Genomic DNA, 40,728 nt, shown 5'->3' on the forward strand with positions numbered 1-40,728 from the left:
CGCACATACGGCGGATTCCCGATCACCGCGTCGAACCCCGGATTCTCCGCCCAATCGCGCCGCGCCAGGTCTACGAAGACCTCCGGGAATTCCAGGTCCCAGTGGAAGAAGCGCTTCTCGGCCCACAGCGCCCGTGACCGCTCGACCGCGACCCGGACCTTCTCGGCCAGGGCACGCTCCCCGCGCAGCGCGGGCAGCACGTCCGCGCCATGCACGGTCATGAACTCGAAGGCCGCGCCGTGGTCTTTCGTCTTGCGTCCTTCGTCGAACCACTGGCTCACCCACAGGTCGAGCGCCTGCTTGTAGGGGGTCAGCGCGGCCTGCATGGCGGCGAACTCGTCCGCGCTCTGGCGCACGTCGGCCAGGGTGGTGTCGGCCCGGCCCGCGATCTCCAGCATGGTGGTGGTCAGGGCCAGCAGCCCGGCGAACGGCCCGCCCCACAGCGCCATCTGGCCGCTGTCGGTCGCGACGATGGCCGCCTCGACGGTGCGCACGTCGCTGCCGATCAGCGAGTTGCCCCAACGCAGGTGATGATCCAGGAAGCTGAGCGGCGCGCCCACGGTGAAGGAGTGCAGCCACAGGCTCAGCTTGGCCAGCTCCACGGCCATCGGGTTCAGATCCACGCCATAGATGCAGCGCTTCAGCACCAGGCGGGTCAGCAGGCTGGTGTCATCCAGCCGCGCCGCGTCCAGCCCGATCCCCTGCCGCGCCATCTCTCCCACGATCTCCCCGCGCACCCGTTCCACCGTCTGGCGGATCGGGTTCCACTCCCACGGCACGCCGGCATGGCTGTCGTGATACGCCTGCATGCGCAGGATGATGCCATCGGTCAGGAAGTCCACCGCGTTGACCAGGAAATGACCCGACCCCATGGCCGGATCGCAGACCTTGATCCCCAGGAACGCCTCGGCCGCGTCGCGCTCGGCCCCCGCGAGCTGACCGCGAAGCTGGCGGTTGGCGCCGGCGTCCAGTGTCTTGGCCAGCCGGCCGCGCAGCTCGGCGATGCGATCCATGGCCGCGGCGAACGCGGTCTGCCGGCCATCCAGCACCGGCCCCAACGTCTGCCGGACGATGTAGTCCACGATGTAGTCGGGGGTGTAGTAGGAGCCGGTCGCCTTGCGCTCGCCGCGATCGTTGACGAGGAGGACCTCGCCCCCCAACCCCCTCTCCTCTCCCGTAATCGGGAGAGGAGAGGGGGCCGGGGGTGAGGTGAGGGCCAGCTTGTTCTCCAGCAGCCCCTCGTAGATGCTGCCCAGGTTGCGCACGCTGATGTAGGCGTAGTCCACGGGCTGGCCGGCGTCGCGCACCAGGATGTCTACCGCGCGGGCCACGGCCCGGTCGCTGAGTTTGTGCCCGGCCAGGAAGCGGTTGTCGGGCGTGGCCGGGTTGAAGAGGCCGCCGTCGTAACGCGGCACGCCCAGGTCAGGATCGCCCTGGTCAATGCGGCGGAAGAGGGCCAGCAGGCTGTCGTACTGGCGGGTGGCGTGGGTGGCATCGCTGATCGCCAGGCCGCGATCTGCGCGCTCGGCCACCTGGCGCGCCATGCGCGTCAGGCTCTCCTCCCAATAGGCCGGGTTGGTGATGGGCAGCAGGTTGCGCGCCTCCGCGTAGAGCACGAAAAGCAGCTTGTAGAGCAGGCTCAGGCTGGCGCGGTAAACCTGTCCCAGGCTTTCGGCCGTCTCCTCGCGCATGCCAAGCTGCTGGCGGCGGTAGGCCACGAAGCCGCCGGCGATCTCCGGCATCACCTCGTCGAAGACCAGCTCCTTCAGCTTGTCGCTGATCTCGCGGGCGTAGGTAGCCGAGCCTGCATGGATGCGGCGGACGAAGCTACGGCCTTGCGCATCAGGCGTAAACGCGGCGCGGCGGAAAAAGAGCCAAAAGCGGCGGAAGGTGTCAACCTCTCCCCCCGGCCCCCTCTCCTGCGAGGAGAGGGGGAGGCAGATCGCCGCCAGGTCAACCTCGTAATACTCGCTGGCAGTGCTGCTGACCTCGCGGCTGTAGAGGCGCCAGATGCGGCCGTTGGTGAGGATGCCCCACGGGCAGCGGGTTCCCACCAGGTAGCCGACCATCTGGTGGCTGGGGTTGTTGTCGCTCTTCCAAGTGTCGCGACCGCTGGCGTCCTTCCGGCTGAGGGGCCGGCCCCAGTATTTCGCCTCGGCGATGGCCAGGCTGCGGCCGTAGAAGGGGTCATCGTCCCCCTGGTGGGGATACGCGGCGTTCTTGGTCGCTTCGTCGGCAAACAGGGCATAGTCGGGCCGGTTGACGCGGCCGCCCCGGCTGTTCTTGACCTGGGGGATGTAGCTCCAGCCCAACAGGGCCAGCATCGGCTTGATGAATTCGTCCTCGGTCTGTGCCTCGTTCCAGGCCGCGCCGTAACGCTGCGCCTTCTCCCACAACGCGGCCAGCGCCGCGAACGCCTGGGTCGGATCTTCCGCCCATTCGGGGTGCGCGGGCAGACGCGACTCCAGGTAGTGCAGCGAAAAGAGCGACTTGCCCGACGGCAGCAACGGTGGGTTCATGGAATCTGTCATGGGATTAGCGCCACCCTGACGTTGTAGCGGCGTGGAATGGTTCATAGCGCCCGGGCCCTGAGCAGTTACTTTTCTTTGGCCTTCCCGTGTACCGGGCGTGATTTCGAATCACACCCAAGCCTGATTGGCAGCAGACTCACTCTGTGCTAAAATACGAATGCCTTTTACCAAATTTCACCCATTCATCCCCCAGCGATCGGTACCATGCGCAAAATTAGCTATATTCTACTTGCCCTTCTCATTGCCTTGCTCGGCGCTTCGCTGCTGCGCAGCTCGCAGACGGATCCGCGGCGTGATGCCCTGCTCCTGTTCCTACTGGCGGGCCTCATCTTTGCCCTGGTTGCGCGACCGCCCGCGCCCTGGCCTGACCTGGTGGCGCGCCGGCACTGGCCGCGCTGGGCGTTCGGTCTGACCATCCTCAGCGTACTGCTGGCTGGGGTTGCCATCGTGCTCTTCTGGCAGGCGCCGCCCGGTGATCTGCAGTTCACTGGTTTGCCGTTGATCCTGTGGCTCGTCAGCATTCCTCTTTTCATCGCCGGCACCTGGGCCAACGGCAGTGAGGTGAAGGAACAACGGTCACGGCCTGAGTCCGCGCCCGCGCCAGACAGCGCCGACGTGCCGGATGCGGAGGCTACGCTGGATGCCGCGACCCTGGCGCTCCCCGCCCATGAGCTGTTGTCGCCCATCACCGCGCCGGACGTCGCGACCGCTATGATCCCGGACGCTGAGCCGGCGCCGCTGGCGCCCGCGCCTGCGGCCAGGCGATCGCTGCGCACCGCGCTGCGCACCTGGTTTTCCTCCCCGGAGATCATCGCTCTCATCATCCTGCTCCTCGTGGCCCTGTTCCTGCGCGTCTACCAGATCAACACCTTCCCCAATGGCTGTCAATCGGATGAATGCAACAACGGTATGGACGCGCTCAAGTGGCTGAACGGCCGGCTCTACACGCCCTACGCCGAAACCAACGAGGGCCAGGCCACGCTGTTCACCTACCTGATCGCCTTCATGTTCAAACTGGCCGGCGTCGGCATCACGCAGATGCGCCTGGTGTCCGCTATCGTCGCGACCCTCAGCCTGCTCGCCTTCTATTTCCTCGCGCGTGAGCTGTTCGACTGGCACATTGCCCTGCCAACCACGGCCCTCTTTGCCGTCAGCCGCTGGCATCTGACCTTCAGCCGCATCGTCTATGAACTGATCATGGTGCCGCTGGTGGAGAGCCTGCTCTTCCTCTTCTTGATCCGCGCCGTGCGCTATGGCCGGCGGCGTGACTGGGCCTGGACCGGGCTGATGCTGGCGCTGGGCATGAACACCTACACGGCTTTTCGTATCGTACCGTTCGTGGTGGGCATTTTCTTGCTCTACTGGCTGATCACGCACTGGCAGCGCTGGCGGGAGACCATCGAAGGCAGCCTGGTCATGGCGGCCGGCGGCATCGTGGGCGTGGCGCCGCTGGGCGTCTACATTATCCAACACTGGGCCGTCTTCATCGGCCGCACGCGCCACATCTCAGTTTTCAATGACATCGAGAACGCGGGCGGTTCGCTCAAGCCGTTGTGGGACAACCTGGACAAGGTCCTTTGGTCATTTCACTGGCGCGGCGACCTGGCCGCGCTCAACAACCTGCCCGGCGCGCCCCTGCTCGATGTCGTGGTCGGCGCGTTGGTCATCCTGGGCCTGGCCTACATGCTGCGCCATCTGTGGCGGCCGCTGCCCTTCCTCAGCTTCACCTGGATCATTATCGTGGGCAGCGTCGCGGTGCTCTCCGTGGCCCATGAAGCGCCCACCGCGCGCCGCCCCATCGGCCTGCTGCCCGTCATCTTCCTGTTGGTGGGCCTGGTCCTGGATCGTGCCTGGGATGTCTACCTGACCGCGTGGCGGCTGCCCAAGGCCGAACCGGCGCGCCGCGCGCGGCAACAGCGGGCGACCCAGCCTTTCCTGCTCGCCCTGCTGGCGTTGGTGCTGTACGTAGGCGCGGTCAACGCCGACACCTTCTTCAACAAGCAGGCCAAGGACCCGTCGGTCTGGCGCGCGTTCAGCGCGTCGGAGGCCGCGATCGGCGCCTATCTGCGTGACCTGCCGGCGAACGCCCAGGTCTACCTGTCGCCGGCGTTCGAGCGCCATTCGGCCGTGGAACTGATCAGCCGTCGCCGGCCCTACACCCTGCTCAACCTGGCCGAACATCTGCCGCTGCGCAGCGTCCAGGCCGAGGGCGATGTCGTTTATGTGATGGAAACCCTCGATCGGCGCCTGGTGCCGCTGTTGCAGCAGATCTACCCGGACGGCGCGGCCGATTATCATCAGGACCCCTTCGGCGCTTCGCTCTTCGTCAGTTACCGCGTTCCAACAGCCGCGGTGGCGCAGGGGCGCGGGCTGATTGCGCGCTTCTATCCCGCCGCCGCCGCCGGTGGTCCGCCCACCATCGAGCGCCGCGACACAGCGATTGATTTCGACTGGAAAACCACCGCGCCGCCGCTGCAAGCGCCCTTCTCCGTGCGCTGGCAAGGCGCGCTCTTCACCAGCGGCGGTTACGGCCAATACACCTTCGAGCTGACCAGCGACGGCGCGGCCGAGCTGTGGATCAACGACAAGCCCATACTGCAGATCACAGAGGCCGACAGCCAGCACACGCAGACCAAAACCATCACCCTGCCCGGCGGTTTTCAGGGCATCGCGCTGACCTACAACAGCGGCCAGCAGCCGGGCCGCATTCGGTTTTCCTGGAGCGGACCTGGCATCCCGGCCGGTGTGGTATCAGCCGACGCGCTCTATGCCCTGGAGATCGCCAACAGCGGCCTGATCGGTTACTATTACCCGACCGGCGACGCCAGCGGCCAGCCGGTGCGCATTCAGCACGACATCTTTGTCTTGCCCAACCCGGTGCTCTCAGAGCCGTACAGCATCGTCTGGCGGGGCAAAATCGCCGCACCGCAGAGCGGTCAGTACCTCTTTGGCGCACGGGCCGATGACGGCGCCCAGGTCTTCATCAACAAGACGCTGGTCGCGGACAACGGCGGCTCGCACGGCTCCGAGTATCGCGAGGGCAGCATCTTCCTGGATCAAGGCTTCCACGACATCGAGGTCAGGTATTGGCAGATCGGCGGCTCGCGCGACATGCAGTTGTGGTGGCAGCCGCCCGGCGGGGGCAAGGAGATCATCCCGCCCACCTACCTCTTCCCCATCGAGGACATGGTGCCGACGAACATTGTGCTGCCTGCCCCCCCAACCCCGGCGCCGCCAACGCCGCCAACGCCTGACGTGTCCGGCGGACAGCCGGCCGGCGCGGAGCCGCCGACCAGCGGCGGGCAGCCTCCGGTGGCCGCGGCCGGCCAGCTCGGCAGCCTGCCCGACCTGGCGCTGCCGGTTGTGTGGCAGAGTGGGGCTTGCGGCAGCGGCAATGGTCAGTTCAATCAGCCGCGCGGGGTCACGGTGGATGCCGAAGGCAATATCTACGTGGCCGACACGGGCAATCACCGCATCGTCAAGCTAGACAAGGCGGGCAAGTTCGTCAAGGCCTGGGGTCGTGAAGGCGAGGGCGACGGGCAGTTCATCGAGCCGTTCGACCTGGGGATAGCGCCCGACGGCACCCTGGTGGTGTTGGACTCGGTGCAGCAGCGCTTGCAGCGCTTCACCGCCGACGGTCAGTTCGTGGCCGCGTTTGGGGTGGAGAACACCTTCTACCGCCCGCGTGGCTTGTGGGTAGATGGACAGGGCGATCTGTGGGTGGCCGACACCGGCGGCATTCGCATCCTGCATCTCGATGCGGCCGGTCAGCGCCTGGCGCAGATCGGCGGCAAGGACGAACCCCCGGTGGGCCAGGGGCAGCCAACTGACGTGGCGGTCGGCCCTGGCGGCGACATCTGGGTGGTGGAGGCAACCAACGGCATCCTCTGGCACCTGGCCGCAGACGCCGCCATCGTCAAGTCGCTGGCGTTGACCCCGGCCGGCACGTTGGACGGACCGCACCTGGCGACGGGCGGCGATGGCCGTCTGTACGCCACCGATCCTGAGGGCTTTCGGGTCATCATCCTGGCGCCGGATGGCACGCCGGTCGGCCAATTTGGCGTGGAGGGCAACGAACCGGGTCAGTTCCGCAAACTACTGGGCATTGCCGTCAGTCCCTCGAATCAGGTTCTTGTTGTAGACGCCCCGGCTTGCAAAGTGACCGCGTTTGCGGTACAACCATAGCGCAGGGCGATTGGCGCCTTGCGCGGTGCAGCGACGTTGAACAAGCAGGAGGTGAGTGAGACATGGCACGGACTCGTGGTGCGCCGCCCATCAAGCGGCTGAAGAACATCGTGTACAGCAATCAATCGGGGATGGTCCTTGACCTCTACCCCGCCGCGCAACAGGCGCATGCGCCGGCGCCGACCGTGGTTTACGTGCATGGCGGCGCGTGGACAACAGGTAACAAGAATGGCGGCTACAGCCTGGAGCTGGCGCCGGCCATCACTGAGCGCGGCGGCATCTTTGTGGCTCTGAATTATCGGCTGGCGCCCGAATTCTTGTTCCCCGCGCACATCCAGGATGTGAAATGCGCCATCCGGTTCCTGCGCGCCCACGCGGTCAAGTATGGCATTGATCCGCAGCGCATCGCCATCATCGGCAACAGCGCGGGAGGGCATCTGGTTTCCCTGGCCGGCCTGACCGACGCCAGCGCGGGTTTCGACACCGATGAGTATGCACATCAATCGAGCCAGGTGCAGGCCGTGGTTGATCTGTATGGGCCGGCCGACCTGACCCCAATCTCAGCCAATTCGTACTTCCAGCGCCGCCTGCGCGCCGTGTTTGGTCGCGATCCAGACGCGCTGCGCCGCGCCAGCCCGGTTACCTACATCAAGGCCGGCGCGCCGCCCTTCTTCATCGTGCATGGCGAGCGCGACCAGACTGTGCCGATCGCCCAATCTGTCGCCTTGCAGGCCGCGCTGCAGGCGGTGGGCGGCCAGGCCACGCTGCTATCGGTCAGGAATGCCGGCCATGCCCTGGTTTCCGTCGGCGGGCCGATCAGTCCCAGCCAGGATCAGGTCAACGCGGCGATTGTGGAATGGCTGGGCGCGAAACTGCAATTTGCGGGCGGCTGAAAGCGCAGCAGTTGCCCATCCTGCACACCAGCCCGAACAGGATTGATAGGATGAATCATGCCAAAGAAGAAATTACCGCTTGATCTCAAGCTGGCGACCATGAGCGAAAGTGCGCCGGAGAAGGGATCATTGCTGCGTGACCCGCGGCTCTACATCAACCGCGAGCTGAGTTGGATCGAGTTCAACCGGCGGGTGCTGCAGGAGGCGCAAAATCAGGATGCGCCCCTGTTGGAGCGCATCAAGTTCCTCTCCATCTTTGGCTCCAACCTCGACGAGTTTTTCATGATTCGGATTTCGGGCCTGCGTGAGCAAGTTGCCGCGGGCGTGACTCAGCGCACCCCAGACGGTATGACTCCAACCGAGCAGTTGGAGGCGATTCGGAAAGCCCTGCTGCTGCTGTTGGACGAGCAGACGCGTGTGCTGGCCGAGGACCTGGTGCCCAAACTGGCCGGCCAGAGCATTCGCCTGCTGAACTACGATGATCTGACGCCGGCCCAGCGCGCGGCCTTGCGCACCTACTACGAGCGCGAGGTGTTCCCGGTGCTCACGCCCCTGGCCTTCGATGCTGCGCACCCCTTTCCGCGCATCTCCAACCTCAGCCTCAACCTGGCGGTGCTCATCAATGATCCGGAGTACGGCGAGCGTTTCGCCCGTGTCAAGGTGCCATCGAACCTGGCGCGGCTCATTCCCCTGCACGAACTGGCGCCGTTGACGCGGGCGCAGGACGGCTCCACGTCGCATCCACACCGCAGTATGGCTTTCGTCTGGCTCGAGCAGGTGATTGCCGCCAATCTCTCCGACCTCTTCGTGGGGATGGAGATCATGGCGTGTTACCCTTTCCGTATCATTCGCGATACCGACATCGAGATTCAGGAAGATGAAGCCGACGACCTGCTGTTGACCATCGAGCAGGGCATTCGCCAGCGCCGCTTTGGCAACTGCGTGCGTTTGGAAATCGGCGCCGGTATGCCGGAGCGGGTACGGAACACCCTGCTGGAAAAATTGCAGCTCGATCCTGGCGCGATCTACACCAGCAACGGCCCCTTGGGGCTTTCCAGCTTGATGGAACTGCACGGCCTGGATCGCCCCGACCTCAAAGACCGCCCGTTTTCCGCGGCCGTGCCGGCCATCTTCAGCAGCGAGGAAGACATTTTTAGCGCGATCCGGCGGCAGGACATCCTGTTGCATCATCCCTATGACTCTTTTACCCCCGTGATTGATCTGATTCGCACCGCCTCCGAAGACCCCAACGTGCTGGCGATCAAGATGACCCTTTACCGGGTGGGCAGCCGCTCGCCCATCGTCAACGCGCTGATGGAGGCGGGCGAAAACGGCAAGCATGTGGCCGTCCTGGTCGAGCTAAAGGCGCGCTTCGACGAAGAGAACAACATCGTTTGGGCGCGCGCCCTGGAACGCTCCGGCGTACACGTGGTGTACGGTGTCCTGGGCTTGAAGACGCACTGCAAGCTGGCGCTGATCGTGCGCCGCGAGCGCGACGGCATCCGCCGCTATGTCCACCTGGGCACCGGCAACTACAACGCGACCACGGCCCGCATCTACACCGACCTCGGCCTGCTGACGTGTCGTGAGGACATTGCCTCGGATGTCTCCGACATCTTCAATTTCCTGACCGGTTTTTCCAATCCGAAGTCCTACCGCAAACTGGGCGTGGCGCCGGTATCCTTGCGCGACACCATCCACGACATGATTCGTAACGAGATCAAGTATGGTAAGGATGGGCTTCTCATTTTCAAGGTCAATTCGCTGCTCGATCCGGCCATGATCGAAGACCTCTACCGGGCTTCACAGGCCGGCGTGCGCGTGAACTTGATCGTGCGCGGCATCTGCTGCATTCGGCCCGGCCTGCCCGGCGTCAGCGAGAATATCCGCGTCATCAGTATCGTCGGCCGCTTTCTGGAGCACAGCCGCATCTACTACGCGCGCAACAACGGCGACGAACTGATCTACCTGAGCAGCGCCGACTTGATGCAGCGCAACCTCGATCGCCGCGTAGAGACGCTCTTTCCCGTCGAAGATCCGACCATCAAGACGGTCATCCGCCAGCAAATCCTCGATCTCTGCCTGGCCGACACCGTCAAGGCGCGTCAACTCAACCCGGACGGCGCCTACACCTGGGTCAAGCCCGATAGCGAGCATCCGCTGTTGGACTCACAGCACTCGCTGCTCTACAATCGCAGCCCAATGGTCACGTATTGAGGAAAGTGCGAAGCAGATTCTCGATGAGGGCGAGCATGCAGCAAATCCTGGTAGGTCTTCTACTTGGCTACGGGCAGATTTCTCCCCAGCGCGCGGCGATGACGGCCATGTCGGCCGCATCTATCACCAGGTTGTCGTCCAGGTCGTAGCGCGGGTCCCAGGCTGGCGTCTGCGGCGTTTCACCCCAATGCGCCGCTACCTGTGCGACATCAATCACCGTCACACTGCCGCTGTGGTCGAAGTCCAGCTCCGCGCAGATGGGTGGCGGGGGTGGAGGCCGCATCTCCAGGCTGCGGCAGGTGTCCGCGGCGCACCCCTTCAATAGAGACAACCACGCGGCCAACTGGGCCAGGGTGGTCGGGTCGGCGCTGGCGGCTAGATTCTCCAACTCGAAGGGATCATTCGCCAGGTTGTACAGCTCGCGCTCGCCGGTATCATACTCGATGTATTTCAGGTCTGCCGTGCGCAGGCCGCTGTAGAACAGCGGGGCGCTCTGAAAGCGCGGCGAGTCGAAAGGATCGGGTGGCTCGCCCAGGGGATCACGCAACCCATGATGATCGCCCACATACTGCTCGAACAGCAAAGCCTGCCGCCAGGCCGCGGGCGGACTCCCACCCAGCAATGGCAGCAGGGAACGTCCGTCTGTGTACGCTGGGATTTCAATCCCGGCAATGTCGGCCAGGGTCGGCGCCAGGTCTACGATACTCGCCAGGTAAGGTACGGTTTGGCTGATCGGCGCCTGCGGGCCGCGCACGAACAAGGGTACGTGGATATCTTCCTCATAGCCCAGGTATTTGCCGGGCAGCAAACGGTGTTGACCCATGTGGTAGCCGTTGTCGCTGGTGAAGAAGATGTAGGTGTTGTTCAATTGCCCGGTCGCTTCCAGGGTTTCGACCAGGGCGGCGATGGTTTCATCAACCGCCTGCATGGACTGCAACCACAGGCGGTACTGGTCGTCAATCTGCTGCACCTCCTCAGGCGTCAGCAGGGGCAGGTTCTGAATCCACTGTGGCTTATCGCTGACGTCGAGTTCGTTGAACGACGGCGGGCGCGGCGCCAGCGTGTCGGTGAAGAGCGTGGTGTGCCGCGGCGCGGGCGTGGATGGCGTGTGCGGGGAGAATGACGAGAAATAGGCAAAGAAAGGCTCTCCGCTGGTGACGGTGCGGGTGATGAAACTCAGCGCTTGGGTGGTCAGCACATCCTGCAGATAATCTGCCGGATCGCTGCCATAGGCGACCAGCGTGCCATTTTCGTTCAGCGTATAGTTGAACTGATTGTAGCCGGGCGCGGTGGGGGACGGGCTGTACCATTCGCCCCACCCCGGCGGGATGTAGTTTGACGGGCTGCCATACGGATAGCGATTGAGATATTTGCCAAACAGGGCGGTGCGATAACCGACGTCTTGCAGGCGCGTGGCGATGGTGTCGTTTTCCAGACCCAAATCACGGAAGGTCTCGAAACCACCGGTCGGCGGCGGCCCGTTGGTGTAGACGCCGTGGTTGTGTACGTACTGACCACGCAGCAGGGACGCACGCGAGGGGCAGCAGATGGAGGCGTTGACGAAGAAGTGGGTAAAGGTGATGCCTTGCCCTGCCAACAGCGCCTGCAGGTGCGGCATGGTAGTCACAGTATCCAGATCGAGATCGAGATCATCGGCCAGGATGAACACGATGTTGGGCAGCCCAAGTGGTTGCGCTACCCGGGCCGTCACGGGGCTGGCATCCCGCAGCCCAGCGGGCGACACGGTCGGCACAGGCATAACACTGCCAACCAGCAGCGCGAGTATGAGCAAAATCGTCCTGTATGCCAACAGGATACCTCCAAGTAGGATGTTCAGCAGATCATCAATGAGCGCGGGCATACAATAGATCCTGGTAGGCTTTCTGCCAGTCAAGGAGCATTCTGTACGCTGAGCGCCAGGCCAGCCAATCGTCCTCTTCAGTCGGTGTAGCTCGGTTCTGCAAGTGGGCTGTAAACTGCTCGAATTCCATCCCGTGTTTACGTTCGAGTCTACGTACGCGACGCCGATAATAGACTAACTTGGCGCGCACAGCCGACAATGCCAGTTCCCACAAGGCTTCCTCAATCGTGGTGTAGCGTTGTTGTGCAACCAGAGTCGTCGCGACTTTGTCCAGTACGACGGTCGAAGAAATTCCAAGTGCCATAAACAGAATCCTTTGCTTCGAAGAACTTCACGGTTCATTCTTCCGGCGTGCGTCCTACACAAGCAGCTGTCATTTTAGCGCATTCATGGCGCATTGACCAATCATGCTCCCGGCTAATCCCCGGCTAACCCCCGGCTAATCCCCGGCTAACCCCCGGCTAAGGGAGGCGGCCCAGGTCAAAACTACAGACCGCCTCCTGCCCTAATGCGTCGGGTCGCTCACGTCGAAGATCAACAATCCGCCTACGCCGTCAGCGGCGTAAGCCAGGCTGCCGGCCACGGCAACACCCCAGGCATAACCCGGCGTAGGGTCTTGCATGGTACACCGGGCGGATCGGTTGCTCGCTCATCATTATGGCACTTCCCGGTGTCATTGTCAACGGTGTGCTCGCTCAGGAATGAGAATTTTTTAACTGTCCAGTTCCGAGCAAATTCTGAGCATACAGACAGCACCAAAGCGGACACTTATTTAATTCTCATTCCTCAGAACACAAGCCCAACTGAATACTCTCGACCCGCCCGGGCAGGCTGCGTGGGCCCATTTCTCGGCGGAATTGACAGGGCACACGAAGGAGTGTATAGTCAATTCACTGTCTGTTCATCTCCAACCAAGACCGGGGGGGCCGGTTCGCTCCGGGGGCGGCAATTGTTCCCGCCCGGGCTCTTACTTTTCGCCAGACACTATCGAAAGAATTGGCGCCAATGGGGCAACGAAGTAAGTAAAGTAAATGAAGTAAATGAAGTAAATGAGGAAGGGGGTGGGGGGGTCAATACGGCTAACCCATTTGCAGAGGGTGTTCTTCAACCGATGGCGCTAGAACCATCTGCTTCGGCTAACATTGTTCAACTCCTGCTGGATCGCGTTCGAATAAGATGGGTGCAGCTATACGACGAAGCCGAAACGGTCATCATCAGTAGCTTGCTTTTCCGAACGAATCGGTGAGCAGGAAGTGAGGGGTGAATGAGCACCATTCTGATCGTTGACGATAACGAGCAAAATCGTTACCTGTTGCGCTTGACGCTGATTGCGTCCAGTTACGAGGTGCTGGAAGCCGGCAACGGCGTGGAAGCGTTGGCGTTGGCTCGCCGCGCCCGCCCCAACCTGATCATCTCCGACATCCTCATGCCCCAGATGGACGGCTTTGCGCTGTGCCGCGAGTGCAAGCGCGACGAGCAGTTGCGCGCGATTCCCTTCGTGTTCTACACCGGCACCTACGCCGACCCGCGTGACGAGGCCCTGGCGCTGCAATTGGGCGCGGCGCGCTTTGTCATCAAGCCCGTGGAAAGCGAGGAGTTCATCGGCATGGTGCGCGAGGTGTTGCAGGCGCAAGCGCACGGGCAGTTGACCGCGCCGCAACCGCCGCAGACAGAGGAAACCGCCTTATACCAGCTCTATAATCAAGCGTTGGTCCGCAAACTCGAAGACAAGATGCTCGAACTGGAGCAGGTCAACCGCACGCTGGCAGAGAGCGAAGAACGCTTTCGCCGCCTGACCGAGACCACCTCCGCTGCCATCTTTATTTTTCAGGACGAAACGATTGTGTATGCAAATCGGGCTTGCGAGCTGCTCTCTGGCTACTCGAAGGCAGAACTCCTGTCCATGCCTTTCATGCAAGTCGTTCACCCTGCTCACGAGGATTCCGTACGCCAGCGCATTCTTGCGCATCGCCAGGGTAAACCAACGCCGACAGGTTTCGAATTTGGTTTCCTGCACCAGGACGGTTCGGAACGCTGGGTTCATTTCACTGGCGGCCCGATCGAATGGTATGGGAAGCCGGCCATCATCGGATCCGCCACTGACATCACCGAAGGCAAGCGGGCAGAAGAAGAGACGCGCTTGCTGCAAACCGTCGCCCGAGGCATTGGCGAGGCGGAGGACCTGAATGGCGCGCTGGCGTTCGTGCTGCAGCACGTCTGCGAAACGACCGGCTGGGTGATGGGCGAGGCCTGGTTCCCCAGCCGCGACGGCGCCCGTCTGGAATGTCACCCCGTCTGGCACAGTCGCGCGCCGGGCTTGGAGGAGTTTCGCCAGGTCAGCCAGAGTTTTGTCTTCGCACCGGGAGAAGGCCTGCCGGGCGCAGTGTGGTTCGCGAAAGAGCCGCTGTGGATCGAGGATGTTGGCGCAGCCGCGAACTTTCCGCGCCGCACGGCGACTCTCAACGCCGGACTGAAAGCCGCGGTTGGCATTCCCGTTCTCGCCCTGGGGCAGGTCGTTCTGGTGATGGATTTCTTTCTGCGAGAACCGCGCGCGGAAGATCGGCGCATGGTAGAACTGATTGCGACGGTGGCGGCGCAGGTCGGCTTGTTGATCGAGCGCAAACAGGCGCAAGATGCGCTCCGTCGCAGCGAAGAGCACTTCCGCGTACTGATCGAGAACGCTTCCGACATCATCACCGTTCTGGACCAGGATGGAACCATCCGCTATGGGAGTCCTGCCGTTGAGCGAGTGCTCGGCTACCGACAGCAAGAACTGATGGGCACAAACACCTTCGAGCTTGTTCACCCGGACGATCTGCCGCGGGCACTGGATGTTTTCCGGCGTGGGCTTTCCCATTCCGGCGTCGTCAGCGAGGCGGTCGAGCTGCGTTGTCGGCACAAAGACGGCTCGTGGCGCATGTTGGAGGCGCTTGGGCGCAGCCTGGTGGACGAATCGGGTCAGACAATCGCCGTGATCCACTCACGCGACATCACCGAACGCAAACAGCGCGAACGCGAACTGGAAGCGCAGGCCATGCTGGCGCAGGCCGTGGGTGAAACGCCCGAGCTGCAACCCCTGCTGGAACGGCTGCTCCTGGCTGCCCGCCATGCCATTCCCGCTGCGGAGAAGGGCAGCGTTTTGCTGGTGGAACCCGATGGCCGTTTGCGCGTTCGCGCGCTGAGCGGCTACGCCGATCCACGCTTGCATCACTTTTATTTTGCCGGCGATTCGGGCTACGCGGCGCTCACGGCTCGCGAACAAAAACCGCTGCTCATCACCGATGCCCGCACCGATCCCGCGCACGCGTTACGACGGCGACATCGAGGAGGCGCTCGCCATTCAGAGCGCGGTTACCGCGCCGCTCGTCATCCAGAAGCGCGTCATCGGCGTTCTTACGCTCGATGCCACGCGCCCGGCCGCATTTTCTGATGAGGAGCTGAATCTGCTCACCCGGTTCGCCGCCTCTGCTGCCCTGATTATCGAGAACGCCCGCCTGTTCGAGGATGCGCGCCGCCGCGTGCAGGAGTTGACCGCCGTCCATCGCACCGGGCAAGATTTGTTGCATCTGCGGACGCCCGAGGAACTCGCGCAGCACCTGGTTCACATTCTGGAAAACATGCTGGGCTATGACTATGGCGGTGTGCTGCTGATTGACCCGTCCCGCGGCGTGCTGACGCCGTTTGCGGTTATCAACCAGGACAGGGAGATCGAAATCATGGCCGCGGACGAGGCACACCTGGCCGCAAGGGAAACCCAGATCGGACAGGGAATCACGGGGTGGGTGGCGCAACACGGGCAGAGCGTGCGGCTGGACGATGCGCCCGCGGATCCACGCTACTTTGCCCTGTGGGAAAACAATCGCTCGGAACTCTGCGTGCCGATACGGGTGGGCGATGCCGTCCTTGGGGTGATCAATGTCGAATCTCCACGGCCGGCGGCCTACAGCGAAAACGATCAGCGCGTACTCGAAACGGTGGCGGCCCAAATCGGCGTGGCGATTCAGAACGCCCGGCTCTATCAGCAGGCCCAGCAAGAGATTGCGGAACGCAAGCGAGCCGAAGCCGCGCTGATCGAGAGCGAGCACCGCTATCGCAGCCTGTTCGAAGGGGTGCCGATCGGCCTTTACCGCACGACGCCGGATGGCCGCATCCTCGCCGCCAACCTGGCCCTCGCGGAGATGCTGGGGTATGCCGACCCAGGGGCGCTGCTGGAGGTCAATGCCGCCGACCTTTTCCTGGACCCTGACCGGCGCGTGCGGCAGAAGGCGCGACTGGCGCAAGAAAACGTCATACGCCAGGACGAGATCCAGTTGCGCCGTCGCGACGGCCGGATCATCTGGGCGCGAGACACGGCGCACGCGGTCCGCGACGAGGTTGACGGTATCCACTTCGCCGAGGGCAGCCTGGAAGACATCACCGAGCGCAAACGGGCCGCGGATGAAATCCGCCAGCTCAACGCCGTGCTGGAGCAGCGCGTGGCCGAACGCACGGCCGAGCTTTCGGAGGCGGCCACCCGGCTGCAGGACGCCAACGAGCGGCTCAAAGAGCTGGATCAGCTCAAGAGCCAGTTCATTGCCAACGTTTCACACGAGCTGCGCACGCCCTTGACCAACATCAAGACCCATCTGCACCTGCTGGAGCGCGGCAAGCCGGAGAGGCATGCGCACTACATGACCACGCTGCAGAGCGAAACGGATCACCTGGCACGCCTCATCGCGGATCTGCTGGACATCTCGTGGCTGGACCAGGGCACGAATCGCATCAATCTGACGGACGTGGACGTCAACCGGGTCATGGTAACGCTGGTGGATGCGCGGGAGGTGTTGATCAGGCAGGCCGGTCTGACGCTGGAGGTCCTGCCTCAGCCGCAATTGCCCCCGGCGCTGGCCGACACCAACCGCCTGATGCAGGTATTGACCAATTTGATCGCCAACGCGGTGAACTACACACCGACGGGGGGCAGCATCATCCTGAGCAGTGCGCTGCAACAGAAGGACGGTCGCCCCTGGGTCACCCTGACGGTGGGGGATACCGGGCCGGGTATCATCCCTGAAGACCAGGCGCACATCTTCGAGCGCTTCTACCGCGGCGCGGCCGCACGGCAGCGCAACGTCCCCGGCACCGGCTTGGGACTGGCAATCTGCCGTGAGATCATGCAGCGCCAGGGGGGCCAGATCACGCTGGCGAGTCAGGTGGGGCAGGGCAGCGCTTTCACCGTCTGGCTGCCACCGGCTGGCGCCGTCGCCGGTCAAGGCTGACCTGAAAACAGCATCCCCGCCACCCGTAGGTCACGCCTCCGGCGTGACGACGCTGTCGGCGATAGAGCACAGTTTCCTGATGGGAAGACTCTTAACGCCAAGACGCCAAGACTCTTAACGCCAAGACGCTAAGACGCCAAGAATGATGACCCGTGTGCCCTCTTCCCCCCTTCTCCTCTCCCTGTGCGGAGAGGAGAAGGGGCCGGGGGTTGAGGTGAGGCCCTCTTCCCCCCTTCTCCTCTCCGCCGTGCGGAGAGGAGAAGGGGCCAGGGGATGAGGTGAGGCCCTCTTCCCCCCTTCTCCTCTCCGCTGTGCGGAGAGGAGAAGGGGCCGGGGGATGAGGTGAGGCTTTCCCTTCTCCTCTCCCGCCGTGCGGAGAGGAGAAGGGGCCGGGGGATGAGGTGAGGCCCTCTTCCCCCCTTCTCCTCTCCGCCGTGCGGAGAGGAGAAGGGGCCGGGGGATGAGGTGAGGCCCTCTTCCCCCCTTCTCCTCTCCGCCGTGCGGAGAGGAGAAGGGGCCGGGGGATGAGGTGAGGCCCTCTTCCCCCCTTCTCCTCTCCGCCGTGCGGAGAGGAGAAGGGGCCGGGGGATGAGGTGAGGCACTCCCCTACGGCTGCAGCCTCAACGTGCTCACCGCCTTGACCTGGTCGCGGTCGAAGCGCATGGGCAGGTACTCCACTTTTTGCCAACGGGCGATCAAATCGTCGTAGTGACTGCTCAACACGTTGCCAGACTGACCCGTGGTGTGCATGAAGCGGCTGCTGTTCCAGTCGCTCAGGTCGCTGATATGCCGGTAGGAGGGCACATGGCGCTGCGCATAGGGTTTGCTGGCGCGGAAGGGAGCGACGTTGACGGTGGAGCCGTCGCCGCCGTTCGGGATTTGGCGGCTGAAGATGTTCTTCAGCGCGCTGACCTGGTCGAACGGATTGTGCGGGAATTCGGTGAAGTGTATCTTGTCCCAGCGCCAGTTCTTCAGGTCGTCGCTGCCCATGCGCTCCGTCAGGTCTTTGAGCGCGGCCTGCAGGGCCACATGCTGCGTCGTGCGGCAATCCTCGTTGCCCGGCGTCAGCACGTTGTCGCACCACGGGCTGTTGGCCTGGCCCAGCGTCTGCAGCAGGTAGGTGGGGTGGAAGCTGGAGAGGTAGTCCGCGCCCAGCGTCTTGCCCAGGTCATCCTGCACGAGCGCCGGCTGCAAGTGCAGCAGCCAGGCGGCGTAGATGGCCGCGGCCGCGCTATCCTGACGCATGACGCCGTCCCAGTTCTTGAGCAGATCGAGCGCCTGCGCCTCTTGCGGCGTCTGCGTGGGCGTTTGCAGGAAGAACGGCAGCAGCTCCAGCGCCTGCAGCGAGAGCTGATCAGCATGCATGGCCGCAATGTCGTCGGGCGACAGTTTGGCTTTGGCCTCGATCATCTGCACGATGCGGGTGGCGCGGTAGGGCGGCGCCCAATCGGTGGCCAGGAAGTAGGGGTAGGCGTCAGGCACCACCTTGTTGTTGGCGGTGACGATGAAGCCGCTGGCCGGGTTGAAATCGTGCGGCAGTTCATCGAACGGAATGAAACCGGTCCAGGCGTACTCATCATTCCAGCCCGGCGCCGGCATGAAGCCGTTCCCTTGCGCCCGGATGGGGATGCGGCCGGGGCCGTAGTAGCCGATATTGCCATCTACGTCCGCGTAGACGAAGTTTTGCGACGGTCCCACGTAGGCGCGCAGGGCCGTGCGGAATTCGTCCCAATTGCCGGCGTACATCACCTGCATGAAGGCTTCCAGCGTGGTGTCCCCGGCATCCAGGCTCGTCCAGCGCAGGGCCAGGGTGGTCGTGGCGTCGCTGGTCACGTCAGAGATCAGCGGGCCGTGACGGCTGGCGCGCGCGGCCCAGGTGATCGGCTCCTTGCGCCCCTTGACCTGGATCGTCTCGCTGATGATGGTCAGCGGCTGCCAGGCGCCGTTGACCTCCACCTCGTTGGGGTTGGCCGGGTTGACGCGCTCCATGTAAAGGTCTTGCACATCAGGCCCCAGGTTGGTGACGCCCCAGGCGATGCGGTCGTTGTGCCCGCTGGGGATGCCCGGCATACCCGGCAGGGTGGCGCCGATGGCGTGCAGGCGATTGCCCTGGATGCTGGCCAGATACCAGATGGAAGGAATCTGCGCGCCCAGGTGCGGGTCATTGGCCAGCAGCGGTTTGCCGGTGGTGGTGCGGCTGCCGCCCACAACCCAGTTGTTGCTGCCGATATTGAGCGCCTCCGCGCCCAGCATGGCGCGCACATCGGTCGAGAGGTGAGCCAGGGCGCCGGCGCCCTGCCCCAGGTTGGGCAGGATCAGCGTGCCATCGGTGGGATAGGCCGGGAAGAGCTGGCTGGCGCGCTCTGGCCCCAGCGCCTGGTAGATCTGCGCGCGCACCAGTTCCGATTCGTAATCGCCGCCCAGGTTCCAGGCCATCATCTTGGCCCAGACCAGGACATCGGCCGGCTGCCAGGGCGCGGGGGTGAAGCCCAGGATGGTGAATTCGATCGGCAGGGTGGGGTTGCCGGCCAGGTAGGCGTTGACGCCGCCCACGTAGGCGTTGACCACCTGTTGCGCCTCGGGGGACAGAGCTTCCCAGGCTTGCTGCGCCGCGCGGTAAGTACCCAACGTGCGCAGGAATTTGTCGGTGTCCACCGTTGATTCGCCCAGGACTTCGGACAGGCGACCGGCGCCCACGCGGCGCTGAAATTCCATCTGCCACAGGCGGTCCTGGGCATGGACATAGCCCTGGCCGAAGATGGCGTCCAGGTCGTTGTTGGCGTAGATGTAGGGGACGCCGTCGGCATCGCGCACGATCTCCACCGGGCCTTGCAGGCCAGGCACGGTGATGGTGGCGTTGACCTGGGGCAGCGAGCGACGCAGGAAGAGGTATCCGCCAGCGGGTACCAGGATGAGGAGGGCCAGGATGATGCCAAGAATGGTGAGTAGGACTCTGCGCATGAATGGTTGCCTTTCAGATTGGATGTTGGGACTTGAGAAGTCAAACGAAGCCTAAGTCTGGTAACTGCTCAGCCAGGCAGTGAGAATGGTCTCGATAGCGCCCGGAGTGCCCCCCTGCCCCCCAATCCTGGGGGAGCCGAATGCTTTTCCCCCCAGGATTGGGGGGGCAGGGGGGCCGCCTGAGCAGTTACGAAGTCTGGCGGGGTGCGCCATCAGATCGTTTCGCCGCTGGCAACGGTTTTGTCGCTGAAGTCTTTGGCGTTGCGATGGGGGCGGATCACGCAGTTGCGGCCAATGTGGGCGCCGGCCGGGATGTGGCTGGCCGTGCCGATGACGGTCAACCCGGTGCTGAAACGTGCGGGGTCGTGGCGATTGGGGGTGTTGTCATCACCGGCGCCGATCTCGGCCTTGGCGCCGACGACCACATCGGTGTCAATGATGGCGCGATCCACGATGGCGCCTTCACCGATGATGGTGTCACGCATGATGATCGAGTCGCGCACGAGCGCGCCATGTGCCACGACGACCCCCGGTGAGATGATCGAACGCTCGACGCGGCCCTCGATGCGACAGCCGTCACACAGTAGATTGCCGTCCACGCGGGCCTCGGCGCCGACCCAGGCCGGCGGCCGTTCTTCGCTGCGGGTGTGAATGACCCAGCGCGGATCGTCCAGCTCCAGCGCGGGAGTTTCGGCCAGCAGCGCCATGTTGGCTTCCCAGTAGGCCTGCAGGGTGCCAATGTCAACCCAGTAGCCATCGAAGTGATGTGCGTAGACGCGACGGCTCTTGACCAGGGAGGGGATCACCTCACGGCCAAAGTCAACCTGATCCTTGCCTTCACGCAGCAGCCAGTCAATCAGCACGTCCCGTTTGAAGACGTAGATGCCCATCGAGGCCAGGGTGCTGCGGGTGCGGCGCGGCTTCTCTTCGAAGTTGCTGATGCGCCCATCCAGCTCTGTCTTGACCATGCCGAAGCGATAGGCATCGAAGGGGCTGACCTCGCGCACTGCCAGGGTGACATCGGCGTTGGTCTGTTCGTGGAAGGTCAACAGTTTGCGGTAGTCCATCTTGTAGACATGGTCGCCGGCCAGAATGAGGACGGCATCCACGTTTTGCTCCTGCACGAAGCCCAGGTTGTAGCGAATGGCGTCGGCCGTGCCTCGCTGCCAGCCGCCGCCGTCACGCGTCGGGTAAGGCTGCAGCACGCGCACGCCGCCCGTGGCGCGGTCGAGGTCCCACGGTTTGCCCAGGGCAATGTGCTCGATCAGTTCCCTGGGCTGATACTGTGTCAACACGGCCACATTGAAAATGTCGGAGTTGACACAGTTGGACAGCACAAAATCAATGATGCGGAATTTGCCGGCAAATGGCACGACCGGTTCGGCCCGCTGCGTGGTCAGCACGCTCAGCGCCGGGCTTTCACCGCCGGCCATGATCATGGCGAGCGCTTTCATAGCACCTCTCTTCCTCTCTTAGTTAGCCCACGGTCTCGCCGCTGGCAATGGTCAGGCCAGGGTAGTTGCCTTCATCAAGATCGCTGTTGATGAGCACGTTACGGCCGATGCGGGTGTTGGGCGGGATACGGGCGCCCTTGCCAACCACCGTGACGCCGACATTGAGCTTGTCCGGATCTTTGATGTTGGGTTTCAGATCATCGCCCTCACCCACGACCGCGCCGGCCCCCACCCACACGTCCTTGTCAATGATAGCTTTGTCAATGATCGCGCCCGGACCGATGTAGGTGTCGTTCATGATGATCGAGTCCCGCACCACCGCGCCGGGCGAAACATAGACGCCGGGTGAGAGTACGGAATGAACCACCAGGCCGCGCACATTGCAGCCGTTGGAGATCTGACTCTTGACCACGCGTGCCTGCAGACCGATCTTGGCCGGCGGTCGTTCTTCGCTGCGGGTGTGAATGACCCAATCGGTGTCGTACAGGTCGAGCGCGGGTTTGTCCTCCAGGAGGGCCAGGTTGGTCTCCCAGTAGCTCTGAATCGTGCCCACGTCCACCCAGTAGCCCTCGAACGGATAGGCGAAGACGGAATCATCGGCGATCATGCCGGGAATGACATGCTTGCCGAAGTCGAGGCTCGGCTCTTTGGCCGCGCCCTGGCGCAGGCGTTTTTCGAGCGCGTCGCAGTCGAAGATATAGATGCCCATGGAAGCCAGGGTGCCTTTGTCGCGCTGCTTGGGCTTTTCGGTGAATTCCGTCACGCGCTGATTTTCGTCAACGGTCATGATGCCAAAACGATCGGTCTCTTCCAGGGGAACGTTCATCACCGCAACCGTCAGCGCCGCGCCGATCTCCTGATGATAGCGCACCATGGCGTCATAGTCCATCTTGTAGATGTGGTCGCCAGACAGGATGATGACCAGATCAGCTTCGGTGTCCTCCAGGTAGCCGAGGTTCTGGTAAACGGCATCGGCGGTGCCTTTGTACCAATCTTCAGCGCGGCGCCCTTTGTAGGGCTGCAACAGACGCACGCCGCCGTGCGTGCGATCGAGGTCCCAGGGCTTGCCGATGCCGATATGATCGTTGAGAGAGTGCGGGCGATACTGAGTCAGGACAGCCACGTGGTGGATACCCGAATTGACGCAGTTGGAGAGGGTGAAATCAATGATGCGGTATTTGCCGGCAAACGGCACCGACGGCTTGGCGCGCTTTTCGGAGAGTACGCTGAGCCGAGCACCCTCACCGCCGGCCAGAATCATGGCGACGACTTTTTTCAAGGTCTTCCTCCGGAAAAAATGGTGAGAAACAGATAACAAAAACCGGTTGGCCGATCTCTTCTGACCGGCCTTTGCAGCACTGCCTGCGGATCAGGGCGCCGGTTGCAGCCATTGATCGGCGCACCACCCCTGCCCCGCCTCGCCTTTGACTTCCCACCAGGTGTAGTTGTCGGCTGTGATGGGGCCGCGCAGCACGGTCAGGATCACGTCGGCCGGGAAGCGTGTGGCCAACTGAAAGCGCAGGCCAGCGTCGCGCCGTGCGTTCAGGAACTGGGTGTTGACAACCCGCACCTGGCTGCCAATCCCAATCGTGATGCTGACCGTGGCCGTCAGCGTTGCGGTAGGCGTGATGAACGCGGTGGCGGTTGGCTCCGGCGCCACCGTGGCCGGAACAGGGGTGAGGGTCGGCGCAGCGGTGGGGGTCGGCTCGCCGCTGGCCGCATTGGCAACCGCCGTGGCTTCTGACAGCGTCACTGTGGGCGAACGTCCGCGCAGCGCGGCGATGAAGGGCGCCGGCGCCTGCAGTCCCGCCTGGATGAGGGTGAGCGGTGAACGCAGGGCGCCGCCGACCCAGCGCGTCATCACCGCGCCGGCCCGCACAGGCACGCGTCCCGGCGTCTGGTCGGCCAGGGTCGCGACCACAAAGGCCAACAGGAGAAGGATGGCGGCATAGCCAAGCAGGCGATCGAGGCTCAATTTGCGGCTGCCGCGCACGATGTAGATGGCGCCGGCGTAAAGGCCAACCGGCAGTCCGAGCACGATCAGAAAGCTGGTGAAGAGCCAGGGCCAGGGCAGGTTGAGGGCCAGGCGTGCCAGGAAGTAGGCGCCCAAACCGATGCCGATGAAGAGCAGGCCGATGAAGAGGAATTGCAGGCCCTGCTGCCACTCCGGGGTGGTATTTTCGGGCTTGTTGGCGCCGGCCAGAAGGGCACGCAGACGATCCATCTCGTTGTTGGCGGCCGTCAGCGCGCGCGACAGGCGTTGCGAGTTTTGTTCCAATTCCACGGTGCGCTGACGCTGGCGCTGCAGCTCGCGCTGCGCCTGTTCGACGCCCGCTGGCAGCGGTTCCTGGATGGCCGCGGCAGGCGGCCATTCTACCTGCGGCGCTGGGCGCTCGCTCAGGTTGGGCCACAGGTCAGCCGCGGTCTGCGCGGCCTGATGGGCGTGCTGATACAGTTCGGCGGCTGTCACCGTTGCATCGCCGGTGATGAGGCGCTGGCGCAGCGCGTGCAGAGCAGACAGGGTGGTCGCCTGCTCAACCGTCAGCCGCGCGCTGAGCGGGCCACCGGCCTGTAGGAGTTCAGGGAACGCGGGCGCGGCCGCGACCGGCTGGAGTTCAGCCTGATCCGGCGCCGGCGCAATCAGTGTCTCCTGCCATTGCTGCAGAGCCTGTGTGAGAGAAGCGTGCAGGCCAAGCAGGGCCAGGGCGGCATCAGACGACGACAGGGCGCTGTTTTGGGCGCGGATGGCCGCTTCCAGGCGTATGCACGCAGGCTCCAGGCTTAGTGACATCCAAAGACCTCATATCACGGGTGGGGTGAGCGGTTGGTCGGATTGCATTGCACAGCTAACGGAGATCGGGTAGCCGTCGAAGTATACCGCAGGAAGGTAACGCATGTCAATTCGCTCCCCTTTTAATCTTGCGCTGGCCTGCCCCTAGGCTGCCCTGGTTCGCTCTGCGTCATCGCGGACAAAGACCGACAGGAAGAAGCTGACGATGCTGATGATCAGTCCGCCGAAGAACGCCGGGCCGAAGCCATCCACGCGAAAACCGATCCCCAGGGCCTCGGCGATATTGCCGGCCAGCAGGAGCATCAGGGCGTTGATGACCAACGTGAAGATGCCCAGGGTCAAGATGATGAGCGGGCAGGTCAAGAGGGTCAGAATGGGCCGGATGACGGCGTTGACCAGACCGAAGATGAACGCGACGATGAGGACCGCTTGCCACCCATCGTAGCTGATGCCAGGCCCCACCAGTTGCGCGGCGATTCCCAGGGCCAGCGCGTTGATGAGCAGGCGAATGATGAACCGAGTCATGTTTTTTTCCTCCTATCTGCGGCGCCGCGCTCACAGGCGTTTGCGCATTGTGAGCAGCGTGCGCGTCTCAGCGAAACCGAACTGCTGCAGCGCCGCGGCGGTCTCTTGATCGGCGGCTTGCAGCGAGATGTGGATCGGGAAGAGGGGGTACGCGGTCAAAATGTCCAACGCGTGGCGAATCAAGGCCTGTTCGATCTGACCCCGTTGATCTGGATGCACGAACAACCGGAGCGCATGGGTACCTTGCCAGCGCGCAATTCGGAGCATCAGGAAGGCGAGAAACTGGTTCGGCTTGGCGGGGTCGGGCAGCACCAGGCGCACGACCCGCGAGTGACCGGCCATATCGGCCACAGCTTCGCCCAGGCGTCGCTCGAAGTAGAGACGGAAGTTGTCGGCGCGCACCGGGCGCCACCAGTGCATCAGGTTGGGCGTGGCCGCCAGTGCCAGTTCATAGGTCGCATACCATTCGTCTGCGCGCAGTGAACGCAGGCCAGGCAGCGGCTGCATGGCTGCCGGCACGGTTTCGGGTACCCGCGCCAGCCGGTAATCGCTCACCCCGCCCAGAACCTCGAAGCCCAGGCGCTCGTAAAGGCCGCGTGCCACGTCGTTGTCACGGCGCACCTGCAAGATGGCCCAGTCGCCGCCGCGCGCACGGATGTGGTCCAGCGTCACAGCCATCAGCCGGCGGGCGATGCCTCGGCCGCGAAAGGGTAGGGCGACAGCCACGTTGGCAATGGCCCAGCGCTGGCCGTAGGTGTCCACGCGCTGCACGGTGATGTTACCGACCACCTCGCTGTCTTCTTCCCAGACAAAGCCAGCGAGCATGTCGTGGAAATCCGGGTTGAAATGGCTGAGCAACAGGGTGAACGGTCCCATGTGACCGAAGGCGCGCATTTCGCGCAGCGCGCTGAGGCCGCTGGTATCCAGCTCGTCGGCGAAGGCGTCATAAATCAGATCTGCCACCTCCCCCAGGTCACGCCGCACGTTGAGCGGGCGCAGGTTGGTCGGCTCCAGTTGGGGTTTGGCTGCTGCGGTGGTCAGCGCGTGCGTGGTCATCGGTCGTGGTCTGCTCCCAGGTAGATTCGCATGATCTGAGTTTATCATCGTTTAGGGGAGATGTCAAAGTGTCATTTTGGCGGCAAACACACATTATTTGCGTTGGGATGTGCGCCCAGCGCATGGATAAACTGGCTTGCCCTGCGCGACCGGCAGACGTATAATCGCTGCGTGCAGGAGGTGTGGTATGAATAATCGTTCTGTTGGATTCCTGGGCGCCTGGCTGTTGTTGCTGGTCCTGGCCAGCGGCGCGGCGCAGCCCGCGCAGGGAGATGTGCCGCGCAGGGAGATGCGCCGGCTGCCGTCGCTTATTTTGTGCGGCCGGACGGCGGTTCGACCACCCAGTGTAACGGTCGCGTGGACGCGCCCTACCCCGGCAGCGGCAGCAATCTGCCCTGCGCGTGGGATCATCCTTTCCGCGCTCTACCGCCTGGCGCCGCGCCGCGCCTGGCCGGGGGCGACACCCTGTTCATCGCCGCGGGCAGCTATCGCATGGGCTTCGGCGCGCCGGAGACCGGCGCCTGCGACGCGGGCGGTTCTTTCGACTGCGTGATGCCGCCCATTCCCAGCGGGCCGAGCGCAGCGCAGCGCACGCGTATCCTGGGCGCAGGCTGGGATCAGGGCTGCGCCAATCCGCCGGAGCTGTGGGGCGCGGAGCGTCCCTGGTTCATCGTCAACCTGACCGACAGCAGTCATGTGGAGTTGGGCTGCCTGGAAATCACCGACCACGCGACCTGCGTGGAGTTTCACAGCGGCGCCATTCCCTGCCAGCGCGATACGCCGCCCTATGGCCCGTGGGCCAGCATCGGTTTGCAGGCCGAAGATTCCACCGATGTCTATCTGCACGATCTCGATGTGCATGGCCTGGCCAGCGGCGGCATTCACGCCGGCCGCCTGCACGATTGGACGGTCGAGCGGGTGCGCATCGCGGGCAATGGCTGGGTGGGCTGGGATGGCGACATCTACGGCGGCGATTCGAACAGCGGCGTGCTGACTTTTCGCCGTGTGCTGATCGAATGGAACGGCTGCGGCGAGACCTGGCCGGAGGGTCAACCGACCGGCTGCTGGGCGCAGTCGGCCGGCGGCTATGGCGATGGCTTTGCCACCGGCGCGACCGGCGGGCAATGGGTCTTCGAGGATGCAACGGCGCGCTACAACACCTCTGACGGTTTCGATCTGCTGTACGTGTCCGAACCGGGGTCGTCGGTGCAGATGCGCCGCGTGCTGGCTGTGGGCAATGCCGGCAATCAGATCAAGAATTACCGCGGGCCATTTCTGCTGGAAAACTCGATCATCGTCGGCAACTGCGGCTTCTTCGATGGGCAGCCGTTCACCTATGACGTGGACAACTGCCGCGCGCTGGGCGCCGCGCTGGCCGTCGGCCTGACCCAAGGCGATCAGGCCACGCTCACCAACAATACCGTGACGAGCGAAGGCGATTGCCTGCTGACGGCCGAACGCTATGGGCCGGGCAACGGTCAGGAGCGCGTCACGCTACGCAATAACCTTTTCCAGGGGCAGGTGGACTTCTTGCAACCGTTCGAGCTGACCTGCCTGGCCTACCAGGAAACCTTCGACCACAACCCGTTCGATTTCGACTACACCCTTGCCAACAACGTCAAGGATGACGCCTGTCCGGGCGGTCATGCCATCTGCGGCGTTGCGCCCGGCCTGGTCAGCGTGGAGATGGACAGTTTCGATGCGCATCTCCTGCCCGGCAGCCCCGCGCTGGACGCGGGCAGCCCGACGCTATGCCCGGCCGGCGATTGGCGCGGCTTCAGCCGGCCGGTGGACGGCAACGGCGATGGCAACGCGCTCTGCGACCTGGGCGCCATCGAGTGGCATCGGCCGGAGGATGTCAACGGCGACGGTTCCATCACCGTGCTCGATGTGCAGCAGGAGGCCAGCGCCTGGCCGTGCAGCGCGAACTGCGCGGCGCTCTACGATCAGGATGGCAACGGCGTCATTGATGTCGTGGACGTGCAGCGGGTCGCCGCGGCCGTGGCGGTATAGAATCGAGCCTTGAACTCCTGCGCCAAGACGGCGTCGGCTGACCTCAGGCTTCGTCGTTCAGCTCAAGGCCCTCCGCGGGCATGACCGGCTCATCGGCCGCCGATTTTTTCTTGCGCGGCGCATGCGGGGCGGCGCGCTTTGGTTCGGCCTTGCGCCGGGATGGGCGCTTGGGCGCCGCATCCGTTTGTGCTGGCTGTTCCGCCGCCGGGGCAGGCGGCGCCTCTTCTGCAGCCGGTGGCGGGGGCGGCGGGACCGGTGCAGCTTCCGCGGGCGGCGGGACCGGTGCGGCTTCCGCGGGCGGCGGGACCGGTTCGGCTTCCGCGGGCGGCGCCGGTGCGGCTTCCGCAGGCATCAGGCCCAGGCGCCGTTTGCGTTCGGCCAGACTCTCCTCGCCATGCTCGATCGGAACTTCGGGCGTCGGCGGTTGCAGCGTCGCGTTGCGGGCCTCGATCTCCTGAATGGCCTTGATGACGGCCATGGCCACGGTGCCGCGGCCAGTATCGTGCCAATCCTCCACCAGTGGCCGCAGCAGGTTGACGACCTTGGCGTGGCCGATCTGTCCCAGGCCCTGCGCGGCCAGCAGGCGTACTTCGCCGTCCTTATCGGTCAGCGCTTCGGACAGCGCCTCCACCGCCAGCGGGTCCGGCCCCAGTTGGCCCAGGGACCAGGTGGCGGAGCGGCGCACCAGGCGAAACTCATCGCGCCGGCGCAGTGCAGCAATCAACGGGGTCACCGCCAGCGGCGCGCCGACGCGCCCCAACGCCTGTGCGGCAAGCTGGCGCACGCCGGGGATGGCGTCCTTCAAGGTTGCAATGAGCGCCTGAATGACGTCTGCGTCCTGCGCTTGGGCCAGCCGGCCCAGCGCGGCGCAGGCGCTGGCGCGCACGCCCGGGTCATCGTGCCGGGTCAACTCGACCAGGCGCGGAACGGCGGTCACTTCGCCCAGCTCGGCCAATGCTTCGGCCGCGGATGCCAGGCCGACCGGGCTTTCGCCAGCGAGGGTCTGCTGCAAGATACCAATGGCGACCTGGCCGCCCACATCTTTCAACGTCATTGCTGCCTCCCATCGGACAAACGGTTCTGCATCGTGCAACAAATCGCCCAGGGCCGCAAGATCGCGACCGCCGAGCGGGGCGCCCCGCAGCGCGGCCGCGGCCTGCCAGCGCTGTTGGGGAGACGCACTGGCCAGGCGGGTGGTCTGTTCATGCAGCCAGGCGCGCGCCTCAGGTTGCCACTGCCAGCGAACAAAGCGCGCCCAGCGCTCCATCTGCGCCTGCCAGGCCGATAAACGCCGCGCCAGCCGCCGCCACACGCCGCCGGCTCGATTCGCGCCGGCCCCCTGCTCACGGTTGACCTCAGAAACGATTATCATCACCATGCAAGTATACACGCAACTGACGATGCTGCAAAAAGAAGCACTCTATTTGCCAACAGAAGGGGGATGAGAATACAATACGACCAGACCCAGGCTAAACGCTTGGAAGCGTTCAAGGAGCAGACACTCGGTGGCCTCGCAGCCGAGAACGGTTTGTTGGCCAAGAGTGACGTCTCGCAATTCCACGAAAGACGAGGTGTACCATGTGGCGTTCGTTTGCTCACACTATGCTTGTCCTGACAGTCGTTGCACTGCTGCCGGCTGCAGCGCCGGCCTCCCCGCCGCCGCCAGGCGAGATCAAAGCACGCGCTTGGGCTGATTTCCACAACCCGCTGAGTCTTGCATCGCCCGCGCCTGCTGGTCTCGATACGATGCCTCTCATCGAAGAGGTGACGCCTGCCGGCATGGGCGAATGGACGCGTGTTGCGTTCCAATCGTACCGTGACGGTAATTGGGAAATCTATACGGCTGGCGGCGATGGAAGCCATCTGACGCGTCTCACGAATCATGCAGGGAGCGATGGATTGCCATCCTTCGATCGCGCCGCCGCGCAGGTTGCCTTTGCATCGAATCGTAACGAAAACCTGGACATCTTCATCGTGCGGGCAGATGGCTCGAACTTGCGCCAGGTGACGTCGTCAGGCGATGATGAAAGCCAACCTGCCCTGTCGCCGCAGGGCACGCGCATCGCCTACGCGCGCGACCGCGATGACAACCTCGATATCTACGTGGCCAATACGGACGGTTCGAATTCCACCCGGATCACCTATCATGAAATGCCGGATGTTGATCCGGCCTGGTCGCCTGATGGGTCGAAGCTGGTTTGGGTGAACATGAACGGCTATGTTGGCAGCATTGTGCTGGCCGATCCCAATGGCGCCAATGCGCGAACCATCTCGGCGCCGCTGCGGTACCTGGAGAATGTGACCTGGTCTCCTGATGGCCGCTTTCTTGCCTTCGATTATGACGCTGATGGAGACCAGTGGAACGAAATAGCAGTCATGGCGATTGACGGCACAGGACTCCACACCGTGTATGATCCGGGTGCGGCGCTCGTGGATGCCTGGATGGGCAGTTGGACGGGAGAGGGCCATTGGCTGGCATTTACGCGAACAGAGTATGTCATTCAAGATGGCCGGCTCTACCTCAGTTCGCTGCGTTTGCAGCGGGTGCCCCTAACGGGCGGGAATCCGGTTGCTATCACGGCGTCACTGCTCGATGCAAACCCCGACTGGCGCTCTTTCGATGTTACCCCGCCAGACAGCGCCGTCGAGCCATTGCCCGCACAGACTCGAGTGGATACTCCGTTGACTATTGTCGTCAGCGGCAGCGATGGGCAGGGCGCTGGCATCGCATCGTTTGACATTCAGCAGCGCGCCAACAACGATCCCTGGTACGATTTGCCCGTTCAACCGACGCCTGACGCCAATGGGCGCGCAACAGTCACGCCGTCTGTTTGGCCAGGCAATGCCTTTAGTTTTCGGGCGCGGGCGCGCGACCATGCGCTGAACGTGGAGCCGTGGCCGGACGCGCCGGATACTCAGACAGTGGTCTATGCCATGAAGATTCAAGGCGAGACGCGCGACGGCCGCGGCGTGCTTCTGCCGGGCGCGCGTGTCTACTCTACTGATCACGATGTGCCAGGGCCGTTTGCCGCCAGTTATCGCAGCGGCAGCTTCGATCTGCTGTTTGCCACGGTGCAATGGCGTCATCTTCAGGCGCGGCAATCTGGTTACACGAACTCACCCATTCGAGACTTCGAACACGCCAGTATCGCAAACTTCGAATTCTATCTGCCTGGCGCAACGAACCTGGTGACCAACGGCGGATTCGAACAGGGCGCGGCCGGATGGGCTTTTTCAGGCGTGTTTACGCCCACCACATCGTATCGTGGGCGCAGCGGCGCCCGCGGCGCGCGTTTGGGACGTCCAAGCACCCTCCAAAATGTCAGGGTATTCAATGAAATCCGTGTGTCTTGGAGCGAACCGCTCGCGGCGGCGTTGGATGTCAATGGCGAGCAACATATCCTCTACCTGCTTCCTGTACCTAGTACACGCGTTCATACCCTGTACCGTCACCGTCCGCCTGGAGGTGATTGGTCCGAACCGGTTATCCTGTTCGAGTATTGGAGTACCCTGAGTCTCACGGCGACCCCGGACGGCGCCATCCATGCGGTTTTGCTCATCATGACCAACGGCCAATATCAACTTTCATATCTCCGAAAGTTGCCGAATAGCGATTGGTCAGAGCCAACTCCAATCACAGCACTCCTGCCAGCGCCTTTCGAGTTCATGAAGCTGTCGGCCGTAGCCACAGGCCAACTCAGGCTTGTCATTTCTTGTGGTAACTGTCCCGGCAAACTCCTGTTCATGAAGCAAAATGCTGACGGCAGTTGGACTCCTCCGCAACGCATGTTATCGTATGATCCTTATGGGATCACCGGCTTCGACGTCACTTCCACACCAACGGGTGAACTGCTCGCATTCTGGGCTGAACATCAAACAGCAACACCGGCGCCGGGATGGATCAGGATGATGCAGTCATCCCTGGGAGCGGACGGCTCCTGGTCGCCCCCGCGCGCCCTATGGAGTGCATCACAGACAGTAACGTACTTTGCCAACCTGAGTCTGGCTGCAAGTCCCACGGGCCAGTTGGTGTTGGGAGCGACTGTATGCATGACCGGTGGATGTCATGTTGGCACTCTGCACTCGCATGATTGGGGCGCGACCTGGGCGCCCTGGCGCTTTCCATCTATCAGTCAACTGAATGAGCCGTTTCTGTTCGATGATGGCCGCGGTGTTGTTCATGCCTTTGGCGCCATTATCAATCCACAAGTGTACAATAGTTCTGGCCTCGCCCATCGGGTCACGACTGACGGCGGTGACACATGGTCTGCCCAATTGGATCACAATATCGCTTTCCCTGTTAGCGCTGGGTTGGGCGATGACCCAGGCCAACGCCTGCTGCTTGCCACGCCAGGCGCTGTGGCCGATATGGCGCTCGACGCGCAGCCCGGCGAAGCGCTGTTGCGCCAAACGATCTCGATTCCCACCGAAATGCCTGCGCCCACCTTATCGTTTTTCTATCGGTATGGGCAAATCAGTACAGGCATTCCTGATCCCCTGGTGCTGACGGTCGCGGGCGCCACCGTTTGGACAACCAGTGAATCGGCCGACGATTGGCGGCATGTTTGGATTGACATGACGCCATTCCGCGGGCAAACGGTCAACTTTGCCTTTCGCATGGCCGGCGATGCCGATCACGCGGCCACATGGGCAGAACTTGACGAGGTCAGTCTATCCGGCTGGCGCACCCCCATCGCTCGACGTGTCATGCTCTCTGGCAGAACCCTACACCTCGAAGGCGAGAATTTCGCCGATCGTATGACGGTGCAAATCGGCGATGCCGCGCCTGTCGCCGCGACAGTGATTGACCAGGAACACGCAGAGGTGACGCTGCCGGCAGACTTGCCTCCTGGATGTCACGACGTCACCACGACATCACCGGATGGACGCGCAGGCACGGCGCCTGGCCTCTTGCGCGCCGGGCGCCAGACCTTCGTTCCATCCGTTGTCAAGTAGGTCGGTGGGTGAAAATTTGCCGTAGGCGTCACCCGTTTGTATAATTCGACTTACGTTCGCAGTGGAGACCAGGTTTGAGGGCAGGATTGGAGACGCTCCCCAGCGCTTGCCTGATTTCAGACCTGGTTTCTTACGTGTTACTCGGATTCTGGAGGTCAATGGCGTGATCGAAGTCAAAGACGTAACGAAATCCTACGGTCCAATCGAAGCCCTGGCTGGCGTCAGCCTGGACATTCACCAGGGTGAGATCGTGGGTTTGCTTGGCCCCAACGGCGCGGGCAAAACGACCCTGATGAAAATTCTCACCGGCTATCTGCAGCCGGACGGCGGCACGGTGACGATTGATGGACTGGATGTGCTGACCCACACGCGGGCCATCCAAGCCCGCATCGGCTACCTGCCCGAAAATGCACCGCTCTACCCGGAGTTGTCGGTGCAGGCCTACCTCAAGCTCATGGCCGACCTGCGCGAGATTCCGGAGGCCGAGCAACCCCGGCGCCTGTCCGAGGCCATCGTCGCCACCAGCCTGCAGGACCGGCTGACGCAGCCGATCGGCACCCTGAGCAAAGGCTTCCGGCAGCGCGTCGGCCTGGCGCAGGCCATCCTGCATAAACCCAAGTTCCTGGTGTTCGACGAGCCGACCGTGGGCCTCGACCCGACGCAGATCGTGGAAATCCGGCGCCTGATCAAGCGCCTGTCCCAAGAAAGCACGATCCTCTTCTCTACCCACATCCTGTCCGAGGTCGAGGCGCTGTGCGATCGCGTGATCATCATCCTCAACGGCCAGATCAAGGCCGATCAGCGCCTGTCCACCCTGGCCGCGACCGCCGATGCGATCCTGGTCTTGCAGGACCGGCAGCGCGATGTGGAAGCGGCCCTGGCCGGCCTGGCCCATGTGCGCACCGTGGAGCCACTGCAGACGGCCGATGCCTTCCCGGCCTACCGCATCGTGGGCACGGATGCCAGCGACAATGACCTGTGCCCGGCCATCTATGACCTGGCCCGCCAGCGCAACTGGCCCCTGCGTGAACTGCGCCGCGACGTGCGCACGTTGGAAAGCGTGTTCAATCTGTTGGCAACAGGCGGATAAAACAACGATGAAACAAACACTTTCGATGACGCGTAAGGAACTGAACAGCTACTTCGGGTCGCCCATGGCGCTGATCTTCCTGGGCGCATTCCTGGCGGCTGCTCTCTTCTCCTTCTTTTGGGTCAACACCTTCTTTGCACGAGGCATCGCGGATGTGCGCCCCCTCTTCCAATGGATGCCGATCCTGCTGATCTTCCTGGTGGCCGCGCTGACGATGCGCCAGTGGAGTGAGGAGCAGCAGTCGGGCACGCTGGAGATTCTGCTCACCCTGCCGGTGCGCGGCGCGCAGTTGGTCATCGGCGAATTCCTGGCGGTGATGGCGCTGATCGCGCTCGCCCTGGCGCTGACCCTCTTCCTCCCCATCACCGTCAGCCTGTTGGGCAACCTGGATTGGGGCCCGGTGTTCGGCGGCTACCTGGCGGCCCTGCTGATGGCGGCCGCGTACGTGGCGATTGGCCTTTTCATCTCGTCGCGCACCAACAATCAGATCGTGGCCCTCATCGTCACCGTGCTGCTGTGCGGCATCTTCTACGCGGTCGGCTCGCGCGGCGTCACCGATTTTGTGGGCGGCGCCGCGGCTGACATCCTGCGCGCCATCGGCATCGGCAGCCGCTTCGAGAGCATCGAGCGCGGCATCATTGATCTGCGCGACCTGGTCTACTACCTCTCGCTGACCGCCCTCTTCCTGCTGCTGAACATCGTCTCGCTCGACAGCCAGCGCTGGAGCCAGGGCGAAAACACCGCGGCCTATCGCCGCAACTGGCTGACGATGACTGGCCTGGTGGCGCTCAACCTGATCGTGCTCAACATCTGGCTCTACCCCATCAGCAGCCTGCGCCTGGACCTGACCGCGCAGCGCGAGTACAGCCTGTCCGCGGCCACGCGTGACCTGCTCAGCAACGTGCAGGAGCCGCTGCTCATCCGCGCCTACATGAGCGAGAAGACGCACCCGCTGCTGGCGCCGCTGGCGCCCCGCGTGCGCGACATGCTGACCGAGTATCAGATCGCCTCCCGCGGCCGGGTGACGGCCGAGGTGATTGATCCCTTGCAGGACGCGGACAAGGAGACCGAGGCCAATCAGACCTACGGCATCCAGCCCACGCCGCTGCAGGTGTCGGGGCGCTACGAAGCCTCGGTCATCAACGCCTACTTCGACATCCTGGTGCGCTACGGCGATCAGAATGTTACCCTCAACTTCCGCGACCTGATCGAGGTGAACTCGCAGCGCGACGGCACGGTGGATGTGCGCCTGCGCAACCTGGAGTACGACCTGACCCGCGCGGTCAAGAAGGTGGTCTACGGCTTCCAGAGCGTGGACAGCGTGCTGGCCGCGGTCAAGGAGCCGGTCAAGCTGACGCTGTTCGTGACGCCGAACACCCTGCCGGCCACACTGCAAGAAGGGCGGGCCGCCATCGAAAAGGTGGCGCGCGAGCTGCAGACGCGCTCCAACGGCAAGCTGACCTTCGAGGTGATTGACCCCGATGCCCCCGCGGCCACCATTACCCGCCAGACGCTGATCAATAACTTCAAGCTGCGACCGATTCCGGTTTCGCTCTTTGCCGCCGACACCTACTACCTCGACATGATCCTGCAGGTCGGCGACAAGGCGCAGGTGATCTCCCCGTCAGGCGATCTGAGCGAGGCCAGTGTGCGCACCGCCATCGAAGCCGCGCTCAAGCGCTCGTCCAGCGGCTTCTTGAAAGTGGTGGGCCTGTGGACGCCGCCGCCCGCGCCGGCCGACCCGCAGTTGGGGCAATACCAGTCGCCGCAGCCCACCTTCACCTCTCTGAACCAACAGCTCAGCCGTGACTACACCGTGCGGTCGGTGGATCTCAAGGATGGTCAGGCGCCGTCCGATGTGGATGTACTGGTGGTGGTGGCGCCGCAGGCCCTGGACGACAAACAGCGCTTCGCCATTGACCAATTCCTGATGCGCGGGGGCGCGGTGGTCGTGGCGGCCGGCAACTACATCATCTCGCCGGATCCCTATGCCGGCAGCCTGGGCATCGCGGCGATCAGCGGCGGCCTGCAGGAGATGCTGCAAAGCTACGGCATCACGGTGACACAGGCGTTGGTGATGGATCCGCAGAATGAGCCGTTCCCGGTGGCGGTCAACCGCGACGTGGGCGGTATGCAGGTGCGTGAGATTCAGGCCATCAGCTATCCCTTCTTCGTGGATGTGCGCAACAGCGGCATGGACAAGAACAGCCCGGTGGTGGCGAATCTGCCGGCTGTCACCATGCACTGGGCCTCGCCGCTGACCGTGGATACGGCCAAGAACAGCGGCCGCACCGTCGTGTCGCTGCTCAAGTCCACGACTGAGGCATGGCTGCGCACCAACACCGACATCCAGCCCAACCTGCAGCTCTATCCAGAGCTGGGTTTTCCGGTCGAAGGCGCGCGCGAGTCGCACATCCTGGCAGTTTCCGTGCAAGGCTCGTTCGACAGCTTCTTTGTCGGCAAGCCTTCGCCCCTGACCGCCACGCCGGCCGATGCCACGCAGCCGGCGCCCGCACTGGTCACCGCGGCGACGATCGAGTCTTCGCCCAACACCTCGCGCCTGGTTGTCATCGGCAGCGCCGAGTTCGTGGATGACCTGGTGTTCCAGGTTTCGGCCAACCTGACGCAAGATCGCTATCTGAACTCCTTGCAGTTCATGCAAAACGCGGTAGACTGGTCCGTGGAAGACCTCGACCTGCTGACCATCCGCTCCCGCGGCACGCAGTCGCGCGTGCTCAAGCCAATGGCCACGGGCGAGCAGTCCACCTGGGAAGTGGCTAACTACGCCCTGGCGCTGCTGGCCCTGGCCGCCATCGGCGCGGTGTGGACCATGCGCCGGCGCAATGAAAAGCCGATGACGCTGGTCGGGACCGGCGAATAAAGGGGAATCATGGAGCATGATGATGAGTAAACGTAATCAGATTCTGGCCGGAATTCTCCTGGCGCAAGTGCTGCTGGCCGTTTTTGTCCTGTGGCCGCGCTCAGCGCCGGCCAGCGCGGGCGCGCCTCTCTTTGCCGACTTCGAGGCGAGCGACGTGACCAGCCTCAAGATCAGCGATCAGGACAAGAACATGGTCGAGCTCAAGAAACTGGGCAGTGATTGGGTGCTGGCCGACGCAGATAGTTTCCCCGTGGATGCCAGCAAGGTGACACCCATCCTGGACAAGATCGCGGCTATTGGGACCAACCGCCTGGTGACGCGCACCAGTGATAGCCACAAACGTTTGCAGGTGGCCGCTGACGATTTCCTGCGCAAGGTGGAGTTCACCCTGTCCAGCGGCGCCGCGCACACGCTGTTCATCGGCTCCGCGCCAGGCACCCGCGCCACGCACGTGCGCGCGGACCAGCAGAGCGAGGTTTTCCTCGCCAGCGACCTGTCGAGCTACGAGGTGGGCGCGCAGGAAACCTCCTGGATCAAGACCACCTACGTCAGCATCACGCAGACCGAGATGATCGGGCTGACCGTCACCAACATCACCGGCACGCTGCAATTCTCGAAGGACGTATCTGGCGCCTGGATGCTCGATGTCCTGCCCGCGGGCGCGGCGCTCGACACGGGCGCGGTCACCTCGCTGGTCAGCCAGGCCGCCAATGTCACCCTGCTCAAGCCGCTGGGCAAGCAGGCTAAGCCGGAATATGGCCTGGACAAGCCGCAGGCCACCGTCACCGCGCGCGTCAAGTCGGGCGATCAGCCGATCACAACCCTGACGCTGACGATCGGCGCCAAAGACGCGACCGACAACAGCTATTACGTCAAGTCGTCGGCCTCGGAGTACATCGTCAAGGTGTCCGAATACAGCGTGCGTGATTTCGTCACCAAGACCGCGCAAGACTTCGTCCAGCCACCGACGCCCACCCCCGCGCCGAACACAACCCCCGGCGGCTAAGGCCGCTGCAACCGTAGCCGCCGAATGAATTCGGGGCGAAGGGGCGTTCCGCCGCCAGGTCGGCCTGCGCCGACCGGCCTCGCGTCCACGGAGGTTCCTGGTACACGGATGAACACAGATCAACACGAATGATGGGAAGGGATAGATCATGACAAAGAAGGCATTGCTGATCGGACTGAACGAATACAGCGGTGATATTAGCTGGCTGAAAGGCTGCGTCAATGACGTGGTCCAGGTCAAAGGGCTGCTCGAAACGCACTACGGTTTCAGCGGCGACAACATCCAGACGCTGACCGACAGCCAGGCGACCAAAGCAGGCATCCTGGCGGGCCTGGATTGGCTGACCACGGGGAGCCAGGCCGGCGACGTCCTGGTGTTCCACTACTCCGGCCACGGCAGCCAGGTGGCCGACAACGGCGATGATGAGATGGATGCCTCCGACGAGATTCTCATCCCCTACGACCATGACTGGAACAACCCCCTGCGCGACGATGATCTCAAGGCCGCCTTCGATCGCATCAGCCCTGGCGCCAGCCTGACGGTGATGATGGACTGTTGCCATTCGGGCACGGGCAATCGGCCCGCGCCCGCCGCCGATGCGGATCTGGCTACGCTGCCCATGTCGCGCTCCGTTGATCCGCCAGACGAGGTGAGAGGCGCCATCGAACTCCTTGAAGCCCTGAGAAACCTGCTCGGCTGGCGGCGCAAGAACCGCTTCAAGGTGGTCAAGACTCAGGAGAACAACGTGCTGCTGGCGGCCTGCCGCGACAATCAAACCTCGGCCGGCGCCTACATCGCCAACGATTATCACGGCGCCTTCACCTGGTACCTGGCCGAGGGCGCTGCAGGCGACAGGCGGCCATCTCACCTACCGTCAGTTGGCCGAACGTATCGGCAATGGCGGGCAAAGCTATGCGCAGCAGCCTCAGTTGGAATGCCAGCCCGCGTCGTTCGACCGGCAAGTCTTCGCACCGACGGCGTGACCGGTAGTCTCAGACGTAACCGTATTTTGCACCGCAGAGGTCGCACCGATGGACCAAAACCAGCTCGCCTGGATAGCTAATTTCGTTTGGGGTATTGCCGACGATGTGCTGCGCGACCTCTACGTACGCGGCAAGTATCGCGATGTCATCCTGCCGATGATCGTCCTGCGCCGACTCGATGCCGTACTTGAGCCAAGCAAGCAGGCGGTGCTCGACATGAAGGTCACGCTCGACAGCGCACGCATCGTTCACCAGGATCAAACCCTGCGGCAGGCCGCCGGCCAAGCCTTCTACAACACTTCCAAGTTCACGATGCGTGACCTCAAGGCGCGTACCAGCCAGCAGCAGCTCAAGGCCGACTTCGAGGCCTATCTCGATGGCTTTTCGCCGAACGTGCAGGATATTTTGGAGAATTTCGAGTTTCGCAATCAAATCCCGCGGCTCTCCAAAGCCGATGCCCTCGGCACGCTGATCGAAAAACTCCTCTCGCCGGACATTAACCTGAGTCCCAACCCCGTCCTCAACCGTGACGGGTCGCTGAAGCAGCCTGGCCTGGACAACCACGGGATGGGAACGGTCTTCGAAGAACTCATCCGCCGCTTCAATGAGGAGAACAACGAGGAGGCGGGTGAGCACTGGACCCCGCGCGACGCCGTCAAGCTCATGACGAAGCTGGTCTTCCTGCCCATCGCCGACGAGATCGAATCGGGCACCTATCTTCTCTATGACGGCACGTGCGGCACCCTCGGCATGTTGACCGTGGGCGAGGAGACGTTGCAAGACTTGGCCCAGGCCCGCGGCAAGCAGGTGTCCATCCACCTCTATGGCCAGGAGATCAACGCCGAGACCTACGCCATCGCCAAGGCGGACCTGCTGCTGAAGGGCGAGGGCGAGGCGGCGGACAATCTGGTGGGCGGGCCGGAGCACTCGACCCTGGCCAACGACGCCTTCCCAGCCCACGAATTCGACTTCATGCTCTCGAATCCACCCTACGGCAAGAGCTGGAAGAGCGACCTGGAGCGCATGGGCGGCAAGGATGGCATCAAGGATCCCCGCTTCATCATTGAGCATGCGGGCGACGCTGAATACTCACTCATCACCCGGTCGAGCGACGGCCAGTTGATGTTCCTGGTCAACATGCTGAGCAAGATGAAGCACAGCACGAAGCTGGGCAGCCGCATCGCCGAGGTCCACAACGGCTCGTCGCTGTTCACGGGCGACGCGGGCCAGGGCGAGAGCAACATCCGCCGTTGGATCATCGAGAACGACTGGCTGGAGGCGATCGTCGCGCTGCCGCTGAACATGTTCTACAACACCGGCATCGCCACCTACATCTGGGTGCTGACGAACCGCAAGCCCGCACATCGGAAGGGCAAGGTGCAGCTCATCGACGCCACCCAGTGGTACAAGCCGCTGCGCAAGAACCTGGGCAAGAAGAACTGCGAGCTGGCGGACGAGGACATTGGCCGCGTCTGTGAGACTTTTCTGGCCTTCAACGAGACCGCACACTCGAAGATCTTCCCCAACGCGGCGTTTGGTTACTGGAAGGTGACGATGGAACGGCCGTTGCGGCTGACCGTAGCGCTCACGGACCCGAACCGTGCGCGCTTCCGTGCAGCCTGCGTCGAAGCGAACGAAGAACCGCTGGCCAACCTGGCTGATCGCCTGGCCGCCAGCCTCGGCCCAGGCCCGCATGCCGACTACAACACCTTCCTGGCACATGTCGAAGCGGATGCCGAGCGCCACGGCGTGAAGCTGACCGGAAAGCGCCTGAAACTGCTCCAGGGCGGGCTGGCCCAGCGCGATGAGACAGCTATGCCGGTGATCAAGAAGACCCACAAGAAGGGCATTGCTCCCGACCCCCTGCGCGGGTTGTGCGCCGCCACCATCGGCGGCAAGCCTGCCGTGGTCGAGTACGAGCCGGACCCCGACCTGCGCGACACCGAGCAAATACCGCTGCTCGAACCAGGTGGCATCGAGGCCTTCATTCGCCGCGAGGCGCTGCCCCATGTGCCGGATTCCTGGTATGACCCTGCCAGCGTGAAGATCGGCTACGAGATCAGCTTC

At 63.4% G+C, this 40,728-nt stretch carries 22 protein-coding genes and 1 pseudogene; 12 read left to right on the forward strand and 11 right to left on the reverse strand.

The genetic code is table 11. The features are described 5' to 3' along the window. Nucleotides 1-2,519 (reverse strand): annotated as a pseudogene (locus tag IPF85_RS20555) (restriction endonuclease); the annotation flags it as partial. A 216-nt stretch (nt 2,520-2,735) separates the two neighbouring features. On the opposite strand from IPF85_RS20555, the gene IPF85_RS20560 reads away from it, so the two are divergent. The 3 genes from IPF85_RS20560 (at nt 2,736) to ppk1 (ending at nt 9,826) form a co-directional block, all read left to right on the forward strand. Further along, entirely contained in the window at nt 2,736-6,716 is a 3,981-nt protein-coding gene (locus IPF85_RS20560) for a PA14 domain-containing protein (RefSeq protein WP_343409932.1), read from the forward strand. 62 nt (nt 6,717-6,778) lie between these two features. Further along, nucleotides 6,779-7,609 (forward strand): alpha/beta hydrolase, encoded by an 831-nt coding sequence (locus IPF85_RS20565; protein ID WP_343409933.1) that lies wholly within the window; start codon nt 6,779-6,781, stop codon nt 7,607-7,609. A 57-nt stretch (nt 7,610-7,666) separates the two neighbouring features. Next, nucleotides 7,667-9,826 carry a polyphosphate kinase 1 gene (gene ppk1, locus IPF85_RS20570; protein ID WP_343409934.1) on the forward strand — a complete coding sequence of 720 codons (2,160 nt, stop codon included), beginning with the start codon at nt 7,667-7,669 and terminating at the stop codon, nt 9,824-9,826. Between the two features lie 67 nt (nt 9,827-9,893). Here ppk1 and IPF85_RS20575 read toward each other — a convergent pair whose 3' ends face one another. From IPF85_RS20575 to IPF85_RS20585, 3 genes are all read right to left on the reverse strand, one after another. Then, the gene (locus IPF85_RS20575) at nt 9,894-11,687 is read right to left on the reverse strand and encodes a sulfatase-like hydrolase/transferase (protein ID WP_343409935.1); all 1,794 of its coding nucleotides are present in this window, start codon (nt 11,685-11,687) and stop codon (nt 9,894-9,896) included. Beyond that, nucleotides 11,671-11,991, reverse strand: a complete 321-nt coding sequence (locus tag IPF85_RS20580; protein WP_343409936.1) for a hypothetical protein — start codon at nt 11,989-11,991, stop codon at nt 11,671-11,673. The genes IPF85_RS20575 and IPF85_RS20580 overlap by 17 nt, the downstream gene beginning before the upstream one ends. Before the next feature lie 201 nt (nt 11,992-12,192). Continuing rightward, on the reverse strand, nt 12,193-12,309 hold the full coding sequence (locus IPF85_RS20585) for a hypothetical protein (RefSeq protein WP_343409937.1): 117 nt from the start codon (nt 12,307-12,309) through the stop codon (nt 12,193-12,195). A gap of 642 nt (nt 12,310-12,951) precedes the next feature. Here IPF85_RS20585 and IPF85_RS20590 point away from each other — a divergent pair. Both IPF85_RS20590 and IPF85_RS20595 read left to right on the forward strand, forming a co-directional pair. After that, nucleotides 12,952-15,117, forward strand: a complete 2,166-nt coding sequence (locus IPF85_RS20590; protein WP_343409938.1) for a PAS domain S-box protein — start codon at nt 12,952-12,954, stop codon at nt 15,115-15,117. Next, nucleotides 15,056-16,945, forward strand: coding sequence for a GAF domain-containing protein (locus IPF85_RS20595; RefSeq protein ID WP_343409953.1), 1,890 nt, complete (start codon nt 15,056-15,058; stop codon nt 16,943-16,945). The genes IPF85_RS20590 and IPF85_RS20595 overlap by 62 nt, the downstream gene beginning before the upstream one ends. A 606-nt stretch (nt 16,946-17,551) precedes the next feature. Here IPF85_RS20595 and IPF85_RS20600 read toward each other — a convergent pair. The 6 genes from IPF85_RS20600 to IPF85_RS20625 all read right to left on the reverse strand — a co-directional run bounded on the left by IPF85_RS20600 (nt 17,552) and on the right by IPF85_RS20625 (nt 25,732). Next, nucleotides 17,552-19,906 carry a penicillin acylase family protein gene (locus IPF85_RS20600; RefSeq protein WP_343409939.1) on the reverse strand — a complete coding sequence of 785 codons (2,355 nt, stop codon included), beginning with the start codon at nt 19,904-19,906 and terminating at the stop codon, nt 17,552-17,554. 212 nt (nt 19,907-20,118) lie between these two features. After that, nucleotides 20,119-21,360, reverse strand: coding sequence for a sugar phosphate nucleotidyltransferase (locus IPF85_RS20605; RefSeq protein WP_343409940.1), 1,242 nt, complete (start codon nt 21,358-21,360; stop codon nt 20,119-20,121). 22 nt (nt 21,361-21,382) lie between these two features. Beyond that, nucleotides 21,383-22,639, reverse strand: a complete 1,257-nt coding sequence (locus tag IPF85_RS20610; RefSeq protein WP_343409941.1) for a glucose-1-phosphate adenylyltransferase — start codon at nt 22,637-22,639, stop codon at nt 21,383-21,385. Nucleotides 22,640-22,729: 90 nt separating this feature from the next. After that, nucleotides 22,730-24,151, reverse strand: coding sequence for a hypothetical protein (locus IPF85_RS20615; protein WP_343409942.1), 1,422 nt, complete (start codon nt 24,149-24,151; stop codon nt 22,730-22,732). Between the two features lie 144 nt (nt 24,152-24,295). Continuing rightward, complete coding sequence (locus IPF85_RS20620) at nt 24,296-24,676, reverse strand: phage holin family protein (protein ID WP_343409943.1); 381 nt, start codon at nt 24,674-24,676, stop codon at nt 24,296-24,298. Between the two features lie 30 nt (nt 24,677-24,706). Further along, nucleotides 24,707-25,732 (reverse strand): GNAT family N-acetyltransferase, encoded by a 1,026-nt coding sequence (locus IPF85_RS20625; RefSeq protein ID WP_343409944.1) that lies wholly within the window; start codon nt 25,730-25,732, stop codon nt 24,707-24,709. Nucleotides 25,733-26,047: 315 nt separating this feature from the next. On the opposite strand from IPF85_RS20625, the gene IPF85_RS20630 reads away from it, so the two are divergent. After that, nucleotides 26,048-27,745: a choice-of-anchor Q domain-containing protein gene (locus tag IPF85_RS20630; RefSeq protein WP_343409945.1), complete on the forward strand. Its 1,698-nt coding sequence runs from the start codon at nt 26,048-26,050 to the stop codon at nt 27,743-27,745. Between the two features lie 43 nt (nt 27,746-27,788). Here the strand turns inward: IPF85_RS20630 and IPF85_RS20635 are convergent, their stop codons facing one another. Beyond that, nucleotides 27,789-29,117 carry a HEAT repeat domain-containing protein gene (locus IPF85_RS20635; RefSeq protein WP_343409946.1) on the reverse strand — a complete coding sequence of 443 codons (1,329 nt, stop codon included), beginning with the start codon at nt 29,115-29,117 and terminating at the stop codon, nt 27,789-27,791. A 206-nt stretch (nt 29,118-29,323) separates the two neighbouring features. Here IPF85_RS20635 and IPF85_RS20640 point away from each other — a divergent pair, with 206 nt between their 5' ends. The 6 genes from IPF85_RS20640 to IPF85_RS20665 form a co-directional block, all read left to right on the forward strand. Further along, nucleotides 29,324-32,701, forward strand: a complete 3,378-nt coding sequence (locus IPF85_RS20640) for a hypothetical protein (protein WP_343409947.1) — start codon at nt 29,324-29,326, stop codon at nt 32,699-32,701. 163 nt (nt 32,702-32,864) lie between these two features. Continuing rightward, complete coding sequence (locus IPF85_RS20645) at nt 32,865-33,791, forward strand: ATP-binding cassette domain-containing protein (protein ID WP_343409948.1); 927 nt, start codon at nt 32,865-32,867, stop codon at nt 33,789-33,791. A 7-nt stretch (nt 33,792-33,798) separates the two neighbouring features. Then, nucleotides 33,799-36,672, forward strand: a complete 2,874-nt coding sequence (locus IPF85_RS20650) for a Gldg family protein (protein WP_343409949.1) — start codon at nt 33,799-33,801, stop codon at nt 36,670-36,672. A gap of 22 nt (nt 36,673-36,694) precedes the next feature. Continuing rightward, a complete protein-coding gene (locus tag IPF85_RS20655) occupies nt 36,695-37,678 on the forward strand; it encodes a DUF4340 domain-containing protein (protein ID WP_343409950.1) in 984 nt (327 codons plus the stop codon). Between the two features lie 148 nt (nt 37,679-37,826). Beyond that, nucleotides 37,827-38,741, forward strand: coding sequence for a caspase family protein (locus tag IPF85_RS20660; RefSeq protein WP_343409951.1), 915 nt, complete (start codon nt 37,827-37,829; stop codon nt 38,739-38,741). After that, nucleotides 38,710-40,728: class I SAM-dependent DNA methyltransferase (locus IPF85_RS20665; protein ID WP_343409952.1), on the forward strand; the 2,019-nt coding region annotated here is incomplete at its 3' end. The genes IPF85_RS20660 and IPF85_RS20665, both read left to right, overlap by 32 nt.

Origin of the sequence: Candidatus Amarolinea dominans (assembly GCF_016704685.1) — a bacterium.
GTDB classification, from domain to species: domain Bacteria; phylum Chloroflexota; class Anaerolineae; order SSC4; family Amarolineaceae; genus Amarolinea; species Amarolinea dominans.

What these genes read in the sequence shown, in the direction of transcription:
- IPF85_RS20560 (WP_343409932.1), top strand. Translation starts at nt 2,736, where the DNA reads ATGCGCAAAATTAGCTATATTCTACTTGCCCTTCTCATTGCCTTGCTC.
- IPF85_RS20565 (WP_343409933.1), top strand. Translation starts at nt 6,779, where the DNA reads ATGGCACGGACTCGTGGTGCGCCGCCCATCAAGCGGCTGAAGAACATC.
- ppk1 (WP_343409934.1), top strand. Translation starts at nt 7,667, where the DNA reads ATGCCAAAGAAGAAATTACCGCTTGATCTCAAGCTGGCGACCATGAGC.
- IPF85_RS20575 (WP_343409935.1), bottom strand. Translation starts at nt 11,687, where the DNA reads ATGCCCGCGCTCATTGATGATCTGCTGAACATCCTACTTGGAGGTATC.
- IPF85_RS20580 (WP_343409936.1), bottom strand. Translation starts at nt 11,991, where the DNA reads ATGGCACTTGGAATTTCTTCGACCGTCGTACTGGACAAAGTCGCGACG.
- IPF85_RS20585 (WP_343409937.1), bottom strand. Translation starts at nt 12,309, where the DNA reads ATGCAAGACCCTACGCCGGGTTATGCCTGGGGTGTTGCCGTGGCCGGC.
- IPF85_RS20590 (WP_343409938.1), top strand. Translation starts at nt 12,952, where the DNA reads ATGAGCACCATTCTGATCGTTGACGATAACGAGCAAAATCGTTACCTG.
- IPF85_RS20600 (WP_343409939.1), bottom strand. Translation starts at nt 19,906, where the DNA reads ATGCGCAGAGTCCTACTCACCATTCTTGGCATCATCCTGGCCCTCCTC.
- IPF85_RS20605 (WP_343409940.1), bottom strand. Translation starts at nt 21,360, where the DNA reads ATGAAAGCGCTCGCCATGATCATGGCCGGCGGTGAAAGCCCGGCGCTG.
- IPF85_RS20615 (WP_343409942.1), bottom strand. Translation starts at nt 24,151, where the DNA reads ATGTCACTAAGCCTGGAGCCTGCGTGCATACGCCTGGAAGCGGCCATC.
- IPF85_RS20620 (WP_343409943.1), bottom strand. Translation starts at nt 24,676, where the DNA reads ATGACTCGGTTCATCATTCGCCTGCTCATCAACGCGCTGGCCCTGGGA.
- IPF85_RS20625 (WP_343409944.1), bottom strand. Translation starts at nt 25,732, where the DNA reads ATGACCACGCACGCGCTGACCACCGCAGCAGCCAAACCCCAACTGGAG.
- IPF85_RS20635 (WP_343409946.1), bottom strand. Translation starts at nt 29,117, where the DNA reads ATGATAATCGTTTCTGAGGTCAACCGTGAGCAGGGGGCCGGCGCGAAT.
- IPF85_RS20640 (WP_343409947.1), top strand. Translation starts at nt 29,324, where the DNA reads ATGTGGCGTTCGTTTGCTCACACTATGCTTGTCCTGACAGTCGTTGCA.
- IPF85_RS20650 (WP_343409949.1), top strand. Translation starts at nt 33,799, where the DNA reads ATGAAACAAACACTTTCGATGACGCGTAAGGAACTGAACAGCTACTTC.
- IPF85_RS20655 (WP_343409950.1), top strand. Translation starts at nt 36,695, where the DNA reads ATGAGTAAACGTAATCAGATTCTGGCCGGAATTCTCCTGGCGCAAGTG.
- IPF85_RS20660 (WP_343409951.1), top strand. Translation starts at nt 37,827, where the DNA reads ATGACAAAGAAGGCATTGCTGATCGGACTGAACGAATACAGCGGTGAT.